36 protein-coding genes and 1 pseudogene are annotated in these 41,921 nt (G+C 61.7%); 15 read left to right on the top strand and 22 right to left on the bottom strand.

Annotated elements, in window-relative coordinates:
- The 5 genes and pseudogenes from ABIT12_RS11355 to ABIT12_RS11335 form a co-directional block, all read left to right on the top strand.
- Positions 1-533 (top strand): annotated as a pseudogene (locus ABIT12_RS11355) (helix-hairpin-helix domain-containing protein); the annotation flags it as partial.
- A 72-nt stretch (positions 534-605) separates the two neighbouring features.
- Positions 606-1,415, top strand: coding sequence for a sugar ABC transporter permease (locus ABIT12_RS11350; RefSeq protein WP_348042766.1), 810 nt, complete (start codon positions 606-608; stop codon positions 1,413-1,415).
- Positions 1,412-2,224: a carbohydrate ABC transporter permease gene (locus tag ABIT12_RS11345; RefSeq protein ID WP_348042765.1), complete on the top strand. Its 813-nt coding sequence runs from the start codon at positions 1,412-1,414 to the stop codon at positions 2,222-2,224. The genes ABIT12_RS11350 and ABIT12_RS11345 overlap by 4 nt, the downstream gene beginning before the upstream one ends.
- Positions 2,225-2,232: 8 nt before the next feature.
- A complete protein-coding gene (locus ABIT12_RS11340) occupies positions 2,233-4,479 on the top strand; it encodes a glycoside hydrolase family 2 TIM barrel-domain containing protein (RefSeq protein WP_348042764.1) in 2,247 nt (748 codons plus the stop codon).
- 22 nt (positions 4,480-4,501) lie between these two features.
- Positions 4,502-5,584 carry a sn-glycerol-3-phosphate ABC transporter ATP-binding protein UgpC gene (locus tag ABIT12_RS11335; RefSeq protein WP_348042763.1) on the top strand — a complete coding sequence of 361 codons (1,083 nt, stop codon included), beginning with the start codon at positions 4,502-4,504 and terminating at the stop codon, positions 5,582-5,584.
- Between the two features lie 5 nt (positions 5,585-5,589).
- Here ABIT12_RS11335 and ABIT12_RS11330 read toward each other — a convergent pair whose 3' ends face one another.
- From ABIT12_RS11330 to ABIT12_RS11310, 5 genes are all read right to left on the bottom strand, one after another.
- On the bottom strand, positions 5,590-6,627 hold the full coding sequence (locus ABIT12_RS11330; protein WP_348042762.1) for a LacI family DNA-binding transcriptional regulator: 1,038 nt from the start codon (positions 6,625-6,627) through the stop codon (positions 5,590-5,592).
- Between the two features lie 126 nt (positions 6,628-6,753).
- Positions 6,754-8,820: an alpha-amylase family protein gene (locus ABIT12_RS11325; protein WP_348042761.1), complete on the bottom strand. Its 2,067-nt coding sequence runs from the start codon at positions 8,818-8,820 to the stop codon at positions 6,754-6,756.
- 2 nt (positions 8,821-8,822) lie between these two features.
- Positions 8,823-9,644 (bottom strand): carbohydrate ABC transporter permease, encoded by an 822-nt coding sequence (locus tag ABIT12_RS11320; protein ID WP_348042760.1) that lies wholly within the window; start codon positions 9,642-9,644, stop codon positions 8,823-8,825.
- Positions 9,641-10,603: a sugar ABC transporter permease gene (locus tag ABIT12_RS11315; RefSeq protein ID WP_348042759.1), complete on the bottom strand. Its 963-nt coding sequence runs from the start codon at positions 10,601-10,603 to the stop codon at positions 9,641-9,643. The genes ABIT12_RS11320 and ABIT12_RS11315 overlap by 4 nt, the downstream gene beginning before the upstream one ends.
- On the bottom strand, positions 10,603-11,895 hold the full coding sequence (locus tag ABIT12_RS11310) for an extracellular solute-binding protein (RefSeq protein WP_348042758.1): 1,293 nt from the start codon (positions 11,893-11,895) through the stop codon (positions 10,603-10,605). Before ABIT12_RS11310 ends, ABIT12_RS11315 begins: the two co-directional genes overlap by 1 nt.
- A gap of 336 nt (positions 11,896-12,231) precedes the next feature.
- Between ABIT12_RS11310 and ABIT12_RS11305 the strand changes: the two genes are divergently transcribed.
- From ABIT12_RS11305 to ABIT12_RS11295, 3 genes are all read left to right on the top strand, one after another.
- Entirely contained in the window at positions 12,232-14,481 is a 2,250-nt protein-coding gene (locus tag ABIT12_RS11305) for an excinuclease ABC subunit UvrA (RefSeq protein WP_348042757.1), read from the top strand.
- 126 nt (positions 14,482-14,607) lie between these two features.
- On the top strand, positions 14,608-15,630 hold the full coding sequence (locus tag ABIT12_RS11300) for an aldo/keto reductase (RefSeq protein ID WP_348042756.1): 1,023 nt from the start codon (positions 14,608-14,610) through the stop codon (positions 15,628-15,630).
- A 56-nt stretch (positions 15,631-15,686) separates the two neighbouring features.
- Positions 15,687-15,971 carry a DUF6894 family protein gene (locus ABIT12_RS11295; protein ID WP_348042755.1) on the top strand — a complete coding sequence of 95 codons (285 nt, stop codon included), beginning with the start codon at positions 15,687-15,689 and terminating at the stop codon, positions 15,969-15,971.
- Here the strand turns inward: ABIT12_RS11295 and ABIT12_RS11290 are convergent, their stop codons facing one another.
- On the bottom strand, positions 15,972-16,118 hold the full coding sequence (locus ABIT12_RS11290) for a hypothetical protein (protein WP_348042754.1): 147 nt from the start codon (positions 16,116-16,118) through the stop codon (positions 15,972-15,974).
- Between the two features lie 237 nt (positions 16,119-16,355).
- On the opposite strand from ABIT12_RS11290, the gene uxaC reads away from it, so the two are divergent.
- A complete protein-coding gene (uxaC, locus tag ABIT12_RS11285; RefSeq protein ID WP_348042753.1) occupies positions 16,356-17,765 on the top strand; it encodes a glucuronate isomerase in 1,410 nt (469 codons plus the stop codon).
- On the opposite strand, the gene ABIT12_RS11280 is transcribed toward uxaC, so the two are convergent.
- A complete protein-coding gene (locus ABIT12_RS11280; protein WP_348042752.1) occupies positions 17,762-17,935 on the bottom strand; it encodes a hypothetical protein in 174 nt (57 codons plus the stop codon). The two genes, uxaC and ABIT12_RS11280, sit on opposite strands and share 4 nt — an antisense overlap.
- 228 nt (positions 17,936-18,163) lie before the next feature.
- On the opposite strand from ABIT12_RS11280, the gene ABIT12_RS11275 reads away from it, so the two are divergent.
- Entirely contained in the window at positions 18,164-19,012 is an 849-nt protein-coding gene (locus ABIT12_RS11275) for an aminoglycoside phosphotransferase family protein (protein ID WP_348063344.1), read from the top strand.
- Here the strand turns inward: ABIT12_RS11275 and ABIT12_RS11270 are convergent.
- On the bottom strand, positions 19,009-19,830 hold the full coding sequence (locus ABIT12_RS11270; RefSeq protein ID WP_348042750.1) for a helix-turn-helix domain-containing protein: 822 nt from the start codon (positions 19,828-19,830) through the stop codon (positions 19,009-19,011). The two genes, ABIT12_RS11275 and ABIT12_RS11270, sit on opposite strands and share 4 nt — an antisense overlap.
- A 65-nt stretch (positions 19,831-19,895) precedes the next feature.
- On the opposite strand from ABIT12_RS11270, the gene ABIT12_RS11265 reads away from it, so the two are divergent.
- Positions 19,896-20,291, top strand: a complete 396-nt coding sequence (locus tag ABIT12_RS11265) for a DUF3224 domain-containing protein (protein WP_348042749.1) — start codon at positions 19,896-19,898, stop codon at positions 20,289-20,291.
- A gap of 83 nt (positions 20,292-20,374) precedes the next feature.
- Positions 20,375-20,887, top strand: coding sequence for a CAP domain-containing protein (locus ABIT12_RS11260; protein ID WP_348042748.1), 513 nt, complete (start codon positions 20,375-20,377; stop codon positions 20,885-20,887).
- 11 nt (positions 20,888-20,898) lie between these two features.
- Here the strand turns inward: ABIT12_RS11260 and ABIT12_RS11255 are convergent, their stop codons facing one another.
- The 7 genes from ABIT12_RS11255 to ABIT12_RS11225 all read right to left on the bottom strand — a co-directional run bounded on the left by ABIT12_RS11255 (position 20,899) and on the right by ABIT12_RS11225 (position 29,209).
- A complete protein-coding gene (locus ABIT12_RS11255; RefSeq protein ID WP_348042747.1) occupies positions 20,899-22,569 on the bottom strand; it encodes an alpha-glucosidase family protein in 1,671 nt (556 codons plus the stop codon).
- Positions 22,570-22,791: 222 nt separating this feature from the next.
- Positions 22,792-24,108, bottom strand: a complete 1,317-nt coding sequence (locus tag ABIT12_RS11250) for a GH1 family beta-glucosidase (RefSeq protein ID WP_348042746.1) — start codon at positions 24,106-24,108, stop codon at positions 22,792-22,794.
- Between the two features lie 124 nt (positions 24,109-24,232).
- Complete coding sequence (locus ABIT12_RS11245; RefSeq protein WP_348042745.1) at positions 24,233-25,312, bottom strand: Mrp/NBP35 family ATP-binding protein; 1,080 nt, start codon at positions 25,310-25,312, stop codon at positions 24,233-24,235.
- Between the two features lie 185 nt (positions 25,313-25,497).
- On the bottom strand, positions 25,498-26,151 hold the full coding sequence (gene fsa, locus ABIT12_RS11240) for a fructose-6-phosphate aldolase (protein ID WP_348042744.1): 654 nt from the start codon (positions 26,149-26,151) through the stop codon (positions 25,498-25,500).
- An 83-nt stretch (positions 26,152-26,234) separates the two neighbouring features.
- Entirely contained in the window at positions 26,235-27,419 is a 1,185-nt protein-coding gene (locus tag ABIT12_RS11235; RefSeq protein ID WP_348042743.1) for an amino acid aminotransferase, read from the bottom strand.
- Positions 27,420-27,506: 87 nt separating this feature from the next.
- On the bottom strand, positions 27,507-28,451 hold the full coding sequence (locus ABIT12_RS11230; RefSeq protein ID WP_348042742.1) for an electron transfer flavoprotein subunit alpha/FixB family protein: 945 nt from the start codon (positions 28,449-28,451) through the stop codon (positions 27,507-27,509).
- Positions 28,451-29,209 (bottom strand): electron transfer flavoprotein subunit beta/FixA family protein, encoded by a 759-nt coding sequence (locus ABIT12_RS11225; protein WP_348042741.1) that lies wholly within the window; start codon positions 29,207-29,209, stop codon positions 28,451-28,453. Before ABIT12_RS11225 ends, ABIT12_RS11230 begins: the two co-directional genes overlap by 1 nt.
- 184 nt (positions 29,210-29,393) lie before the next feature.
- Between ABIT12_RS11225 and ABIT12_RS11220 the strand changes: the two genes are divergently transcribed.
- Entirely contained in the window at positions 29,394-30,563 is a 1,170-nt protein-coding gene (locus ABIT12_RS11220) for a M20 aminoacylase family protein (protein WP_348042740.1), read from the top strand.
- Positions 30,560-31,615 (top strand): AbrB family transcriptional regulator, encoded by a 1,056-nt coding sequence (locus ABIT12_RS11215; protein WP_348042739.1) that lies wholly within the window; start codon positions 30,560-30,562, stop codon positions 31,613-31,615. The genes ABIT12_RS11220 and ABIT12_RS11215 overlap by 4 nt, the downstream gene beginning before the upstream one ends.
- 198 nt (positions 31,616-31,813) lie before the next feature.
- Here the strand turns inward: ABIT12_RS11215 and ABIT12_RS11210 are convergent, their stop codons facing one another.
- The 4 genes from ABIT12_RS11210 to ABIT12_RS11195 form a co-directional block, all read right to left on the bottom strand.
- Complete coding sequence (locus ABIT12_RS11210; RefSeq protein WP_348042738.1) at positions 31,814-33,451, bottom strand: alpha-glucosidase family protein; 1,638 nt, start codon at positions 33,449-33,451, stop codon at positions 31,814-31,816.
- A 281-nt stretch (positions 33,452-33,732) separates the two neighbouring features.
- On the bottom strand, positions 33,733-34,542 hold the full coding sequence (locus tag ABIT12_RS11205) for a transglutaminase domain-containing protein (protein WP_348042737.1): 810 nt from the start codon (positions 34,540-34,542) through the stop codon (positions 33,733-33,735).
- A 177-nt stretch (positions 34,543-34,719) separates the two neighbouring features.
- Positions 34,720-35,664: an alpha-E domain-containing protein gene (locus tag ABIT12_RS11200; protein ID WP_348042736.1), complete on the bottom strand. Its 945-nt coding sequence runs from the start codon at positions 35,662-35,664 to the stop codon at positions 34,720-34,722.
- Positions 35,665-35,848: 184 nt separating this feature from the next.
- Positions 35,849-37,270 (bottom strand): circularly permuted type 2 ATP-grasp protein, encoded by a 1,422-nt coding sequence (locus ABIT12_RS11195; protein WP_348042735.1) that lies wholly within the window; start codon positions 37,268-37,270, stop codon positions 35,849-35,851.
- A gap of 179 nt (positions 37,271-37,449) precedes the next feature.
- Here ABIT12_RS11195 and ABIT12_RS11190 point away from each other — a divergent pair, with 179 nt between their 5' ends.
- Positions 37,450-38,379: a 2-hydroxyacid dehydrogenase gene (locus ABIT12_RS11190; RefSeq protein WP_348042734.1), complete on the top strand. Its 930-nt coding sequence runs from the start codon at positions 37,450-37,452 to the stop codon at positions 38,377-38,379.
- A gap of 143 nt (positions 38,380-38,522) precedes the next feature.
- Here the strand turns inward: ABIT12_RS11190 and ABIT12_RS11185 are convergent, their stop codons facing one another.
- From ABIT12_RS11185 to ABIT12_RS11175, 3 genes are read right to left on the bottom strand one after another with little or no spacing between them, the layout of a single operon-like run.
- Entirely contained in the window at positions 38,523-40,085 is a 1,563-nt protein-coding gene (locus ABIT12_RS11185; protein ID WP_348042733.1) for an ABC transporter ATP-binding protein, read from the bottom strand.
- Complete coding sequence (locus tag ABIT12_RS11180) at positions 40,072-40,911, bottom strand: ABC transporter permease (RefSeq protein ID WP_348042732.1); 840 nt, start codon at positions 40,909-40,911, stop codon at positions 40,072-40,074. Before ABIT12_RS11180 ends, ABIT12_RS11185 begins: the two co-directional genes overlap by 14 nt.
- Complete coding sequence (locus ABIT12_RS11175) at positions 40,908-41,861, bottom strand: ABC transporter permease (RefSeq protein WP_348042731.1); 954 nt, start codon at positions 41,859-41,861, stop codon at positions 40,908-40,910. The genes ABIT12_RS11180 and ABIT12_RS11175 overlap by 4 nt, the downstream gene beginning before the upstream one ends.
- Positions 41,862-41,921 lie beyond the last annotated feature (60 nt).

The raw sequence follows: 41,921 nt of genomic DNA, 5'->3' as shown, positions 1-41,921 counted from the left end.
ATGAGCTCGACGTGGATGAGACGTTGTCGCAGCTGTTGGTTGCCGAAGGCTTCACCAGCCTTGAGGAAGTGGCTTATGTTCAGGTCGACGAGATCGCCTCGATCGAGGGTCTCGACGACGATATCGCGGCCGAACTGCAGAACCGCGCCGCCGAAGCGCTCGAGCGGCGCGAAGCCGCCTCGCGCGAGGTGCGCCGCACACTCGGTGTCGACGATGCGCTGGCCGAAATGCCCCATCTCAACGAGCAGATGCTGGTCACTTTGGGCAAGGCGGGGATCAAGACGCTCGACGATCTCGCCGACCTCGCCACCGACGAGCTGGTGCAGAAGAAGCGCGTCGAGCCGCGACGCCGTGAGCCGAGCACCCGGCCCGAGGACAAGGGTGGCCTACTCGCTGAGTACGGGCTCTCCGAAGAGCAGGGCAATGAGATCATTATGGCCGCCCGCGCCCATTGGTTCGAGGACGAGGACGCCGCTCAAGGTAAGGCAGAGCCTGCAACCGGGGAGGACGCGGTTGCGGAAAACGAGCAATGATCCGGTAGCGACTCCCTCTTCCCGCTTGCGGGAGGGGGGGTTGCTCCGGCACTCGTCCTGCTCGGCATTTTCATGATTTACCCGATCGCCTGGTCGCTCTGGATGAGCTTTCAGGTCGGCAAGGGCATGAACTTCAGCTTCGGCGGCTTCGCCAATATCATCCGCCTGACCAAGGACCCGGTGTTCATCCGCGCGCTGGTCAACACCTGCATCTTCTTCGTGTTCCAGGTGCCGATCATGATCGTTTTGGCGCTGCTGTTTGCAGTGGCGCTCAATGATCCCAAGCTGCGCTTCCGGGGCCTGTTCCGTACTGCGATCTTTTTGCCCTGCGTGACCTCGCTGATCGCCTATTCGACCCTGTTCAAGTCGATGTTTTCGGCTGACGGCGTCGTCAACAAATTCCTGACGGCCATCCATGTGGTCAGCGGCCCGATCTTGTGGCTGCAGGACCCGTTCTGGGCCAAGGTGCTGATCATCATTGCCATCACCTGGCGCTGGACCGGCTACAACATGATCTTTTATCTGGCCGCGCTGCAAAATATCGATCGCTCGATTTATGAAGTAGCGCGCATCGATGGCGTCCCCGCCTGGGCCCGGTTCACCCAGATCACCATTCCGATGCTCAAACCGGTGATCCTGTTCACCACCATCATCTCCACCATTGGCACGCTGCAGCTGTTCGATGAGGTCAACAACATCACCGTCGGCGGTCCGTCGGATTCAACGCTGACCCTGTCGATGTATATCTACAACCTGACCTTCAAGTTCATGCCCAGCTTTGGCTATTCGGCAACTGTCTCGTGGGTGATCGTGCTGATCGTGGGCATCCTGAGCTTTATCCAGTTCCTCATCGCGCGTGACCGGAAGGCGCCCACAATATGACCTTGTCCAATCTGCGTCGTGGCCTGGTCTATCTGTTGCTCAGCATCGCCACTTTCCTTTCGGTTTTTCCATTCTATTGGATGATCGTTGGCGCCACCAACAAGTCGGCCGATATCGTGGTAGGTAAAGCTACGTTCGGTGCTGAGCTGTTCAACAACGTCGCCACGTTCTTTGCAACCATCGACGTGGCGCGCGTGTTCTGGAATTCGGCGCTGATCGCCTTGATTGGCACGGTGCTGACATTGTTGATCTCGTCGCTCGCCGGTTACGGCTTCGAGATGTTCCGGTCGCGCTTCCGCGAACGCATTTTCGGCTTCATGCTGCTGTTGCTGTCCATCCCGTTTGCCGCGCTGATGGTGCCGCTGTTTGTCATGATGTCGTCGATGAAGCTGACCAATACCTACGCGGCGGTCATCCTGCCTGGCATCGCCTCGATCTTCATCATCTTCTACTTCCGCCAGGCCACCAAGGCGTTCCCGACCGAGCTGCGCGATGCCGCCCGCATCGACGGCCTCAAGGAATGGCAGATTTTCCTCTATGTCTATCTACCGGTCATGCGTTCCACTTACGCGGCGGCGACGATCATCGTGTTCATGGGCAACTGGAACAATTACCTCTGGCCGCTGATCGTGCTGCAGACCGCCGATAACAAGACGGCCACGCTGGTGATCTCGGCCCTGACTTCGGCCTACACGCCCGATTACGGCATGATCCTGTTTGGCACCGTGCTGGCGACATTGCCCACTCTCATCATTTTCTTCCTGCTGCAGCGCCGCTTCGTCGAGGGCCTGACGGGGTCGGTTAAGTAAGGTTTTCTATGCGTTCGGTTACTTCCTTCAACGAAGCCTGGGTTTTTCACCACGGCTTCACGCCTGCGCTGACCACGGCGCTCGCCACCGGCGAAGCCGTCAGCCTGCCGCACAACGCGGTTGAGCTGCCGTTCAGCTATTTTGACGAAACCGTTTATCAACGCGCCTTTACCTACCAGAAGGTCATCCACGCCGATGCCGCCTGGGCCGGCAAGGAAGTCGCGCTGGTGTTCGATGGCGCCATGGCTGACTCGGTGGTCTATCTCAATGGCCAACAGCTCACGGCCCATGGCGATGGCTACACGCCGTTCGAAGCGCGCCTCACCGGACTGCTCAAGGCCGGCGACAACCTGATCACGGTCAAGATCGACGGCAGCGAAAATCCGGCCATTCCGCCCTTCGGCGCGATGATCGATTACCTGACCTATGCCGGCATCTATCGCGATGCCTGGCTGCGCGTCACGCCGCCGGTGTCGATCGGCAATGCCAAGATCGAAACCCCCAACGCCCTGGCTGCCGCCAAGACCGTCACCATTCGGGCTGACCTGTCCAACCCGCAGGCCTTGGCGCTGGCCGGCACCCTGACCGCCAACCTGCGCGATGGCGCCGGCAAGATCGTCGCCACGGCCTCTGCCTCCGTGTCTGGCGCTTCGGTCAGCCTGACGCTGGAAAACCTTGCCGGCCTGTCGCTCTGGCAACTCAACGATCCCAAGCTCTATACCGTCGAGCTGCTGCTCGAAACGCCGCACGGCAAGGACGTAACCAACCACAGCTTTGGTTTCCGTACCGCCGAGTTCACCCCCGACGGCTTCCTGCTCAACGGCAAGCCGATCAAGCTGCGCGGCCTCAATCGGCATCAGGCTTTCCCCTATGCCGGCTACGCCATGGGCCGTTCGGCACAGGAAGCCGACGCGGAAATCCTCAAGCGCGACCTCAAGGTCAATCTGGTCCGCACCTCGCACTACCCCCAGTCCAAATGGTTCCTCGATCACTGCGATCGCATCGGCCTCTTGGTGTTCGAGGAAATCCCGGGCTGGCAACATATCGGCGACAAGGCCTGGCAGGCGGAATCGATCGAAAACGTCCGCCGCATGATTACCCGCGACTGGAACCATCCCTCGATCATCATCTGGGGCGTGCGCATCAACGAGTCCCAGGACAGCCACGACTTTTACGTCGCCACCAACAAGCTGGCCCATGAACTCGACACCACCCGCCAGACTGGCGGCGTGCGCTACATCACCGAGAGCGAAATGCTCGAAGACGTTTACACCATGAACGATTTCGTCCTCGGCAATGAAGAATTGCCGGGCGCCAATCAGGGCCGCGTTGCCCTGCGCGATCAGCAGCAGGTGACCGGTCTAACCAAGAAGGTCCCGTACATGATCACCGAGTTTGGTGGCCACATGTACCCCACCAAAAGCTACGATCAGGAACAGCGCCAGGCCGAGCACGTCACCCGCCACCTGCAGGTGCTCAACGCCGCTTACGGCGATCCGTCGATTTCCGGCGCAGTCGGCTGGTGCATGTTCGATTACAATACCCACAAGGATTTCGGCTCGGGCGACCGCATCTGCCATCATGGCGTGATGGACATGTTCCGCGAGCCCAAATTTGCCGCCTACGCCTATGCCAGCCAGGCCGAGCCCGAAGAAGGCGTCGTCATGCAGCCGGTGACCTTCTGGGCCCGCGGCGAGCGCAATATCGGCGGCACGTTGCCGCTGATGGTGCTGACCAATTGCGACGAGATCGAGCTGCGCTACGGCAACCAGCCAGCCAAGGTCATCAAGCCCGATACCGAACGCTTCCCCAACCTGCCGCACCCGCCGGTGATCATCGATCACAAGCACTTCACCAAGGAAGAGCTGGGCCTGTGGGGCATGAAGTGGGAAGACGCCGTTGTCACCGGCTATCTCAACGGCAAAGCCGTCAAGACCATGCATTTCCACGCCAACCCGCTGCCGGCCAAGCTCGATGTCAAAGCCGATAGTGCAACGCTCAAAGCCGCTGGCCGCGACACCGTGCGCGTCATCATCCGGGCACTGGATCAGGGCGGCAACAAGCTGCCATTCCTGCAGGAAGCCGCGACCATCGAGGTCGCCGGCCCCGCCAGGCTGATTGGTCCTTCGGTGTCGCCATTGCGCGGCGGCTCGACCGGCTTCTGGCTGGAAACCACCGGCAAGCCGGGCAAGATTTCGGTTAAAGTGAGCCACGAGCGCTTTGCCACCACCACCATTGAACTGACTGCCGAATGACCAACACTCAGGGAAATTTGCGATGAGCGGATTGAAACTACGCAACGTGCGGAAGGCCTTCGGCAGCATCGAGGTCATCAAGGGTGTTGATCTTGATATCGAATCCAAGGAGTTCGTGGTGTTTGTCGGCCCCTCGGGCTGTGGCAAGTCCACGCTGCTGCGCATGATTGCCGGGCTGGAGGAAATCTCCGGCGGCGATCTCGAAATCGGCGGCAAGCGGATGAACGACGTCGATCCGTCCAAGCGCGGCATCGCTATGGTATTCCAATCCTATGCGCTTTATCCGCACATGACCGTGCGCGAGAACATGGGCTTTGCGCTCAAGTTCGCTGGCGTCGCCAAGGATGAAATCGCCCGTCAGGTCGACGAAGCAGCCCGCATTCTCGAACTCGGGCCCTTGATGGACCGGTTCCCCAAGCAGCTCTCGGGCGGCCAGCGCCAGCGCGTTGCCATCGGCCGCGCCATCGTGCGCCACCCCGAAGTGTTCCTGTTCGACGAACCGCTGTCCAACCTCGATGCCGAGCTGCGCGTCCACATGCGCATCGAAATCGCGCGCCTGCACAAGGAACTGCAGACCACCATCATCTACGTGACCCACGATCAGGTCGAAGCGATGACCCTGGCCGACAAGATCGTGGTGCTGCGCGATGGCAAGATCAGTCAGGTCGGCAGCCCGCTCGATCTCTATGACAATCCGGACAACCTGTTCGTGGCCGGCTTTATCGGCTCGCCCAAGATGAACTTCCTCAATGGCGTGGTCGACAACGCCGACGCCAGCGGCGTCACCGTCCGCCTGCCGGACTACGACAATCAGGCCGTAACCTTCCCCGCCGCCAGCAATGCACCCGCCAAGGGCGCGACCGTCACGCTGGGCATTCGCCCCGAACATTTCAGCGAAACCGGTTCAGCCAAGCTCAGCCTCAACATCGACATCATCGAGCACCTGGGCGGCGAAAGCTTTGCCTATGCCCGCGCCGGTGTCAGCGACGTGGTGACCGTGGCGCTGCGCAATGGCCGCGATGTCAAGGCCGGCCAAGCGCTCGATGCCCGCTTTGATCCATCCTCAGCCCTGCTGTTCAACGCCGAAGGTCAGCGCGTCCGCTGACCTGATCACGCGGGCGGCTGCGTCGACCCGCGGATCACCAGATCGCAATCGAGCGTCACCGTGTCGTGGTTGCGATCATTGGGGGCAGCCAGCCGCGCCGTTAGCAGGTTGGTGATCGCCTCGGCAATCTGCGCAATCGGCTGGGCGATGGCGGTGATCCCCTCCTCGTGCAACCGGAACAGCGGCACGTCGTCAAAGCTCACAATCGACACATCGCGCGGAACCTTGAAGCCGTGCTCCTTGAGCCAGCTCATGAAACCCGTAGTCATGCCATAGTTGGAGGCGTAGACTGCAGTTGGCGGTTCATCCAGTGTCATCAGCCGGCGGGCTGCGGTATAGCCGCCGTGAAAGAACCAGCCGCCATTGACGATGTAACGCGGATCGATAGCAATCCCGCGCTGCTTGAGCGCTGCCTCGTAGCCGTCCAGCCGCTGCCGGCCGGAGGAGTGGGCCATCTCGCCCGTCAGCGCCGCAATGCGCTTGTGGCCGATATCGAGCAGGTAGTTTACTGCCCTAAACCCCGCCTTGTAGTTTTCCACAAACACCCGGTCCGCTGCCAGTCCCGGCACGTCATTGTTGTAGAAAATGATCGGCGTGCCGGCCTTGATCAACCGGTCGATATGTCCAAATAGCGGATTGGCGCCATCCATGATGATGGCGTCGACGCGCTGTTCCTCGAAAAAATCCAGCCCTCTGGCGATCATCTCCATTTCGCCGGAATGGCAATAGGTCAACAGCGCTCGCCCCGTAGGGCGTACCGAGCGCGCCAGATGTTCCAGCATCGGGCTATGGAAATCATCGAAAGTCGGCACCATCAGCCCAATGATATGCGTCCGGTCGGTTTTCATCGATGCCGCAGCGGCGTTGCGCCTGTAGGAAAGCTGGCGGATCGCCTGTTCGATTTGATCGCGATTGGCGCGACGGATGTCAAAGCCGTTGAGATAGCGCGATACGGTGCCGATGGCGACGCCGGCGGCCTCCGCCACGTCGGCAATCGTTGCCTTGCCCCGGCCAGCAGATTTGTCGCCAGTATTATCGGCCATCGGCGCAGGGCTCCTCTACGCACGCCGGAACGGCCCCGGTGTGCGGGTCATGCGATTGTCATATAGCCCGCCAGAAGGCGCCGCGTCAGCAGGACGCTGCGCCTTCTGCCCGGATTTCTGCCGGTTTCAGGCGCCGCCGTCGATAACCACGGCGCGATGGATATGCAGGCTCGGAACCGTCAGTGTCACGCCGCCATCCGCTCCCGTTGAATACGCGATATCCTGTCCACTGGCGGCGTCGTAAACCCGACGTGGTTTGGATTTGAGCCGCACTGTCGCCGTCACCGGACCCAGCGCGGGCACGTCCTCGATCATTTCCATCTGGCGCACGCTGCCATCAAGACTGGGGATGCCCTTGCCGCGCACCTGAGGCGCGCCATAGAGCAGATGCAGCACATGACGGTCTTGATCGGCCTGGTAGGTGACGGTCGCCCGACCACCCGAGGGCAGATCGGTGGTGAAGGCCTGGTCTGGCACAAGCCGCGCCAGCAGGCCTCGCACCAGGTACTTGTACAGCGGCTGTCCGCCGCCGTGGTACATCGAAAAGATCGGGTAGGCGATATAGCCAATACCATTGAACTCGGTGGCCACCACGCCCAGCGGCTTGGCCGCCGGGTTATCGGGCGCGTGCTGGTGCGACGAAAAGTGCTTGTAGGAGCGCTGGAAATACGGCGGCAAGATTTCCCCGAACCCGACTGCTCCTGCCAGTGAAACCGTCTCCGCTGTGCCATAGGCAATGAACGGTGCTTCAGGCAGGCTGGCATCGAGCCCGTGATCCGTCATCCGGATATAGGATGGCGTATAGCCCACCTGCTGGTCCTGGCGGATTATCCCCAGATCGAGCGCCAGTATCTTGCCTGCCGGATCAAGGCCCGACCGCCCCGACAGCAGCAGCTTGCCACCCTTGGAGCGATAGGCTTCCAGCTTGGTGCGCAGTTCGGGTCCCACCGGAACGTCGTCGGGCAGGATGATCAGCCGATACGGGCTGAAGTCCGAAAAGCCATCGAGCACGTCAAACGGGCGCTTCAGTTCCAGCAGCATCTGTGCCGCGCCATCGTCGCTGGCATGGTTACGGCTGGTGCCCGGATGAAAATGCTCGGCCGCCAGAATGGCAATGTCCGAAATCTGCTTGGCGCCCCTCAGGAACGGCTCCATCTGCTCCAGCCGCGCATAGGCCGGGGCGATGGATTTATAGGTATCGTGATTGATCGCGCCATTGGCGTGCAACTGATCGCCCACCAGGCATTTGGCGCCCAGCGAGGCCATTTGCATAACCTCGTATTCCAGCGCCTGTGGCTGCTTGAAGCCGCCGAACTCGCCCCACGAGGTGTGAAACTTGCCGGTCTGCCCGAGAAAATCGAAGCCCATCGGCGCGGCATAGCGGGCGCTGGAGGGGAAGTGGTCATAACCCCACCCGCCCGTCGGCAGGCTTTCAAGTTCCAGATGGGTATAGGTCGAGAACCGCTGCTTGCCCTGCTTGTGGATGTGCCCGACATTATAGAACACCCGCAGGCCCGGGAATTCGGCAAACAGCGCGGTGCTGATTTCCTGGCGGAACTGCTCGTTGACCGCTTCATCATTGATCAGCCGGTCGCTGGCCAGTTCCGGATCTAGCCCCTTGGCTTCCATGCTCTTGAGGCACTGGCTGCACACGCAACCCCAGGTGCCGACGATGTCGAAGAACAGCCCCTGTGTTGGGTAACGCTGGGCGACTTCGCGCGCCTGCGCCAGCACATAGTCGCGGTATTCCTTGTGGTTGAGGCAGATGGTGTGCCACAGCGGGCTCAACTGCTTGAGATCGGAAACGTCCGATACGGGTGCATTGTGAATACTGCCGCGATCGGCGCTGACCAACCGCCATTCCGGCCGCTCGCGGGCCGAACGCTCGTCCCATTGCACGGTAATATAGATCGGCGTTTCGATGTCGGCGGCAGCGCAGGCCTTGACCATTTCGCCCATCAGGTCGGGGCGGGCAAGCTGCGGATGCGGAAAGCCGATAGTGGTGGGGTAATACGACCAGCCATGGTGGCACTTGGCAAAAATGGTGATCGAATCCACATGCGCGGCCTTGAGCGTGGCGACGAAATCCGCTGCGTCGAACTCGGCGCCGATCCCGGGAATGTGCTCGGAGGTGTGGAAATCGAGATGGATCTGGCGGTAGCGCAGTGGCTTGATCGGCTGATGGGTAGGCATGACTATTCCTTGCTGCCGCTGCGGTTCATCGAACCCGTGGCGAATTGACGTTGGAAGATAATGAAGATGGCCAGAGGGACGGCCGTGGTGACGATGGCCGCCACGGCCTGCAGGTGAAAATTCATGTCGCGCGTGCCGGCGATGCTGACAAACAGCACCGGCAATGGCGTCTGCGTCCGCAGGAACAGCAGCGGCAACAGCAGGGCGTTCCAGCAGAACAGAAACTGCAGGATGCCCACCGCAAAGATCGGGCTGAGCGAATTCGGCAGCACGATGCGGAAGAAGGTGGAGAGCGCTCCGCAGCCGTCGATCCGCGCCGCTTCGATCAGGTCCTTTGGGAAATCCTCAAGGAAGTTTTTCACCAGAAATACCGACCAGGCAAAGCTCAGCCCGATATAGGGGATCAGCACCGCAAGGATATTGTCGATCATCCCGGTCGAGCGCCACAGCTGGAACAGCGGGATGATGATCACCTGCTGCGGCAGCACAAACGCATTGATGATGATCACCAGCAGCGTCCGCCGGAACGGGAACTTCAGGAACTGGAAGGCGAAGGCGGCGGCGGGAGACAGCAACATGGTGCCCAGGGTCGCCAGGCCCGCCAGCTCGGCAGACACCAGGATGCCTTTGGCCAACGGATACTTGGTCCAGATCGTGGTCCAGGCTTCCAGGGTGAAGCTGATTTTTGCCGTCGACCACCAGCCGAACACCACTTCAACGGGCGGGCGGACCGAGGTGATAAGAATGCCCAGGATTGGTATGGCCCAGAACAGGCAGCCGACCCAGGCGACGATAGCAATCCAGGCGGGGGGGCGGCCGATCATCGGACTGTCGCCGTACGCTGGATGATGGCGGGGATCGAAACCACCAGCACGGCTGCCAAGAGGATCATCGTGGCGGCCGCGCCGTAGCCCAGTTTGAACTGGGTGAACGACTCTCGATACATGAAATAGCCCACTGTCTCGGTGGAGCGCACCGGCCCGCCTGCCGTCAACACGAAGATCATGTCAAAGGCGCGCAGGCTCCCCAGCAGATTGATGAAAATGGCGACGCGCACGCCCGACATCGACAGCGGCGCGATGATGTGGCGCATGATGGAGAGTGGACGCGCCCCGTCGATATAGGCCGCCTCGATCGTCGAGGTCGGCACCGCCTGTGCGGCGGCAAAGATCACGATCAGCGGCAGTCCGACCTGTGCCCAGGAATAGGCAACGATCAGCGCCCAAAGCGCGGTCGAGGACGTGCCAAGCCAGGGCTGCGGAGCAAGGCCCACGGTATGAATGATGGAATTGAGCATGCCGCCGGCATCGGGCCGGAAGATACCGGCCCAGATATAGCCAGTCACTGCTTCGGAAATGCCGAACGCGGAAAACACGATGATGCGCGGGATCAGCGTGGCGCGTGGCGAGAATGAGCAGATCAGCGCGAAGGCCCAGCCGATGCCCACCGACAAGGTCGTCGTCGCCAGTGTCCAGATCACCGTGGTTGAGATCACCTGCCGGAAATTGGGGTCGGCAAACAGTGCCAGGTAATTGCCCACTCCGATAAATTTGGGTTTCCCCAGGCCCTTGATGTCGAACAGGCTGAGCCGGATCGTGTCGATCAGCGGATAAAGCACCGAGAAGGCGAACAGGATCAGGACCGGTGCCAGGAGCAGATAAGCGGATGGGACATCGCCAAGGCTGAACTTCCAAGCAGCGGCCAGCTTGCGCTGGCCACTGCCCTGGGAGGTGCCGGAGGCAATATCCCCCGCGCCCGGCTGGGCGGGGGAGAGGTTGGTCATCAGTATGCCGTTGCCGCTTTTGCTTCGATGGCGGCGGTCACTGCGTCGATGCCGGCATCGCTTGGATCAAGCAGGAACTTCTGCAACTGCACGCGGTACTCGTCGACCAGATCACCCGGCAGCAGATCACCAAGCACAAACTGCAATTTGGACTTGGCGACATTTTCGACGGCAACCTGGAGCACAGGGCCGTAGAGCGAGGTATCGACCTTGTTGCTCGGCGAGGCCTTGCCGGATTTGGCAATCAGATTGGCTGCATCAGCGGTGGTCAGCCAGGCAAGGAACGCGTCTGCGGCTTCCGGATTGGCGCCTGAGCTCAGGCCCAGGAACTCGTTGGTGTCGATGCTCGACGTGTCGTCGTGGCCGTCGCCCATCGCCGGGAACTGGTAGATCGAATAATCCACGCCTTCCTTCAGGCCCAAGGTCGCCTTGGCATAGGCATTGGTCCATGGCCCGATCAGGTGCGAGCCATAGGTGCCTGCCTTGAGCACGTTGTCGGTCATCATGCCGTCATCGCTGGCCAGGGCCACGCTCATGTCGCCGAACGCTCCGGCATCGATCAGTTCGCGCCACTTGCGCAGCGTCGCCTTCACCGCATCGTCGGTCCAGGCGATTTCGTGCTTCGCCAGTTTGGCAGCAACTTCGGTCCCCGCCGTGCGCAGCAGCAGCGTTTCAAAGAATTCGCCATGCGACCAGACTTTTGCGCCCAGCCCGATCGGGGTGACGTTGATCGCCTTGAGCTTGGCAAAGCTGGCGAGGAACTCGTCCCAGGTGGTGGGCGGGGTGATGCCGGCCTGATCGAAATCCTTCTTGTTGTAATACAGCGCCGAACGGTCGCCATAGGTGTGGGTAATGCCATAAAGCACGCCGTCCGAAGTGCCCTGGGCCTTCCACGTATCGGCCAGGTTGTCGCTGAGCTTGTTAGCGTCCCACATCGGGCCCAGATCGCGTAGCAGGCCGGCGTCGGCCAGTTCCTTGCGGAAAGCCGGCCAGGCGTTGATCAAAAGGTCAGCGGTCTGGCCGCCGAGCAGCCCGGTGCGGATAGCGCCGCGCATATCGCCGGTCCCGGTCACGGTGACGTTCTTGAAAGTCACGCCGGGATTGGCCGCGACGAAGGCGTCTTCCATCTGCACGATCAGATCGAGATCCGAACCGCCATTCCAGTTGAGCAGCACCAGCTCGCCCGTTGGGGCGGCCATGGCACTCGACGCAAAGCCCAGCAGCGCAGTCGCAGCCGCAGCGGCCAGCAGCGCACGGCGGCTGATGCCGCCCAGATTGAATTCCATAGACATTCGTAGTCCTCCCTCCTTGAGCCTCCATTGCGGAGTGCATAATCAAGTAAGATGAAACGTTATCATGTAAATTGACGATTGCAATCCGGCTTGCGGTTTTTCTGAGTAAAAAACATTTCTATCGCTGCCGCAGGTAAAAAACCTTTTGGAATCAAGCGCCACGCTGTGAGTTGCGGCACCATCGTTTGCAAAAACCATCCCTGCACTGTCGAAACCCGCACTGCTGACACGACATGTCAGCAGCGGTGACATTTGATGACTGGGTCGAAGATGCCGGCTTGAATGTCAGCGCGCCGCTTGCGAACCTGCCACTTCCCCTCCAGCAGATGAGGCCTCATGTACGGCTCGATCCACATCCGCGGCGCTCGCGAAAACAACCTCAAGGATGTTTCGCTCGACATCCCCAAGCGCAAGATCACGGTGTTCACCGGCGTTTCGGGGTCGGGAAAATCCTCGCTGGTGTTCGGCACTATCGCGGCGGAAAGCCAGCGCCTGATCAACGAGACCTATCCGGCTTTCGTGCAGCAATTCATGCCGCATTACGGCCAGCCCGATGCGGATAGCCTCGAAAACATCTCTGCGGCCATCATCGTCGATCAGCAGCGGTTGGGTGGCAATTCGCGCTCCACGGTTGCCACAGTGACCGATGCGGCGCAGATGCTGCGCGTGCTGTTTTCTCGGCTGGCCGAACCCCGGCTCGGCTCGCCCGGCCTCTATTCCTACAACGATCCGCGCGGCATGTGCCCCGATTGCGAAGGCATCGGGCAGGTCGCCGCCATGAACATGGCCGCCGTGATCGATGAAACCAGATCGCTCAACAACGGCGCCTTGCTGCCCAAGGATTACGCCGTCGATACCTGGTACTGGGAAATCTACAAGAATTCTGGCCTGTTCGACATGGACAAGCCGATCGGCAAATTCACTGCCGAAGAACGCCAGAACCTGCTCCACCTCGATGATGGCCGCAAGATCAAGGTCGGCAAGATCGGCCTGACCTATGAGGGTATCGTCGCCAAGCTCAAGAAGGGGCTGGGCAGCAAGGACCCGGAATCGTTGCAGCCTCATGTGCGGCTCGAATACGAGCGCATCTTCACCCGTGCCTCCTGTCCGGCGTGCAAAGGTGCGCGCCTCAATCAAGCAGCGCTGAACAGCAGGATCGAGGGCCACAACATCGCCGAACTCTCGGCCATGCAGGTCAGCGATCTGGCGGACCTGGTCCGCACCATCAAGGCGCCACAGGTTGGGCCAATGCTCGACGCGCTGGCGCTGCGGCTCAAAAATCTGGTGACCATCGGTCTGGGCTATCTGAGCCTGGATCGCGAAAGCTCGACCCTGTCCGGCGGCGAAAGCCAGCGCGTCAAGATGGTGCGGCATCTTGGTTCGTCGCTGACCGACATCACCTATGTGTTCGATGAACCCTCGGTCGGCCTGCATCCCCATGACGTCGGTCGCCTTGCCGGGCTGATGCAGCAACTCCGCGACAAGGGCAACACCGTGCTGATCGTTGAGCACAAGCCCGACATGATTGCCATTGCCGACCATGTGGTGGACATTGGTCCGTTTGCTGGCTCCAAGGGCGGTGAAATCGTCTACCAGGGCGATTTCGCGGGCCTGCTCAAATCCGGCACCTTGACCGGCAATCACATGCGCCAGCACCAGGCGACCAAGACCGCCGTGCGCAAACCCGATGGCACGCTCAAGATCGCCAATGCCAGCATCAACAACCTCAAGAATGTCAGTGTGGATATTCCGCGCGGTGTGCTGACGGCCGTAACCGGCGTGGCCGGCTCGGGCAAAACCTCGCTGATCCAGACCTACCTGCCGCAGAATTATCCCGACACGGTGGTCATTGATCAGAACCTGGCGCGCGGTTCGCGCCGCTCCAACACCGCCACCTATACCGGCATTCTCGACAATGTCCGCAAGGCCTTCGCCAAGGCTAACGGCGTCGATGCCGCCCTGTTCAGCGCCAATTCCAAAGGGGCCTGCCCGGACTGCAATGGCTTGGGCGTCACCTATACCGATCTGGCCCATCTCGACCCCATCGTCACGGTTTGCGAAACCTGCGATGGCAAACGCTTCACCGACGTGGTGCTGGAGCACAAGCTGCGCGGCAAGGATATTTCGCAGGTCTACGACCTCGCGGTCGCCGACGCCGCCGAGTTTTTCAGCGAGCCCGCCATCGCCAAAATCTTGCGAGGGCTCGTCGATGTCGGTCTGGGCTATCTCACCCTTGGTCAGCCGCTCTCGACGCTCTCCGGTGGTGAACGCCAGCGCCTGAAACTGGCCGCCGAACTCGGAAAATCCGGCAATATCTATGTGCTCGATGAACCCACCACCGGCCTTCACATGCACGATGTCGATACCCTGATCGGCCTGTTCGATCGGCTGGTCGATGCCGGCTCCTCGGTCATCGTCATCGAGCACAATCTCGATGTCATCGCCCGCGCCGATTGGGTCATCGATCTTGGCCCCGGGGCCGGGCAGGATGGCGGCAGGGTGGTGTTCGAAGGCACGCCCACTCAACTTGCCGCCGCCAAGGGTTCGTTGACCGGCCAATACTTTGCCAGGCGCCAGTTGGAATAAACGACCGAAAAATCTGACTGCGCAGGTGGACGGCGGCGGCGAAATGGCATTGACTGCCCGTGTCGCCATCCGCCGCTTCGCCTGAAGCGCGACCCACCTGCGGCCATTTCAAATGTTGGATTTTCCATGACCTATCGCGCGGCCCCGGGCCGATACGAAACCATGCAATACCGCAATGCGGGCGCTTCGGGTCTGAAGCTGCCGGTGCTCAGCCTCGGCCTCTGGCAGAATTTCGGCGGTGCCCGCGACTATCCCGGCGCCTTCGAAATCCTCGGAGCCGCCTTTGATGCCGGCATCACCCATTTCGACCTCGCCAACAATTACGGCCCCCCTCCGGGTTCGGCCGAAGAACTGTTCGGCCAGGTGCTGGCCCGCGATTTCCGCCCCTACCGCGATGAACTGATCGTCTCGTCCAAGGCCGGCTACAACATGTGGTCCGGCCCCTATGGCGAATGGGGAAGCCGCAAGAGCCTCATCGCCTCGGCCGATCAGTCGCTCAAGCGCCTCGGCCTCGACTATGTCGACATTTTCTACTCGCACCGCTTCGATCCCAAGACCCCGCTGGAAGAAACCATGGGCGCGCTGGCAACCTTGGTTGCGCAGGGCAAGACGCTCTATGTCGGCATTTCCAATTACCCGCGCGAAGAAACCAGGCAGGCCCACGCCATCCTCAAATCGCTCGGCGTGCCCTGCATTATCCATCAGCCCAGCTATTCCATCCTCAATCGCTGGATCGAGGACGACAAGACCATCGACGCTGCCGCTGATCTTGGCATCGGCATGATCGCCTTCTCGCCGCTGGCGCAGGGCATCCTCAGCGGCAAGTACAATACCGGCGACACCAAGGGTGCGCGCGGCACCTCGAACAATCCGTTCCTCAAGGCCGACAACATCAAGCCGGAAACCCTGGCTGCCGTCGCGCCACTGGGGGCAATCGCCAAGGCCCGCGGCCAGACCATGCCCCAGCTGGCTCTGGCCTGGGTACTGCGCCGCAAGGAAATGACCTCGGCGCTGATCGGCGTGCGCACGCTCGAACAGCTCAAGGACAATCTCGGCGTTCTGAACAATATGGACTTCGCCGCCGACGAACTCGCGGCCATCGACGCGGCCACCAAGGGCGGCTTGATGGATCATAAACCGCGCTGGTAAGTTTAAGGGAAGGGCGCTCGTCGCCCTTCCGCTTTCCCTGGTCAGGAGAATATGCCGTGCCGCGTTTCTTCTTCCACTATCGCACCGACGACGATTTCATCATCGATCCGCTGGGCACCGAATTGCCGGATCTGGAAGCGGCCCAGGAACAGGCCGCTGAAGTGGGCAAGGTCATGCTGGCCAAGGCGGTGGAAGCCGGCGAAAGCCCGCAGGCCTCGCGCTGCATCGAGATTGTCGATGAGGAGGGCGTCGAAGTGCTCTACATCGTCTTTTGGGCGTCAGCGTCCAAGCCCGGCACAGTGCAGGCCGAAGAACTGCTCAAGCCACCAACGCTGCACTGATCAGAACAGCGTCGTCATGATCGTTGCCGCTACCGCGACAATGGTCAGCGATGCCAGGCCGGCGGCATAGAGCATGATGTGAGCGCGCTGGACATGATCGCTGGTTCGGGCGTGCCTGCGCACCGCTTCGATATCAACATTGGCCATCAGATCCCTCCATCTGAGGGCGAGCCTGCGCCGCTCCGCGCCTGCCTACGCCGGGACTAACCACGGGTCAGCAACCGAAAAACGCCGGAAACTGTCTCGATAGCTCTAGAGTACGCCCGTCGATGAAAAGCCCCGCCAGCTTCCCGCAATTGCAGTTAATTTACATTAAATGTGCGGCGCCATAATCTTGTATGGAAGATGTTGACCGGACTGCTTTGACCGTGGCAAACTCCGTCCATGACCCAGTTCCTGCACGCCGATCGGCTCTTTCCCGCCGCTGAACCAGCCCGCTCCATTGCCCGCGATCTCTACCCGGCGGTCAAGGATTTGCCGCTTGTCAGCCCCCATGGCCACACCGATCCGTCCTGGTTCGCCAATAACCAGCGTTTCGCAGATCCGGCAGCGCTGTTCCTGACGCCGGACCATTATGTGCTGCGCATGCTGCGCAGTCGCGGCCTCAGCTATGATGACCTCGGCGTACCTCGCAAGGACGGCAAGCCGGTTGCCGATCCGCGGACGGCCTGGCGCCTGTTCGCGGCAAACTATCACCTGTTTGCCGGCACGCCATCGAGGCTCTGGGTCGATCACTCGCTGCAGTTCGCCTTCGGCATCGACACCCAATTGAGCTCCGCCACTGCCGACGCGATCTATGACCAGATCGCCGCGCGTCTGGGTGATCCCGACCTGCTGCCGCGCGCCATTCTCGATCGCGCCAATGTCGAAGTCATCGCCACCACCGAATTCGCGCTCGATCCGCTGACCCATCATCAATCCATGCTGGGGCAGGGGCTGATCGGCCGGGTGCGCACCACCTATCGTCCGGACGATGTGACCGACCCCAGCCGCGCCGCCATCGTCCAGAACCTGCAAAAACTCGGCGAACTCACCGGCGAAGACACAGCCAATTGGGCCGGTCTGATCAACGCCCACCGCCAGCGCCGGCAAACTTTCCGCCGCTTCGGTGCTGTCGCTACGGACCATGGCGTGCCCACGGCAATGACCGCCGATCTGCCCCTGGTCGAAAAGCAGGCGTTGCTCGACAAGGTTCTGGCCGGCAAGCATGACGCCGCCGAAGCCGAACTGTTCCGCGCCCAGATGCTCACTGAAATGGCGTTGCTTTCGGTCGAGGATGGCATGGTGATGCAGATCCACGCCGGCTCGCGCCGCAATACCGATCCGCTCACCTTCGGCGAACGCGGGCCGGATATGGGCGCCGATATTCCCGGCCCGACCGACTATGTCGGCGGCCTGCGCGCGCTGCTCGGCCGCTGCGGCAACGAGCCAAACCTGCGCATCATCATGTTCGTGCTCGATGAAACTAACTATGCCCGCGAACTGGCCCCGATGGCCGGCTATTGGCCCTCGCTGCTGGTTGGGCCGCCGTGGTGGTTCCACGATAGCCCGCAGGGCATTCGGCGCTATCTGGATCAGGTGTTGGAAACGGCGGGGTTCTACAACCTGGCCGGCTTCAACGACGACACCCGGGCGCTGCTGTCGATTCCGGCCCGGCACGATGTGTGGCGGCGCGAGGTCTGTGGGTTCCTTGCCCACTGGGTGGGCGAACATCGGCTGTCAAAAAGCTCGGCGCTCGAAATCGCCAGGCACCTCAGCTATCAGGCCGCCAAGGACGCCTACAAAATCGCCTAGGGCGCCTTCCACAGCACCACGACCAGAATGACCAGGCCCCCGAGCAGCAGGATCACCGCCCCGCTCAAGCCGTTGAATATCTTGCGCGAAAATGGCGTGGGACGTTCATCGCTGGCGATGATGTCCTCGATCTTGTTGGCGTCGTAGCCATGCATATTCACTTGCGACATCGTCAGTTCCTCCGACTGCCGGGGCGCGATACTGCCTCGAATATCAGGATGTCACGGGCGGTCTTTAACAAGGGTTTGCCAGCCCGGATATGTTGACTTTACGGTTGCCGGATTGGCAAGCGGCAGCCCTACCGGAGCGTTAAGATCGAGCGTCCGCCACTGCGGCATGTTCGGTTTTCGTCGCGAAATATCGAACGAATCCGGTGATTCTGCTTTAATGCCAGCATGATGAATCAGTCGCCCGCCGAAACCGCGCTCAGCCGCGCCATGATCCGCTGGTCCCTGACCCGCTCAACGCCGGTCGCCGAGACCGCGACCAGCTGGATTTTCAAGGTCGAGCAGAACGGGCGCAACTTTGCGGCCCTCAAGATTCTCAAGCCCTTGGGGGCAGTCGATGAGCGCCGGGGCAGCGCGCTGATGGCTTGGTATAGCGGGGAGGGCGCCGCGACCATCTTCGATAGCCACGGCGACACAATTTTCATGGAATGGCTCGATGGCGTGCCGCTGGGCGATGCTTCTCGTGGCGGCCGTGATGACGAGGCGACCATCGCCATCGCCAGCATCGTCACCGGCCTGCACCGCTCCCGCCCCGAACCCTATCCCGAGCTGATGCCGCTGCGCGATCGCTTTCAGGCCCTGTTTGACACCGATATGCGCGTATGGCCCCATACCGCGCGCGACCTTTATGCCCGAGCCACCGGCGTTGCCATCAAACTCTTTGATCGGCCCACCGCGATGATCCCGCTGCACGGCGATCTGCATCACGACAACATCCTGTCGTCGGACCGCGGCTGGCTGGCCATCGATCCCAAGGGGCTGCTGGGCGATCCGTGCTACGAAGTCGCCAATGTCTTTATCAATCCCGAGCGTGGCCAAGCCATCGCTGCCGATCCCCGGCGCATTGCCGCGCGCGCCGATATCCTGTCGCAACGTCTCGGCTATCCGCGCAAGCGCATCCTCGGCTGGGCTGCCGCCCACGCCGCGCTCTCGGCCTGCTGGAGCTTGGCCGATGGCAATTCCATTTTGGCGCAGATGGCCTGCCTGCCGCATCTGCTGAGTGCCTACGATCAGGCTTAGGCCTGTCGATACGCCGATGGCGCCGTGCCGGTCAGTGCTTGGAACGTGTGGGTAAAATGGGCTTGATCGAAAAAGCCCAGCCGGTGGGCGAGTTCAGTCAGGCTCAGCGCCTCGCCCCGGTTCAATGCCTCCACCGCCTCGATCATCCGGTAGCGGTCGATCACCCATTTCGGGCTGACGCCAATATAGGTATCGAACAACCGCTGCAGGCTGCGGGTGGTGATGGCAAATTCTGCTGCAACCTGCGCCACCGAATACACATCCGGCTGTGCAGCAATTGCCTCCACGATCTGTCTTGCTCGCGCCGCCTTGGGGTCCAATTCCGGCAGCCGCTCCAGCAGCAAATCCTCGATCCGCTCGGCCATCCCTAGCGGATTGTTGAGTTGCACAAATTCGCGGTCAAGCTCGGCGCCACCGCGGCCAAACACGGCCTCGACCGGCACGAACGTGTCGGTCAACGCACTGACCGGTCTGCCGAAAAATCCGCGAAAGGCCCCGGGCCGGAACTTGGTGCCCAGCACTCGGCCCGAGCCTTCCAGCCGATAGTTGAAGGTGCCGCTCGATACCCCAAAAATCCCGGTCTGGCCTTGCGGATCGAGCACCAGATGCTGGCTGGGGTGGGACAGGTTCTGCTGGTCATACGCTGGCCTGCCGGTCAGGTCCCACAGGATCATCCAGTAGTTCTCGACATAGGGCGCCAGTGCTTCAGATGGTTCGAACCGGGTCAGCTCGAAGTGTTCGAAACTGCGCTGCTGATGCAGCAAGCCGCGGGCAGGGCGCGTCAGCCGATCGAGCTTCTGCGGATCATTTGGTCGCAAAGTTACAAGCCCCGTGCAAGCGGTTTGCCTAGTGTCGATCCGAAACCCATCCAACGGAGCCGACCATGACGACGGCCAAAGGCACGATCAAGCATAACAATTGGGATGAACAACCCTACCACGATTCCAAGGTGCAAAAGGGCACCATCGCCAGGATCGACATCGTCTTTTCCGGCGATCTGACCGGCGACGCCAGGACCGCCTATGCCATGGCCTATAACGAAGGTGGCGCCACCTGCCACTATGCCGGCCACCTGCTGTTTGAGGGCAAGCTCGGCGCCAAAAGCGGCAGTTTCACTATTTTCGAGCAGGGCGTTTATGAGGGCGGCACCGCCACCTCCTCATGGGACATCGTCGCCGGGTCGGGCACCGGTGATTTTGCGGGGATCATCGGCAGCGGCAGCTATGCCGCAACCCACGATAACACTGTGCACTACACGCTGAATTGCAATTTGAAATAGGCCCGAGCGGCGTTAGTTTACGCCATTCGGTTGCTTGCTGATTTGCCCTATGCAATCCGGACCATGTCATTCGGATTGCTTCCATGCTCGATTTGTCTCGCCGCAGCTTCATCGTCCTCGGCGCTGCCGGGGTGCTCAGCGCCTGTTCGGGCACCATCCCCAGGTTCATCCCCCAGCCGGACAACCGCCCCGAGGCGCTGACCCGCGACCAGATCCTGCTGGAAATCAATGCTGTGCGCCAAGCCAATGGCGCGCCGCCCTGGACCTACAATGTGGCGCTGGAAGCTGCCGCCCGCTCGCAGGCCAACCTGATGGCCCGCAAGGATGAACTCAGCCACAATCTGGGTGTCACCTTGCGGCAGCGCGTCACCGATGCCGGCTATATCGGCGCGGTGGGCGAAAATCTGGCCGGCGGCCAGAAGACGCTGGAGCAGGCCATCGACGGGTGGATGCACTCGTCCGGCCATCGCTCCACCTTGCTCAGCCCCAAATTCGTCGAATTCGGCCTCGCGGTGGCCCGCGTCGGCCACAAAAGCCGCTATGGCATCTACTGGGCGATGATCGCCGGCGGCAGCTTCGAAGCCTGGAAGGTCTGAGCGGATCCCGCTCAGACCACCTTGCCGATATAAGCCTCCAGCGGCCCCAGCTTGATCACGCCGTCAGTCGGCACCGCCGTAACACCCGGCGCATCCACCCCACTCAGCACCATCCCAGCCGGCACTGAAAACACCGCCTCCGATACGTCCATGTTGAATACGCACAGCAATATCTCCCCGGCATCGGCGCGGGTGAACGCCAATACGGTTTCTGGCGCCTCGATCAGCCTCAGGTCGCCCTTGCTCAGTGCGGGATGGTTTTTGCGGAAAGCCAGATTGGCACGGTAATAATGCAGCACGCTGTCATTGGCCGCTTCCTGCTGATCAACGGCCTTGAGCACATGATCGGCCGGTACTGGCAGCCAGGATTTGGTGGCGGCCGAGAACCCCGCCAGATGCGCCTGCGCCTGCCAGACCATTGGTGTACGGCAGCCGTCGCGGCCCTTGAACTCGGGCCAGAACTCGATGCCATAGGGATCGACCAGGTCTTCGAACGCCAGTTGCGCCTCAGTCAGGCCCAGCTCTTCGCCCTGATACAGACACACTGAACCCTGCATCGACAGCAGCAGCGTCGCCGCCAGCCGTGTAAACGCCGCTTCCTGTCCATGCTGGGACCAGCGGCTGACATGGCGGACCACATCGTGATTGGAAAATGCCAGGCAAATCCAGCCGTCCGGCGCTTTGGCCTGCGTGGTCTGGATCGCTTGCTTGAAGTGGCTGGCCGAGAATTCGCCGCCCAGATAATCGAAGGTATAGGCCATGTGCAGCCGTTTTTCGCCCGACGTGTACTGCGCCATGATCTCCAGCTGGTGCTGGCTGTCGCCGATCTCACCCACCGTCGTGGTGCCGGGAAACTCATCCATCAGCGCCCGGATGCGTTCGAGAAACACCAGGTTTTCCGGGCGCGATTTGTCGTAGATATGCTCCTGGAAATTATACGGGTTCACCGCCGGCGCCGTCGAAGCATTGAAATCCTCGGCCTTCACCACCGGGTTGGATTCAAGCCCCAGCGAACAGAAATAAAAGTTCACCGTATCGAGCCGGAAACCGTCCACTCCACGTCCCAGCCAGAACCGCATATCGTCCAGCAGCGCATCCTGCACATCGCGATTGTGAAAGTTCAGGTCCGGCTGCGACACCAGGAAATTGTGCATGTAATACTGCATCCGCCGGCCATCCCAGCTCCAGGCCGAGCCGCCAAAGATCGACAGCCAGTTATTGGGCGGCGTGCCATCGGGATTGGGATCGGCCCACACATACCAGTCGTTCTTCGCATTGGTGCGGTTCTGCCGGCTTTCGGCAAACCAGGCATGCTTGTCGGAGGAATGGGAAATCACCTGATCGATGATCACCTTGAGACCCAGCGAATGGGCCTTTTTCAGCAGATTGTCGAAGTCTTCCAGCGTGCCGAACGACGGATCGATATTGCGGTAGTCCGACACGTCATAGCCAAAATCCTTCATCGGCGAGGTGAACACCGGCGACAGCCAGATCGCGTCCACGCCGAGATCTGCCACATAGTCCAGCCGGCTGACAATCCCCGCCAGATCGCCAACGCCGTCGCCGTTCTGATCCTGATAGGAGCGGGGATAGATCTGGTAAATCACCGCCCCGCGCCACCAATCCTTGTCCATCGGGGCATCAGGGCTGGTCTTGGCTTGGGTCATCATTGCAGAGGTCATGAGCAGCTCCAGTGCGGGTCACTGCACATACCATTGCCCGCGCCGGGCGACAAAGCCAATGGCGCGTGACGACTGCGGATTTTTCGCAGGAACCCAAGCAACAGTCAGGTCTCCCTCCCCCTTGTGGGGAGGGGACAGGGGTGGGGGTGAGTTGGCCCCACCAGACCCACGAGAAGTCCGAACTAAACAGTCTCCCCCAGGAGGGAGAAAAAACACAACAGCCTACTTCGAATTATGCAGCATGCCCTGAAACGCCCGATAGCTCGATTTCGGCGTGCGTTCCTGCGTGTTGTAGTCGACATGCACGATACCGAAGCGCTTGGCATAGCCCTCGGCCCATTCGAAATTGTCGAGCAGCGACCACGCGAAATAGCCGCGCACGTCTGCCTCCTGCGCCCGCGCATTCAACACGGCCTTGAGGTGTTCCTCATAATAGGACACGCGGCGCGGATCATTGTCGCCTTCCACTTCCGCCATGCCGTTCTCGGTCACGTAGATCGGCAGCTTGGTGTATTCCCTGGAGACGCGCACCAGCAGTTCTTCCAGCCCCTTGGGATAGATTTCCCAGCCGCTTTCGGTCTTTTCCAGCGGGCCCTTGACCTGGCTGATCGGAAAGCCGTTGACCGACGCGTCGTGCTGATAAAGCCCGCGCGTGTAATAGTTGATCCCGACCCAGTCGAGCGGTCGAGACACGGTTTCCATGTCGCGCTGCCAGTTGTCGGGCATATGCGGACCGAGCACCTTGATCAGCTCTTCGGGATATTCGCCCTTGAACACCCCGCCCAGATACCAGCGGTTGAACAGCGCATCCCCGATATTGGCCGCTGCAATGTCTTCCGGCTTGTCGGTGGCTGCTTCAGACTTCTCGAGGTTGAGCACGATCCCGAGGTTCTTCACCCCTTCGGCGCGCAGCGCGTCGATAGCGGTGCCATGCGCGAACAACACATGATGCATGGCGCGCGCGGCAGCGCGGATATCGCGATAGCCCGGCGCGTGCACGCCAAGGAAATGGCTGAGGAACGCCACGCACCACGGCTCGTTGATCGTTGCCGTTGCAGCAAGCCGGTCGCCGAACTTCTTGCCAACCAGCGACGCATAATCGCCCAGCCAGCCGGCGATATCGCGGTTCATCCAGCCGCCCTGATCCTGCAATGCCGAGGGCAGGTCCCAGTGGTAAAGCGTGCCATAAGGCTTGATGCCGCGCTCCAGCATGCCGTCGATCAGCCGATCATAATAATCGACGCCTGCCTGGTTGACTGCACCAGTGCCGCCGGGGATCAGCCGTGGCCAGGCAAATGAAAACCGGTACGCGTCAAAGCCTCCATCGCGGATCAGGTCCAGATCCTGCGGCCAGCGATTGTAATGATCGCAGGCCACCGAGCCCTCATCGGCGTTGATGACATTGCCCGGCGTCTTGGCGAAGCTGTCCCAGATGCAGGGGCCGCGGCCATCTGTCTGTCCACCCTCGATCTGGTAGGCGGCCGTGGCCACGCCAAAGGTGAAATCCGGACCGAAGTCCTTGCGCTCGATGGAAAACATTGCCCCTCCGCAATCCCGGCAGATTTGTGCCTGGGTAAACTGACTGGCAAGGCAAATAGCTGATCCGATGCATTTATGCAATCGATTGCATAAATGCCGATAACGTTCACGGGCCGAGCATTGGCTAGTCGCGCAGTCCCGGCGTTGAGGCCAAAATCTTTCGGACGATAGCGCGGAATGCCTCCGCTTCGGCGCCTGATGGATTGGAGGCCATTACCGGTCTGCCGCTGTCGGAGGTTTCGCGGATCGCCATCACCAGTGGCACGGCGCCCAGGAATTCCATCTTCAACGCCGCTGCTGCCGCTTCTGCGCCGCCATGACCGAAGATATCGTAGCGCTTGCCGGTATCGGGGGCGATGAAATAGCTCATGTTCTCGACCAGCCCCAGCAGCGGCACATTGAGCCGGCGCAGCATGTCGATGGCCTTCTTGGCATCGATCAGCGCCAGGTCCTGCGGCGTCGAGACGATCACCACGCCATCCACTTCCGCCTGCTGGAACAGCGAAATATGGATATCGCCGGTGCCCGGGGGCAGATCGATGACCAGCACGTCCAGCCCGCCCCAGTCGGTCTCGCGCAGCAATTGCCGCAGCGCCGAGGTTGCCATCGGCCCGCGCCAGACCACTGCCTGGTCCGGCGTCAGCATCGAGCCGATCGACATCGCCTTCAGCCCAAAGGCCTCATGTGGCGAAAAAATCCCGTCATCGCGGATCGCCGGCTTCCCCTCGATGCCCAGCAGCTTGGGAATCGACGGCCCGTAAAGATCGGCATCAAGAACACCGACCCGCAATCCCTCGGCCTGCAACGCCAGCGCGATATTGACTGCCGTGGTCGATTTCCCCACGCCGCCCTTGCCCGAACCAACAGCGATAATGTGCTTGACGCCGGCCACGGTCGTCTTGCCGGCCGGAACCGGTTTGCCATGCGAAAAGGTTGGAGCAGCCTGCGCCGGCGCTTTGCCACCGGTCAGCGATACCATCACCTTGCGCGCGCCCGCCACCCGCTGGGTCGCCTGTTGTGCCGCGTCCCGGGCCGGGCCAAAAGCGGCCTCCATGCCGGGCGCCACCGCAATGGCAAATGCCACCGCAGAGGGCGTCACAATGATTTCGGAAAGGCCAGCATACCCTGACAGGTCCCCGCCGCCGGGAATCTCAACGGCAGCCAGCGCAGCTTTGATCGCAGCAGCAAGTTCGGTATCGGCCATGGTAGCGCCTCTCAAGTTGCGCCGGTGGCACGGTCTTCCCTCTCCCCTTGAGGGAGAGGGACAGAAATTCTGCGTTCAGCAGAATTTCAGGGTGAGGGGTTTTCTCCGCATGCACGACGGCACGCAAGAGACCCTTCATCCGCCCTTCGGGCACCTTCTCCCGCAAGGGGAGAAGGAAGAAAGCTCTACAGGATCGACTGACCCGTAGCTTTCCAGTCCTTCACGAAGCCTTCGATGCCCGCATTGGTCAACGGATGGTTGGCCAGCTTGCGGATCACGTCAGGCGGAATGGTCGCGACGTCCGAACCGGCCAGTGCAACCTGGGTCACGTGGTTCGGCGAACGGATCGAGGCCGACAGGATCTGGGTTTCGAAATTGTAGTTGTCATAGATCTGGCGGATGTTTTCGATCAGCTCGACGCCATCGAGGTTGATGTCATCCAGGCGCCCGAGGAACGGCGAGATATAGGTCGCGCCGACCTTGGCAGCGAGCAGCGCCTGATTGGCCGAAAAGCACAGCGTGACGTTGGTCTTGATGCCTTTGTCGAAGAAGTACTTGGTGGCCTTGAGGCCATTCAGCGTCAGCGGCAGCTTGATCACGACGTTGGAGGCGATCTTGGCGAGATGCTCGCCTTCGGCAACCATGCCTTCATATTCCAGCGACGCCACTTCGGCCGAAACCGGGCCGGGCACCAGCGCGCAGATCTCGGCGATGACTTCCTTGAAGTCGCGGCCGGATTTGGCGATCAGCGATGGGTTGGTGGTCACCCCGTCGAGCAGGCCGGTTGCATAGAGCTCACGGATATCCTTGATTTCCGCCGTATCCACGAAGAACTTCATCACTTCCTCCAATAATTCTGTGTCGCCCGTTTGGGCAAATGTGTCACACGCCGGCGCTGTGCCGCAAGCGCGTTAGGACCGCTTTAGCCGATTGCCGCAATGAACGCGTCAGCCAGGTCGCCCACCCGATCTTCCGGGATACCCGCGACATTGATGCGACTGTCACCAATCATATAGATGCCGTTGGCGGCTTTTACATGTTCCACGAAGCTGTTTGGCAGCCCGAGCAGGGAAAACATGCCGCGATGGGCGGCGATGAAGTCGAAATTCTTCGAATTTGACTTCGCCCGGATCGCATCCGCCAGCTTTTCGCGCAGCCGGATCATCCGGTTCCGCATAGCGTTCAGCTCGGTTTCCCACTCGGCGCGCAGGTCCTTGTCCTCAAGGATGACGCGGATGATTTCCGCACCATGATCGGGTGGCTGCGAATAGCTGGAGCGGATGACGTTGAGCAACTGGCTCTGGGCGATATCGGCCTGCGCCGCATCGCGCGCGATCAGGATCGCCGCGCCGATGCGTTCGCGATACAGCCCGAAATTCTTCGAGCCGGAAAACGCCACCAGCGCTTCGGGAACCGCAGCCACGATCTTGCGGGTGCCATAGGCATCTTCCAGCAGCCCATCGCCAAAGCCCAGATAGGCCAGGTCGATGAACGGCAGCGCCCCGGTTTTGGCAAGGCTTGCCGCCACCTGGTCCCACTGCGCATTGGTCAGGTTGGCGCCGGTCGGGTTGTGGCAACACCCATGCAGCAGCACCACGTCGTCCTTGGTCAGCTTGTCGAGCGCCGCCAGCATTTCGGCGAACTTCACGCCCCGCGTGGTGGTGTCGAAATAGGGGTAGGTCGCAACCTTCAGCCCGGCGTTTTCAGCGATCGGCTTGTGGTTCGGCCAGGTCGGATCGGACACCCAGATCGTCGCCCCCGGACGCGCCCGGTTGACGAGCTGCATCAACACCCACAGCGATCCCGTGCCGCCCGGCGCCTGTGCCACGCGCACCCGGCTGCGGTCAACCGCGTCAGCCAGCGACAGGTCGAGAATGGCGCTGCCAAACCCCTTGTTGCCGCCAATGCCCAGATAGGTCTTGGTCTTGCCGGCAGCCAGAATCCGCGCCTCGGCTTTTTTCACCGATGACATGATCGGGGTGGTGCCCGCCTCGTCCTTATAGACGCCGACGCCAAGGTCGATCTTGTCAGTGCGGGTATCGGCAGCAAATTCGCCCATCAGGGCCAGAATCTTGTCGCCAGGAGCCTGGGTCAGCGTCTCGAACAATTTGGTGGTTCCGAGGTGAGTTTGGGATGCGCCGCCCTTATAGGCGAGATGGCCGAATTTGCAATTGGTAGAAGGCGTGATGCCCGCTTACAGCGTCACCCCAACCCTATCCAGCTCGGCAATCAGCGCCGGAATCGTCGTAAACAGATCGCCGATCAGCGCCACGTCCGCCAGCTTGACCAGCGGCGCCTCCGCATCGGTATTGATCGCCACGATCTTCTTGGCGCCCTGGATGCCAGCCAGATGCTGCAGCGCTCCGGAAATGCCGATAGCGATATAGAGGTCCGGCGCAATGATCTTGCCGGTCTGCCCCACCTGCCAGTCATTGGGCGCATAACCGGCATCAACCGCAGCCCGGGTCGCTCCGACCGCCGCATTCAGCCGCCGCGCCAACTGCTCGATCAGCGTGAAGCCCTCGGACGAACCGACCGCGATACCGCCACCAACCACGATCTGCGCCGTCGCCAGGTCCGGCACGTCGCTTTGCGTCCGATGCGCCGCCACCAGCTGTGCCACCTGCGTCACCGTACCGTGGGTCAACGGCTCAACACTTGCCGAACCGCCACTCGCCACCGGCTTGAACGCCGACGCCCGTATGGTCAAAACCTGTCGGACCTGGTTCGACGTCACCGTCTCAATCGCATTGCCGGCATAGATCGGTCGGTCGAACCGGTTGGCGCCACGCACCGCCACCACGTCGGTAATCGGCTGGATATCGAGCTTTGCCGCCAGCCGCGGAAACACATCGCGGCCAACCGTTCCCGCCGAGGTCACGATATGGCTGTAGCAACTCGCAAGACCCACCAGCACCGGCACCAGTGCCTCTGCGGACTGGCTGTTGAAGCCCACGTCCTGCGCAACGATCACCTTGGCAATGCCGTTCAGCGCCGCCGCCTGTGTCACAACCTGATCGACCCCTTCACCCAGCACCAGCACGTCAACCGCACCAAGTCCTGCAATAGCATTCACCACCCGCGCCGTTGCCGGCGACAGCGTCCCCAGATCGTGATCGGCAAGCACCAGAACAGCCATCACAACGCTTCCATGCCGGAAATCTCTGCTGCGATGGCACCGGCCAGTTCACTAACGCTGCCTACGGTCCGACCAGCGACCCGCTCAGGTGGCGGGCTGACTTTTTCGACCACCAGACGCGGCGTCAGATCGACGCCAAACTCTGCGGCAGAGCGCACCGCCAGCGGCTTCTGCCGCGCCTTCATTACCATCGGCAGCGCCGCATTGCGCGGCGTGTTCAACCGCAAGTCCGCCGTGACAATCGCGGGCAGGGGAATGGCAATCGTCGCCCGGCCGTAATCCACTTCTCGCGTTACCGACAGTGTGCCACCCTCCAGCTTGATCTCCGAGGCAAACGTCGCCTGCGGCAGATCGGTCAACCCCGCCAGCATCTGGCCGACATGGTTGCTGTCATCGTCCACCGCCTGCTTGCCCAGCAGCACCAGATCGGGCGCCTCTTCCGCCACCACTTTGGCCAGCAGCTTGGCAATGGTCAGCGTTTCCAGCGCCGCGTCCGTTTCGATCAAAATCCCGCGATGCGCGCCCATCGCCAATGCGGTCAGGATCACATCATTTGCCGCCTTCGGCCCGATCGAAACCACGACGATTTCGTCTGCCTGTCCGGCCTCGGCCAGTTGCACGGCAGCTTCCACCGCATGCTTGCAGAACGGGTTCATCGACATCCGTACGCCGGTGGTTTCCACGCCCGTCCCGTCGGGCCGCACCCGGATGCGCACATTGTGGTCGACGACCCGCTTGACGGCGACGAGGATTTTCATGGGCTGGAACTCTCCGGCAAACTGTGCCGGTGGTTTGGCAAATCCCGCTCGCAATCACAAGGCAAGCTATTAAAAATTTGGCCTTCGCAAAGCGGCTTTGAGAGAAAACCCTGCCGCAGCGCTGTTGACGCGGGCGGCCATGGCGGCGACATTGCAGCCAAGCCTAGGCAATTCCGGAAGTTTTATGCCCGTATTGAACCGCATCGCCGATTTTCACGCCGAAATCGCTGGCTGGCGACAGGATTTCCACGCCCATCCTGAAATCCTGTTCGCGGTGGAACGCACCGCCACGCAGGTGGCCATGCTGCTGGAATCCTTTGGCTGCGACGAGATCGTTACCGGCATCGGCCGCACCGGCGTTGTTGCCATCATCAATGGCAAGACCAATACCAGTGGCCGTACCATCGGCCTGCGCGCCGATATGGACGCGCTGCCGATGAGTGAAAAAACCGGCCTGCCTTACGCCAGCACCAAAGCCGGCATGATGCACGCCTGCGGCCATGACGGGCACATGTCGATGCTGCTGGGCGCCGCCAAATACCTTGCCGAAACCCGCAATTTCGATGGCCGCATCGCGCTGATCTTCCAGCCCGCCGAAGAGGGCGGCGGCGGCGGCCGCGAGATGGTGCAGGATGGGCTGATGGAGCGGTTCGGCATTGCCGAGGTCTATGGCATGCACAACTGGCCCGGCATGCCGATTGGCCAATTCGGCATTCGCGATGGCGGCATCATGGCCGCGACCGATCGTTTCGCCATCGATATCGAAGGCATTGGTGGGCACGCGGCGCGGCCGCAGCAGACCATCGATCCCGTCGTAGTCGCCGCCCATTTGATCGTCGCCCTGCAGACCATCGTCTCACGCAACATCGATCCGCTCAAAAGCGCTGTGCTGTCGGTAACCATCGTCGAAGCCGGCGAGGCCGACAACGTCATCGCCCGCACCGCGCGCCTGCAGGGCACCGTGCGCACGCTCGATGAAGCCGTGCAGGATCAGATCATCGCCCGGATGGAGCAATTTATCCCTGCCTTTGCCGCCAGCTTCGGCGCCAGGGCGACGCTCAACTACATGCGCGGCTACCCGGTGACGCGCAACACCCCGGATCAGGCAGCGTTTGCCGCCAAAGTTGCCGGCGAAATCGTCGGTGACGATCGAGTGGACGCCGATGTGCCGCCATCGATGGGTGGCGAGGATTTCTCCTTCATGCTGATCGAACGGCCGGGCGCCTATATTTTCATCGGCAATGGCAATTCGTCCGAACTGCACACCGACGATTACGATTTCAACGACGAGAACCTGACGATCGGCGCCAGTTACTGGGTGCGGCTGGCCGAGCGCGCGCTGCCGTCCCGGTGAGCCCCGCTCGGGCAACATTGGCGACGCTGCTGACGCTTTTGCTGTCGGCGGCGGGCGGCTTCCTCGGCAATGCACTAGGCATTCCCGCCGGCTGGATCATGGGTGGCGCGCTGGCCACCAGCATTGGCGCCATGGCCGGCATTCCTGTCCTGGTCCCCACCTGGCTGCGCGACGTCGGCTTCGTCATGGTCGGCATGGCCATGGGCGCCACCGTGGCGCGCGACAGCCTGATGTTGATCCCGCGCTGGCCGGTGAGCCTGTTGGCGCTGGCGCTCGAACTGGTGATCATCATCGCCACCACCGGCTGGATGCTGCAGCGCTTCTTCAGGCTCGATCCCGGCACGGCCTATCTCAGCTCGTTTCCCGGCCACCTGTCCTTCGTCATGGGCATTGCGTCGGCCGGTGTCGGCAATGCCCGCCAGATCGCCATCATCCAGGTCATCCGCATCCTGATGCTGATCATCGTGGTACCCGTCGGCGCGCTGTTCCTGCCGATCCAGCACTTCACCCAGCCGACCGGCGTTGAACTCATCGCCCCCTGGCAATTGCTGCTGCTCGCCGCGGTCTGCACCGCGGCCGGTTTCGTCTTTCTGCGCCTCAAGGTGCCCGCCGCCTTCGTGCTCGGCGCCATGGCCGCCGCAACCCTTGCCAAACTGGGCGGCGTTTTCACCGGTGCGCTGCCCCCGCCGCTGACCATTGCCACTTATGTGATGACCGGCGCCCTCACCGGTTCACGTTTCGCCGGCATCAGCCGCAGCGAATTCGCCAAGGCGGCCCTGGGCGGCATCATCGCCACCGGCATGACCGTGTGTATCGTTACCGCCATTGCCTACGCCGTGAGCCAGTTGGTCGCCATGCCCTTCGGCCAGATCTGGCTCGGCCTGTCCCCCGGCGCCCTCGAAGGCATGGGCGCCCTCGGCGTCGCCATGGGCTACGACACGGCGTTCATTGCGGCGCATCACGTTATCAGGTTGCTGATGTTGAGCTTGGCGATCCCGGCGGTTGTTGTGGCAATCCGGCGGCGAGAATTGCGCTTGGACTTAGACCGATAGAACCCCTCATCAGCCCGGAGCCTGCCCTCGGGCGCGACCACCAGCCCACCCTCGCCCCTTGTGGGACTTGGAGGTGGTGGCGTAGCCACAAAACGCTCCAGTGGAGCGGTTTGAACCGAACAAGGACAGATTTTCTGCGTTCAGCAGAAAATCAGGGTGAGGGGTTCCCTCCGCACCCACTGCCTCAAAGGCCAGCGCCTAAAACTTGACCCGCGCCTTGCTCCCCGCCGGTATGGCGAAAAACGCATAGCCATTGGCCCCCAGCGACAGAGTCTTGCCATCCAGCGCCGCATTCCCAGACACCGTCTCCAGCGCCGCGTCCTTCAACCCGCTGAGCGCAACATCGAGATTGTCCGCCGACAGGTTGAACACGCACAGCATATCGCGGTTAGCGCCCGTACGGCGGAACGCCAGCACCGGCTCGGCGGTCTTGATGAACTCGATATCGCCATCGAGCAGTACCGAATGGTCTTTGCGCCACGCCAGAATGGTGCGGTAAAACGCCAGCGTCGAATTGGCATCGGCATTCTGGCTGGCGACGTTGAGCGCCGATTGCGGCGGCTTCACCGGCAGCCATGGACGGCCGGTGGTGAAACCATTGGGCGCGGCCCCCTCATCCCACGGAATTGGCGTCCGGCAACCGTCACGCCCCTTGTCCTCGGGCCAGAAGCGGATGCCACGCGGATCGGTCAATTCCTCGAACAACAGGTCGGTTTCAGGCAGCCCGAGTTCTTCGCCCTGATACAGGCAAACCGAACCCTTGAGCGACAGCACCAATGCCGCCGCCTGCCGCGCCAGATCGCCTTGCGACAGGCTGTGCGGCGTCCAGCGCGTCATGTGGCGCGGCACGTCGTGGTTGGAAAAACTCCAGCATGGCCAGCCATCCGGCCCAACCTTGAAGAACTGCTCGATCCGGCTGCGGAAATGCTTGGCGGTGAAATCCATCCCCAGGAAATCAAAGCCGTAACACATATGCAGCGTGTCGCCGCCCGAGGTGTACTCGGCCATCAACTGCACGGATTTATGGCTGTCGCCCACCTCACCCACCGAGGTTGTGCCCGGATATTCATTGAGCAGGCTGCGCACGCGCTTGAGGAAATCCAGGTTCTCCGGCTGGCTCTTGGAGAATTTGTGCTCCTGCATGTCATAGGGGTTCACCGCATAGGCCAGGTGCTCGCTCTTGACCTTGTTGGGCGGGTTGGAGCGCAGCTTCTTGTCGTGGAAATAGTAGTTCACGGTATCGAGCCGGAACCCGTCGATGCCGCGCTCCAGCCAGAAGCGCATCACATCGAGCACCGCCTGCTGCACTTCGCCATTGTGGAAGTTCAGGTCCGGCTGGCTGGCGAGGAAATTGTGCATGTAATACTGGCCGCGCGTCGGGTTCCATTCCCAGGCGCGTCCACCGAATACCGCCGGCCAGTTATTGGGCGGCGAGCCATCGGGCAGCGGATTGGCCCAGATATACCAATCGGCCTTGGCATTGGTGCGGTTAAGCCGCGATTCCTGGAACCACGGATGCAGGTCCGAAGTATGGCTGACCACCTGGTCCATGATCACCTTGAGGCCCCGCGCATGGGCGCGCTCCACCAGGCTGTCGAAATCATGGAGCGAGCCGAACAGCGGATCGACATCGCGATAATCGGACACGTCATAGCCCATGTCGGCCTGCGGCGAACGGGTTATAGGCGACAGCCAGATGCAATCGACCCCGAGGCTGGCAATATGGTCGAGCCGGTCGATAATGCCAGGCAGATCGCCCACGCCATCACCATTGCTGTCCTGAAACGAGCGCGGATAAACCTGATAGATAACTCCGCCGCGCCACCATTCCGTCATGTCGATCTCCTCGATTCGCTGCCCTGAGCTAACAGCACAAGTGTGACGAAGTTCCAGCGGAATAAGTGCGGAGGGGTTATGCGACACCAAACTTTCAGTCGTCCCCCCTCGCCCCTTGCGGGAGAGGGACAGACTTTTCGCGTTCAGCGAAAAGTCAGGGTGAGGGGCCGCTTCCGCATATTCGAAACCAAGGCCTCCTCCGTGAGTGAGAGTGAGGGCGTTACATTTGCTCACTCCCCTGCAAGGAGGAGGGTGCAGACTGCAATAACCCGGCGGAACCTCTACTCCGCCACGTCCACCGTCACCGCGCCCAGCTTGACGCCATCACCGGCCGGCACGCCCCGTAGCGACGTCGCATAAACCGCATCCAGCCCCACTGCCAGCCGCACATGCTGTTCGGTCGGGCAAACCTGCAACAGGCAGTCAAACCCGATCCAGCCTAGATGCTCGTCAAACGCTTCGGCCCAGGCATGAAACCCCGGCTCGTTTTCATCGGAACCCGCAACGTAGCCGGTCACATAACGCGCCGGAATATCCAGCGCCCGCGCTGCCCCGATAAAGCTGTGCGTCAGGTCCATGGCGGTGGCTGCAACAGCCTTGGCCGCACCCTGCGACTGGCTCTGCCCAGCCGCACCCTGGGTCTGCATCTGCACTGGCGCTTCTGGTGCAGCATATTGCTCGGCGACGCGCGCCATCAGCGCATGCAAAACATCGAGCCGGCTGTCCTTGGAGCCACGGAATTTGCTGTACAGCGTCACCGGCGCCTTTGTAAGTGCCGTCAAGCGCTTGTAGAGCGCCGGCACGGGTTCACCGGCAGGCCGGCCCAGCACGCCATGCCGGTCAAAAGTCTTGACCACGCCGGTAACGCTGACGCTCCATTCGCCTTCCGGCCGGGCCTGGTTGACCAGATGCACGGTATTGCCGAACGCATCGGCAAACCGCGCCGCATTGCCAATCCCGGCAGCCGAAACGCTCCAGCTTTCCACCGTCTGCGTCACCCCGCTCTGCGGCGTCAGCAACAGGTGCAGCACCGCATTGGTCGAACCGGCAGGTGGAGTGATCGAAAGCTGGTGGGTAATCGCAATACGCATGGTCAGGTCTTTATCACGCGGGCTGAGGGGGAGCGCTAGGGTGTGGTCAGATTTACGTCAGGGTGAGTCGAAAACGGTGGTTTTCGAGAACCGGAGCGGAGCGTACGTTCGTACGTGAGCACCGGAAGCGCAGAAAATCGCCGTTTGCAGACCGCCCTCACTAAATCTCACCATAGCCTAGTAGAAGTTGTAATTCTCCGAGAGGGTCTCGGTCACCTTGTTATTGCGGGCGATAAACTCGGTCAGGAAGCCGTGCAGCCCCTGGGCAAACACCTTGTCCATCGTCGTGTCCGAAACCATGGCCGAGAGCTGTACCGCCGCCTCGTGGCATTCGCCCGATGTGCCGTAGATCGCCGTCAGGTTGCCCAGCGTTTCCTCGATCATCTTGGCGCAAAAGATCAGCGAGCGCGGCATTTCCGGCCGCAGCATCAGGAAATCGGCAATGTCATGGGCCTTGTAGCGGTCGTGATAGACATGCTTGTAGCTCAGATGCGCCGACGCCGCCCGCAGGATCAGCGTCCATTGCTGGATGTCGAGATCTCCGCCCACCATCTTGGCGCGCGGCAGCAGCACATAATATTTCATGTCCAGAATGCGCGCCGTATTGTCGGCCCGCTCGACGAAATTGCCCACCTGCGAAAACGCAAACCCGTCATCGCGCAAAATGGTGCCCAGCAACGCCCCGCGGAATTCGTGGCTCAGGTGCTTCACCCATTCCAGCAGTTCCAGCAGCTTGGCCCCGCGCACGTCGCGCGGCTTGATCTGCGAAAATTCCAGCCACGCCGCGTTCAGCGTTTCCCACATATCGGTGGTGATCGCCGTGCGCACCGAGCGCGCATTGGTGCGCCCCGCCATCAGGCAGGAATACACCGAACTCGGATTGCTCGGATCGAACATCATGAAATGGGCGACCGTATCGAGGTCGGCCTGCTTGTGCTTGGCGGCGAATTCCTCGTCCACCTCGGCGGCCTTCATCATCGAAATCAGATGTTCCGAATTGCCGCCCTCGCGCCGCGAGGTCAGGCTCATCCGGTAGCCCACTTCGAGCAGCCGGGCCATGTTCTCGGCCCGCTCCACATAGCGCGACAGCCAGAACAGATTTTGTGCGGTGCGACCGAGCATTCTCACTGTTCCTGCACCATGTCAGACCGAATCCCCACCCCGGCCATCCCCACAAGGGGGAGGGAGGCTGACTTGAATCTTCCGACAAAGCTGAACTGATCGATCAGTCGACACCCTCCCCCTTGTGGGGAGGGATCAAGGGAGGGGGTGGTGCCCAGATTGAGCGAGATGGCTGTGTATGTCATCAATCTTCCAGCACCCAGGTATCTTTCGTGCCGCCGCCCTGGCTGGAATTGACCACCAGCGAACCCTTTTTCAGCGCCACGCGGGTCAGCCCGCCGGGGGTGATCCGCACTTCGTCGCCGATCAGCACATAGGGCCGCAGATCGACATGGCGCGGCACGATGCCGGCATTGACATAGGTGGGGCAGGTGGACAGCGCCAAGGTCGGCTGCACGATGTAATTGTCTGGTCGCGCGTCGATCTTCTTCTTGAACTCTTCGCGCTGCGCCTTGGTCGAGGTCGGCCCGATCAGCATGCCATAGCCACCCGATCCATGCACTTCCTTGACCACCAGTTCGTGGATATTGTCGAATACCCAGGCCCGCTGGTCGGTGTCGACACAATTATACGTCGGCACGTTCTGCAGCAGCGCCTTTTCACCGAGATAGAATTCGATGATTTCGGGCACATAGGTATAGACCGCCTTGTCGTCGGCAATCCCGGTGCCCGGCGCATTGACCAAGGTCACATTGCCGGCGCGATAGGCATCGAACAGCCCCGGTACGCCCAGCATCGAATCCGGCCTGAACGTCAGCGGATCGAGATAGTCATCATCGATCCGGCGATAGATCACATCGATCCGCTCCGGTCCCGTGGTGGTGCGGGCATAAACCTTGCCGCCATCGACAAACAGATCGGGCCCCTCGCACAGTTGGGCGCCCATCTGGTCGGCGAGGAACGAATGCTCGAAATACGCCGAGTTATAAATCCCCGGCGTCAGCACCGCGATATTGGGCGACGACTTGGAATTGGCCGGCGCCACGCTTTCCAGCGTCCGGCGCAGGTTTTCCGGATAGTTTTCAACCGGGGCAACCTTGCAGCGCTGGAACAGGTCCGGCGCCAGCTGCATCATCGCCTCGCGGTCTTCCAGCATGTAGGAAACACCCGACGGCGTGCGCAAATTGTCTTCCAGCACATAAAATTCGTCCGGCCCGACCCGCACGATGTCGACGCCGATAATGTGGGCGTAAACCCCCTTGGCCGGTTCGATGCCCATCATTTCCGGGCAAAACGCCGAATTCTGCAGGATCAGTTTTTCCGGCACCCGCCCGGCCTTCAAAATCTCTTGCCGATGGTAGATGTCATACAAAAAGGCATTGAGCGCCCGCACCCGCTGCTCGATACCCTTGGACAGCTTGCGCCATTCCATCGCTGAAATGATGCGCGGGATGACATCGAACGGAATGACCTTTTCGGTGCCTTCCTCCGAACCGTAAACCGCGAAGGTGATGCCCAGCCGGCGGAAAATCGCTTCGGCGTCCGACGACATCAGGCTCAGGGCCCGGTCAGGTTGCTCGTCCAGCCATTGGGCCAAAGCGCGATAGGGTTCACGGACAGTGCCGTCCGCATTATGCATTTCGTCAAACGGCGTTTTGTCGGCCATTATGCTCCGAAGGGTAATAGTGTTCGTCCCATCGCCCTTGCATTGCTACACGTTTGCGCGGCCACGTCCAGCCGGTCCAAAGCACAAAAGCCTGCTTTTTGTGCAGGGCTGATCGACTTGCCTAAGGGCTAGCGTTATCAGATTGAGCTGATTGACTGATTTGTTCGGGGAGACGCCGCATGCCCATCGAAATCCTGCAGACCGGCAAATTGCTGGCCTCCTGCGAAGCGGCATTGGCCGAACGCTACACCGTCCACAAGCTGCACGAAGCGGCGGACAAGGATGCGCTCATCGCCAGCGTCGCGCCCAATATCCGCGGCGTTGCCGGCGGTTCCATGCAGGCCGACCTGATGGACAAGCTGCCCAAACTCGAAATCATCGCCAATTTCGGCGTCGGCTACGACTCCATCGATACTGCCGCCGCGAAGGCCCGCAATATCCGCGTCACCAATACGCCCAATGTGCTCAATGATGCCGTGGCCGAACTTACCATCGGCCTGATGATCGCGCTGGCCCGTCGCATTCCACAGGGCGATCAGTTCGTCCGTCAGGGCAAATGGCCCGGCGCCCAGTTCGGTCTTTTCACCGAACTCACCGGCAAGACCGTCGGCATCCTCGGCCTTGGCCGCATCGGCAAGGAAATCGCCGTCCGGGCCCAGGCGATGAAAATGCGCGTCGTTTATTACGGCCGCAAGCGGCAGGTCAGGGAGCCCTTTATCTATTATTCTGACCTCACCGAAATGGCCCGCGACAGCGACTGGCTGGTCATCATCGCCCCCGGCGGCGCCGGCACCGATGGTATCGTCTCGCGTCAGGTGCTCGAAGCGCTCGGCCCCAGGGGCATGCTGGTCAACGTCGCCCGCGGCACCCTGATCGATGAACCCGCCATGGTCGAAATGCTGGCCTCCGGCGCCCTCGGCGGTGCGGCCCTCGACGTCTTCGAAAAAGAACCCCAAGTCCCCGCCGGCCTGCTTGGCCTCGACAATGTCGTGCTCTCCCCCCACCAGGGCAGCGCCACAAACCAGACCCGCGACGCCATGGGCGCTTTGGTCGTGGCTAATCTGGATGCGCATTTCGCGGGTGAACCGCTGATCAGCGCGGTGGTTTAGTTTCGACGTTTGCGCTGAGCCACTCAAAAACGCGATGTCATCCCGGCGTAGGCCGGGATCCATCTTGAAATCTCGGGATGGGCCCCGGCCTGCGCCGGGGTGACACCGAGATTGGGGCTGTTTAGGTTGCCAAATGCAGCGGTTTACCCGCTCAACTCCGGCAGGCGCGCCGCCACCAGTTCGCGGGTCAGCTTCTGCTGCGGATTGGCAAAAATCTCGCCCGGCTTGCCCTCTTCGATGATCCGTCCGGCCTCCATCACCATCACCCGGTCGGCAATGGCGCGCACCATATCGAGGTCATGGCTGATGATCAGGTAGGTCAGCCCGAAATCGGCCTGCAACCGCGCCAGCAGCGCCAGCACGTCGCCCCGCACCGACATATCCAGCGCCGATACCGGTTCATCCAGCACCAAAAGCCGTGGCTTTGTAATCAGCGCCCGGGCAATCGCCAGCCGCTGCCGTTGCCCGCCAGAAAATTCATGCGGATGCCGGCGCAGCATTGCCGCATCCAGCCCCACGGTTTCCACCGCTTCGATCAACCGATCGATACGCTGGTCCGGCGTCAGCCCCTTTTCCAGCCGCAGCGGTTCAGCGATCGATTGCTCGATGGTCAATTGCGGATCAAAGCTGCCGAACGGGTCCTGAAACACCAGCGACACATCGCGCCGCAGGCCATTGGGCAAGTCCGAGCCGTGATAGACCTGTCCCGCCAGCGTGATCTGGCCCGACGTGGCCCGGTCCAACCCGACAATGATCCGCGCCAGCGTGGTCTTGCCACAACCGGACGGGCCAACCAGCGCCAGTGATTCGGCGCTGTTGATGGCAAAGCTGACCGCATCGACGGCCCGCAATGCCTTGGCCGGAAAGAACGGTAAACCACCCTGGCGGTAGTCGCGGGTAATCCCTTCAACGCTCAGCAACGGCGACCCGATCGGCGGTCGGGCCAGCGGCCGCACCTTGAACTGCGTCGCCGCCACCAGCCTGCGCGTATAGTTCTGTCGCGGCGCTCCGAATACGCTTTGCGCCTTGCCGGTTTCCACCAGCACGCCGTCATGCATCACCGCCACCCGCGAACACAGTGTCGCCACCGCCTTCAGATCATGGCTGATGAACAGCAACGCCATCTGCCGCCGCGTACACAGCTCGGCAATCAGATCGAGCACGCGCCGCTGGGTGATCAGGTCCAGCGCCGAGGTCGGCTCATCGGCAATCAGAATGTCAGGCTTGCTGGCCAGCGCCATGGCGATCATGGCGCGCTGCCGCTGCCCGCCCGAAAGCTGGTGCGCAAAACGCCCTGCGTGCCGCGCCTCCAGCCCCACTTCCTTGAGCAGTGGCGGCACTTCGATATGGGCAACGCTGGCGGTCTGGCTCAGCTCGATGGCTTCGGCAATCTGGTCGCCGATCGGCATCAGCGGGTTGAGCGCCGTCATCGGCTCCTGAAACACCATGCCGATGCGCTTGCCGCGTAGCCGGGCCATGGCCTTTTCATTGGTTGGCAGCGGCACGCCGTCGATGCTGATGCTGCCGTCCATCGCCGCGCCTTCGGGTAATAGGCCCGTGATCGACAGCGCCGTCAGCGTCTTGCCCGAGCCGCTCTCCCCGATAATGCCGAAGCGTTCGCCGCGCTCCAGCGCAAAGCTGATATCGGCCACGGCGACATGGGGACCAAACGCCACCGACAGGTTTTTCACCTCAAGCAGTGGCATGCGGCGATCCTCGTCGTTTCAGGCGCGGATCGATCGCGTCGCGCAGCCCGTCGCCGGCAAGATTGAGAGCGATCACGATCAAAACGATGCACAGCCCCGGCACCAGGGTCAGCCACGGATGCAGTAGAAACAGGCTCTGCGCGTCGCGCAGCATCAGCCCCAGGCTGGTGGCCGGCGGCTGCGTGCCCAGCCCGATATAGCTCAGCCCGGCCTCGGCCAGAATGCCCTGCGAGAGCTGAATGGTACTCTGCACGATGATCAGGCTGGCAATATTGGGCAGCAGGTGGCGGAAGGCGACGGCCCAGTTGCCCAGCCCCGCCAGCCGGGCCGCTGCCACATAGTCCAGTGTCTTGATGCTCAGCGCGCCACCGCGCGCCACCCGCGCAAATACCGGGATGTTGAAAATCCCGATCGCCAGCACCGCATTCATCGCCCCCGGCCCGAACAGCGTTGCCGCCAGGATCGCCACCACCACCGCCGGAAAGGCAAACACGAAATCCGCCATCCGCAGCACCAGCCATTCAACCGGCCCGCCCCATGCCGCTGCCGCCAACCCCAGCGGCACGCCGATGCCGGCGCCGATCGCCACAGCCAGCGCCGCCACCACGAAACTGGTCAGCGTGCCCGCCATGATCAGCGAAACCATGTCGCGGCCCAACTGGTCGGTGCCCAGCCAGTGCGCGGCACTTGGCCATTGAAACCGCACAGCGATGTCGATACCGGCGATCGGGTAGGGCGTCCACACGATCGATGTCAGCGCCAGCACCGCAAAGGCCAGCGTGGCGCCAAGACCGATCCACAGGCTAGGGTGGCGGAACAGAATCATGGCCCGCTCCGATCCCGCAATCGCGGATCGACCAGCGCATAAAGCAGGTCCACCACCAGCATGGTCGTGGTCACCGCCACCACCAGCGCAATCACCGCGCCGCGCACCAGAATCAGGTCACGCTGCAGGATGGCAGTGAAGATCAGCTTGCCCAGGCCCGGCAGGAAAAACACGTTCTCGATAATGATCGTCCCGGCAATCATATAGGCGAACTGCAGCCCCAGAATGGTCAGCACCGGCAGCAGCGCATTGCGCACCCCATGGCGCCACACCGCCTCGCTCATGGTCATGCCCTTGGCCCGCGCGGTGCGGATAAAGTCCTGCCCCTGTACGTCCACCAGCGCCGTCCGCATCACCCGCGCCAGGATCGAGGCTTCGGGCAGGGCCAGCGCAACGCTGGGCAGGATCAGGCTGCGCAGCGCCCCGCTCGGGTCTTCGCTCCAGGCGGTAAACCCGCCCGATGGCAACCAGTGCAGCCCCACGGAAAATGCCAGCACCAGCAACATGCCGACCCAGAAATTCGGCACCGCAATGCCGGTCTGCGCCAGAACCATCAGCCCGGTATCGAGCAGCTTTCCCCGGCGCCGCGCCGCCACGATGCCAAGCGGCAGCCCCACCGCCACCGATAGCGCCATGGCAAATCCCGCCAGCGGCAGCGTCACCCGCAGCCGTTCGCCGATCAACTGCGCCACCGGCGCGTTCTGCGTATACGAAATGCCGAAGTCACCCTGCAGCATGCCGCCGATCCAGATGAACAGCCGCTGCACCGAAGGCCCATCGAGCCCCAGTTGCACGCGCAGCTTGGCCACCGCCTGCGGCGTGCCATTCACGCCCAGAATGAACTGCGCCGGATCGCCGGGCAGCAGGTCCAGCACAAAAAAGATAATCGCTGCCGCAACGAACAACGTCACGGCAAAGCCGAGCAAACGACGGAGCAGGTATCCGGTCATGCAGACAGCGCCGAAGCCAGAGCGCGCGGCTTACTCCCTCCCCACAAGGGGGAGGGAGAC

The organism is Devosia sp., from assembly GCF_039927955.1.
Lineage (GTDB): Bacteria > Pseudomonadota > Alphaproteobacteria > Rhizobiales > Devosiaceae > Devosia.
The sequence above is the reverse complement of the archived record's forward strand: the minus strand, read 5'-3'. Positions and strand labels throughout refer to the sequence as shown.

What these genes read in the sequence shown, in the direction of transcription:
- ABIT12_RS11350 (WP_348042766.1), top strand. Translation starts at nt 606, where the DNA reads ATGATTTACCCGATCGCCTGGTCGCTCTGGATGAGCTTTCAGGTCGGC.
- ABIT12_RS11345 (WP_348042765.1), top strand. Translation starts at nt 1,412, where the DNA reads ATGACCTTGTCCAATCTGCGTCGTGGCCTGGTCTATCTGTTGCTCAGC.
- ABIT12_RS11340 (WP_348042764.1), top strand. Translation starts at nt 2,233, where the DNA reads ATGCGTTCGGTTACTTCCTTCAACGAAGCCTGGGTTTTTCACCACGGC.
- ABIT12_RS11335 (WP_348042763.1), top strand. Translation starts at nt 4,502, where the DNA reads ATGAGCGGATTGAAACTACGCAACGTGCGGAAGGCCTTCGGCAGCATC.
- ABIT12_RS11330 (WP_348042762.1), bottom strand. Translation starts at nt 6,627, where the DNA reads ATGGCCGATAATACTGGCGACAAATCTGCTGGCCGGGGCAAGGCAACG.
- ABIT12_RS11325 (WP_348042761.1), bottom strand. Translation starts at nt 8,820, where the DNA reads ATGCCTACCCATCAGCCGATCAAGCCACTGCGCTACCGCCAGATCCAT.
- ABIT12_RS11320 (WP_348042760.1), bottom strand. Translation starts at nt 9,644, where the DNA reads ATGATCGGCCGCCCCCCCGCCTGGATTGCTATCGTCGCCTGGGTCGGC.
- ABIT12_RS11315 (WP_348042759.1), bottom strand. Translation starts at nt 10,603, where the DNA reads ATGACCAACCTCTCCCCCGCCCAGCCGGGCGCGGGGGATATTGCCTCC.
- ABIT12_RS11310 (WP_348042758.1), bottom strand. Translation starts at nt 11,895, where the DNA reads ATGTCTATGGAATTCAATCTGGGCGGCATCAGCCGCCGTGCGCTGCTG.
- ABIT12_RS11305 (WP_348042757.1), top strand. Translation starts at nt 12,232, where the DNA reads ATGTACGGCTCGATCCACATCCGCGGCGCTCGCGAAAACAACCTCAAG.
- ABIT12_RS11300 (WP_348042756.1), top strand. Translation starts at nt 14,608, where the DNA reads ATGACCTATCGCGCGGCCCCGGGCCGATACGAAACCATGCAATACCGC.
- ABIT12_RS11290 (WP_348042754.1), bottom strand. Translation starts at nt 16,118, where the DNA reads ATGGCCAATGTTGATATCGAAGCGGTGCGCAGGCACGCCCGAACCAGC.
- uxaC (WP_348042753.1), top strand. Translation starts at nt 16,356, where the DNA reads ATGACCCAGTTCCTGCACGCCGATCGGCTCTTTCCCGCCGCTGAACCA.
- ABIT12_RS11280 (WP_348042752.1), bottom strand. Translation starts at nt 17,935, where the DNA reads ATGTCGCAAGTGAATATGCATGGCTACGACGCCAACAAGATCGAGGAC.
- ABIT12_RS11275 (WP_348063344.1), top strand. Translation starts at nt 18,164, where the DNA reads ATGAATCAGTCGCCCGCCGAAACCGCGCTCAGCCGCGCCATGATCCGC.
- ABIT12_RS11265 (WP_348042749.1), top strand. Translation starts at nt 19,896, where the DNA reads ATGACGACGGCCAAAGGCACGATCAAGCATAACAATTGGGATGAACAA.
- ABIT12_RS11260 (WP_348042748.1), top strand. Translation starts at nt 20,375, where the DNA reads ATGCTCGATTTGTCTCGCCGCAGCTTCATCGTCCTCGGCGCTGCCGGG.
- ABIT12_RS11255 (WP_348042747.1), bottom strand. Translation starts at nt 22,569, where the DNA reads ATGACCTCTGCAATGATGACCCAAGCCAAGACCAGCCCTGATGCCCCG.
- ABIT12_RS11250 (WP_348042746.1), bottom strand. Translation starts at nt 24,108, where the DNA reads ATGTTTTCCATCGAGCGCAAGGACTTCGGTCCGGATTTCACCTTTGGC.
- ABIT12_RS11245 (WP_348042745.1), bottom strand. Translation starts at nt 25,312, where the DNA reads ATGGCCGATACCGAACTTGCTGCTGCGATCAAAGCTGCGCTGGCTGCC.
- fsa (WP_348042744.1), bottom strand. Translation starts at nt 26,151, where the DNA reads ATGAAGTTCTTCGTGGATACGGCGGAAATCAAGGATATCCGTGAGCTC.
- ABIT12_RS11230 (WP_348042742.1), bottom strand. Translation starts at nt 28,451, where the DNA reads ATGGCTGTTCTGGTGCTTGCCGATCACGATCTGGGGACGCTGTCGCCG.
- ABIT12_RS11225 (WP_348042741.1), bottom strand. Translation starts at nt 29,209, where the DNA reads ATGAAAATCCTCGTCGCCGTCAAGCGGGTCGTCGACCACAATGTGCGC.
- ABIT12_RS11220 (WP_348042740.1), top strand. Translation starts at nt 29,394, where the DNA reads ATGCCCGTATTGAACCGCATCGCCGATTTTCACGCCGAAATCGCTGGC.
- ABIT12_RS11210 (WP_348042738.1), bottom strand. Translation starts at nt 33,451, where the DNA reads ATGACGGAATGGTGGCGCGGCGGAGTTATCTATCAGGTTTATCCGCGC.
- ABIT12_RS11205 (WP_348042737.1), bottom strand. Translation starts at nt 34,542, where the DNA reads ATGCGTATTGCGATTACCCACCAGCTTTCGATCACTCCACCTGCCGGT.
- ABIT12_RS11200 (WP_348042736.1), bottom strand. Translation starts at nt 35,664, where the DNA reads ATGCTCGGTCGCACCGCACAAAATCTGTTCTGGCTGTCGCGCTATGTG.
- ABIT12_RS11195 (WP_348042735.1), bottom strand. Translation starts at nt 37,270, where the DNA reads ATGGCCGACAAAACGCCGTTTGACGAAATGCATAATGCGGACGGCACT.
- ABIT12_RS11190 (WP_348042734.1), top strand. Translation starts at nt 37,450, where the DNA reads ATGCCCATCGAAATCCTGCAGACCGGCAAATTGCTGGCCTCCTGCGAA.
- ABIT12_RS11185 (WP_348042733.1), bottom strand. Translation starts at nt 40,085, where the DNA reads ATGCCACTGCTTGAGGTGAAAAACCTGTCGGTGGCGTTTGGTCCCCAT.
- ABIT12_RS11180 (WP_348042732.1), bottom strand. Translation starts at nt 40,911, where the DNA reads ATGATTCTGTTCCGCCACCCTAGCCTGTGGATCGGTCTTGGCGCCACG.
- ABIT12_RS11175 (WP_348042731.1), bottom strand. Translation starts at nt 41,861, where the DNA reads ATGACCGGATACCTGCTCCGTCGTTTGCTCGGCTTTGCCGTGACGTTG.